This window comes from Paraburkholderia oxyphila NBRC 105797, from assembly GCF_000685075.1.
GTDB lineage: Bacteria > Pseudomonadota > Gammaproteobacteria > Burkholderiales > Burkholderiaceae > Paraburkholderia > Paraburkholderia oxyphila.
Genome location: NZ_BAYD01000003.1, coordinates 1 through 56,789, shown reverse-complemented (window position 1 = coordinate 56,789; position 56,789 = coordinate 1). Strand labels below are relative to the sequence as shown.

Annotated in this window: 47 protein-coding genes and 2 pseudogenes (1 of these 49 running past the window's edge); 25 read left to right on the top strand and 24 right to left on the bottom strand. The window is 66.0% G+C overall.

Going from position 1 to position 56,789, the window contains the following annotated elements:
* Together recN and BO1_RS01895 are read right to left on the bottom strand one after the other, a co-directional pair.
* Positions 1-1,625 carry the 5' portion of a DNA repair protein RecN gene (gene recN / locus BO1_RS01900; RefSeq protein WP_028216096.1) on the bottom strand. The gene continues 55 nt to the left of window position 1, outside the view, so only the first 1,625 of its 1,680 coding nucleotides appear in the window; its start codon is at positions 1,623-1,625; the stop codon falls past the left edge of the window.
* Positions 1,626-1,632: 7 nt separating this feature from the next.
* Positions 1,633-2,544 (bottom strand): NAD kinase, encoded by a 912-nt coding sequence (locus tag BO1_RS01895; protein WP_028216095.1) that lies wholly within the window; start codon positions 2,542-2,544, stop codon positions 1,633-1,635.
* Between the two features lie 257 nt (positions 2,545-2,801).
* On the opposite strand from BO1_RS01895, the gene hrcA reads away from it, so the two are divergent.
* From hrcA to pabB, 7 genes are all read left to right on the top strand, one after another.
* Positions 2,802-3,821, top strand: coding sequence for a heat-inducible transcriptional repressor HrcA (gene hrcA / locus BO1_RS01890; protein ID WP_028216094.1), 1,020 nt, complete (start codon positions 2,802-2,804; stop codon positions 3,819-3,821).
* Positions 3,822-4,073: 252 nt separating this feature from the next.
* Positions 4,074-5,141, top strand: coding sequence for a ferrochelatase (gene hemH, locus BO1_RS01885; RefSeq protein ID WP_028216093.1), 1,068 nt, complete (start codon positions 4,074-4,076; stop codon positions 5,139-5,141).
* Between the two features lie 88 nt (positions 5,142-5,229).
* The gene (locus BO1_RS01880) at positions 5,230-5,637 is read left to right on the top strand and encodes an RNA-binding S4 domain-containing protein (protein ID WP_028216092.1); all 408 of its coding nucleotides are present in this window, start codon (positions 5,230-5,232) and stop codon (positions 5,635-5,637) included.
* 514 nt (positions 5,638-6,151) lie between these two features.
* Positions 6,152-6,730 (top strand): nucleotide exchange factor GrpE, encoded by a 579-nt coding sequence (gene grpE, locus BO1_RS01875; RefSeq protein WP_028216091.1) that lies wholly within the window; start codon positions 6,152-6,154, stop codon positions 6,728-6,730.
* A 237-nt stretch (positions 6,731-6,967) separates the two neighbouring features.
* Positions 6,968-8,911 (top strand): molecular chaperone DnaK, encoded by a 1,944-nt coding sequence (dnaK, locus tag BO1_RS01870; protein ID WP_028216090.1) that lies wholly within the window; start codon positions 6,968-6,970, stop codon positions 8,909-8,911.
* A gap of 312 nt (positions 8,912-9,223) precedes the next feature.
* Entirely contained in the window at positions 9,224-10,354 is a 1,131-nt protein-coding gene (gene dnaJ / locus BO1_RS01865; protein WP_028216089.1) for a molecular chaperone DnaJ, read from the top strand.
* A 57-nt stretch (positions 10,355-10,411) separates the two neighbouring features.
* Complete coding sequence (gene pabB / locus BO1_RS01860) at positions 10,412-12,349, top strand: aminodeoxychorismate synthase component I (RefSeq protein ID WP_043283541.1); 1,938 nt, start codon at positions 10,412-10,414, stop codon at positions 12,347-12,349.
* 204 nt (positions 12,350-12,553) lie between these two features.
* Here pabB and panB read toward each other — a convergent pair whose 3' ends face one another.
* The 6 genes and pseudogenes from panB to hda form a co-directional block, all read right to left on the bottom strand.
* Complete coding sequence (gene panB / locus BO1_RS01850; RefSeq protein ID WP_028216087.1) at positions 12,554-13,369, bottom strand: 3-methyl-2-oxobutanoate hydroxymethyltransferase; 816 nt, start codon at positions 13,367-13,369, stop codon at positions 12,554-12,556.
* Between the two features lie 42 nt (positions 13,370-13,411).
* Positions 13,412-14,101 carry a deoxynucleoside kinase gene (locus tag BO1_RS01845; protein ID WP_028216086.1) on the bottom strand — a complete coding sequence of 230 codons (690 nt, stop codon included), beginning with the start codon at positions 14,099-14,101 and terminating at the stop codon, positions 13,412-13,414.
* Positions 14,098-14,667, bottom strand: coding sequence for a 2-amino-4-hydroxy-6-hydroxymethyldihydropteridine diphosphokinase (gene folK / locus BO1_RS49320; RefSeq protein ID WP_043283539.1), 570 nt, complete (start codon positions 14,665-14,667; stop codon positions 14,098-14,100). Before folK ends, BO1_RS01845 begins: the two co-directional genes overlap by 4 nt.
* A gap of 66 nt (positions 14,668-14,733) precedes the next feature.
* Entirely contained in the window at positions 14,734-16,362 is a 1,629-nt protein-coding gene (gene pcnB, locus BO1_RS01835) for a polynucleotide adenylyltransferase PcnB (protein WP_028216085.1), read from the bottom strand.
* A complete protein-coding gene (locus BO1_RS01830) occupies positions 16,359-17,045 on the bottom strand; it encodes a histidinol-phosphatase (RefSeq protein ID WP_028216084.1) in 687 nt (228 codons plus the stop codon). Before BO1_RS01830 ends, pcnB begins: the two co-directional genes overlap by 4 nt.
* Positions 17,046-17,962: 917 nt before the next feature.
* A pseudogene (gene hda, locus BO1_RS49315) lies at positions 17,963-18,661 on the bottom strand (DnaA regulatory inactivator Hda); the annotation flags it as partial.
* Positions 18,662-18,880: 219 nt separating this feature from the next.
* On the opposite strand from hda, the gene purM reads away from it, so the two are divergent.
* Positions 18,881-19,942 carry a phosphoribosylformylglycinamidine cyclo-ligase gene (gene purM / locus BO1_RS01820; RefSeq protein WP_028216083.1) on the top strand — a complete coding sequence of 354 codons (1,062 nt, stop codon included), beginning with the start codon at positions 18,881-18,883 and terminating at the stop codon, positions 19,940-19,942.
* 141 nt (positions 19,943-20,083) lie between these two features.
* Here the strand turns inward: purM and kynA are convergent, their stop codons facing one another.
* The 3 genes from kynA to kynB all read right to left on the bottom strand — a co-directional run bounded on the left by kynA (position 20,084) and on the right by kynB (position 23,048).
* Entirely contained in the window at positions 20,084-21,076 is a 993-nt protein-coding gene (kynA, locus tag BO1_RS01815; protein WP_028216082.1) for a tryptophan 2,3-dioxygenase, read from the bottom strand.
* 10 nt (positions 21,077-21,086) lie between these two features.
* Positions 21,087-22,337 (bottom strand): kynureninase, encoded by a 1,251-nt coding sequence (gene kynU, locus BO1_RS01810; protein WP_028216081.1) that lies wholly within the window; start codon positions 22,335-22,337, stop codon positions 21,087-21,089.
* Between the two features lie 72 nt (positions 22,338-22,409).
* Positions 22,410-23,048, bottom strand: coding sequence for an arylformamidase (gene kynB, locus BO1_RS01805; protein ID WP_028216080.1), 639 nt, complete (start codon positions 23,046-23,048; stop codon positions 22,410-22,412).
* A 132-nt stretch (positions 23,049-23,180) separates the two neighbouring features.
* On the opposite strand from kynB, the gene BO1_RS01800 reads away from it, so the two are divergent.
* Positions 23,181-23,681: an Lrp/AsnC family transcriptional regulator gene (locus tag BO1_RS01800; protein ID WP_028216079.1), complete on the top strand. Its 501-nt coding sequence runs from the start codon at positions 23,181-23,183 to the stop codon at positions 23,679-23,681.
* Positions 23,682-23,810: 129 nt separating this feature from the next.
* Here the strand turns inward: BO1_RS01800 and BO1_RS01795 are convergent, their stop codons facing one another.
* Positions 23,811-24,335 (bottom strand): flavin reductase family protein, encoded by a 525-nt coding sequence (locus BO1_RS01795; RefSeq protein WP_028216078.1) that lies wholly within the window; start codon positions 24,333-24,335, stop codon positions 23,811-23,813.
* 538 nt (positions 24,336-24,873) lie between these two features.
* Between BO1_RS01795 and iscB the strand changes: the two genes are divergently transcribed.
* Together iscB and msrA are read left to right on the top strand one after the other, a co-directional pair.
* Complete coding sequence (gene iscB / locus BO1_RS49310; protein WP_043283537.1) at positions 24,874-26,175, top strand: RNA-guided endonuclease IscB; 1,302 nt, start codon at positions 24,874-24,876, stop codon at positions 26,173-26,175.
* An 83-nt stretch (positions 26,176-26,258) separates the two neighbouring features.
* On the top strand, positions 26,259-26,807 hold the full coding sequence (gene msrA, locus BO1_RS01785; RefSeq protein ID WP_028216077.1) for a peptide-methionine (S)-S-oxide reductase MsrA: 549 nt from the start codon (positions 26,259-26,261) through the stop codon (positions 26,805-26,807).
* Between the two features lie 80 nt (positions 26,808-26,887).
* Here the strand turns inward: msrA and BO1_RS49305 are convergent, their stop codons facing one another.
* From BO1_RS49305 to pdxH, 3 genes are all read right to left on the bottom strand, one after another.
* Entirely contained in the window at positions 26,888-28,255 is a 1,368-nt protein-coding gene (locus tag BO1_RS49305) for a DUF72 domain-containing protein (RefSeq protein WP_245643683.1), read from the bottom strand.
* Between the two features lie 156 nt (positions 28,256-28,411).
* Positions 28,412-29,626 (bottom strand): SAM-dependent methyltransferase, encoded by a 1,215-nt coding sequence (locus BO1_RS01775; protein ID WP_028216076.1) that lies wholly within the window; start codon positions 29,624-29,626, stop codon positions 28,412-28,414.
* Between the two features lie 240 nt (positions 29,627-29,866).
* Positions 29,867-30,502 carry a pyridoxamine 5'-phosphate oxidase gene (pdxH, locus tag BO1_RS01770; protein ID WP_028216075.1) on the bottom strand — a complete coding sequence of 212 codons (636 nt, stop codon included), beginning with the start codon at positions 30,500-30,502 and terminating at the stop codon, positions 29,867-29,869.
* A gap of 191 nt (positions 30,503-30,693) precedes the next feature.
* On the opposite strand from pdxH, the gene tcdA reads away from it, so the two are divergent.
* The gene (gene tcdA, locus BO1_RS01765) at positions 30,694-31,575 is read left to right on the top strand and encodes a tRNA cyclic N6-threonylcarbamoyladenosine(37) synthase TcdA (protein ID WP_028216074.1); all 882 of its coding nucleotides are present in this window, start codon (positions 30,694-30,696) and stop codon (positions 31,573-31,575) included.
* 120 nt (positions 31,576-31,695) lie between these two features.
* On the opposite strand, the gene trxA is transcribed toward tcdA, so the two are convergent.
* Positions 31,696-32,544: a thioredoxin gene (gene trxA, locus BO1_RS01760; protein WP_028216073.1), complete on the bottom strand. Its 849-nt coding sequence runs from the start codon at positions 32,542-32,544 to the stop codon at positions 31,696-31,698.
* Positions 32,545-32,600: 56 nt separating this feature from the next.
* Positions 32,601-33,485, bottom strand: coding sequence for a pirin family protein (locus tag BO1_RS01755; protein ID WP_028216072.1), 885 nt, complete (start codon positions 33,483-33,485; stop codon positions 32,601-32,603).
* A 242-nt stretch (positions 33,486-33,727) separates the two neighbouring features.
* On the opposite strand from BO1_RS01755, the gene BO1_RS01750 reads away from it, so the two are divergent.
* On the top strand, positions 33,728-34,642 hold the full coding sequence (locus tag BO1_RS01750) for an EamA family transporter (protein WP_028216071.1): 915 nt from the start codon (positions 33,728-33,730) through the stop codon (positions 34,640-34,642).
* Between the two features lie 94 nt (positions 34,643-34,736).
* Here BO1_RS01750 and BO1_RS01745 read toward each other — a convergent pair whose 3' ends face one another.
* The 3 genes from BO1_RS01745 to tsaE all read right to left on the bottom strand — a co-directional run bounded on the left by BO1_RS01745 (position 34,737) and on the right by tsaE (position 38,758).
* Positions 34,737-36,296, bottom strand: coding sequence for a hypothetical protein (locus tag BO1_RS01745; protein ID WP_028216070.1), 1,560 nt, complete (start codon positions 36,294-36,296; stop codon positions 34,737-34,739).
* 291 nt (positions 36,297-36,587) lie between these two features.
* Positions 36,588-38,171, bottom strand: coding sequence for an N-acetylmuramoyl-L-alanine amidase (locus tag BO1_RS01740; RefSeq protein WP_028216069.1), 1,584 nt, complete (start codon positions 38,169-38,171; stop codon positions 36,588-36,590).
* A complete protein-coding gene (gene tsaE / locus BO1_RS01735; RefSeq protein WP_043283593.1) occupies positions 38,153-38,758 on the bottom strand; it encodes a tRNA (adenosine(37)-N6)-threonylcarbamoyltransferase complex ATPase subunit type 1 TsaE in 606 nt (201 codons plus the stop codon). The genes BO1_RS01740 and tsaE overlap by 19 nt, the downstream gene beginning before the upstream one ends.
* A gap of 203 nt (positions 38,759-38,961) precedes the next feature.
* Between tsaE and queG the strand changes: the two genes are divergently transcribed.
* The 7 genes from queG (at position 38,962) to BO1_RS01700 (ending at position 46,848) form a co-directional block, all read left to right on the top strand.
* A complete protein-coding gene (gene queG / locus BO1_RS01730; RefSeq protein WP_028216068.1) occupies positions 38,962-40,197 on the top strand; it encodes a tRNA epoxyqueuosine(34) reductase QueG in 1,236 nt (411 codons plus the stop codon).
* 45 nt (positions 40,198-40,242) lie between these two features.
* Positions 40,243-40,716: a methylated-DNA--[protein]-cysteine S-methyltransferase gene (locus tag BO1_RS01725; RefSeq protein ID WP_028216067.1), complete on the top strand. Its 474-nt coding sequence runs from the start codon at positions 40,243-40,245 to the stop codon at positions 40,714-40,716.
* A 183-nt stretch (positions 40,717-40,899) separates the two neighbouring features.
* The gene (gene xerD / locus BO1_RS01720) at positions 40,900-41,850 is read left to right on the top strand and encodes a site-specific tyrosine recombinase XerD (protein WP_028216066.1); all 951 of its coding nucleotides are present in this window, start codon (positions 40,900-40,902) and stop codon (positions 41,848-41,850) included.
* Positions 41,851-41,860: 10 nt separating this feature from the next.
* On the top strand, positions 41,861-42,352 hold the full coding sequence (locus BO1_RS01715) for an aminoacyl-tRNA deacylase (RefSeq protein ID WP_028216065.1): 492 nt from the start codon (positions 41,861-41,863) through the stop codon (positions 42,350-42,352).
* A gap of 267 nt (positions 42,353-42,619) precedes the next feature.
* Positions 42,620-43,243, top strand: coding sequence for a glycerol-3-phosphate 1-O-acyltransferase PlsY (plsY, locus tag BO1_RS01710; RefSeq protein WP_028216064.1), 624 nt, complete (start codon positions 42,620-42,622; stop codon positions 43,241-43,243).
* Positions 43,244-43,603: 360 nt separating this feature from the next.
* Positions 43,604-45,403, top strand: a complete 1,800-nt coding sequence (locus BO1_RS01705; RefSeq protein WP_028216063.1) for a methyl-accepting chemotaxis protein — start codon at positions 43,604-43,606, stop codon at positions 45,401-45,403.
* 443 nt (positions 45,404-45,846) lie between these two features.
* A complete protein-coding gene (locus tag BO1_RS01700) occupies positions 45,847-46,848 on the top strand; it encodes a GNAT family N-acetyltransferase (RefSeq protein WP_245643682.1) in 1,002 nt (333 codons plus the stop codon).
* A gap of 48 nt (positions 46,849-46,896) precedes the next feature.
* Here the strand turns inward: BO1_RS01700 and BO1_RS01695 are convergent, their stop codons facing one another.
* Positions 46,897-48,087 (bottom strand): glycosyltransferase family 4 protein, encoded by a 1,191-nt coding sequence (locus BO1_RS01695; RefSeq protein ID WP_028216061.1) that lies wholly within the window; start codon positions 48,085-48,087, stop codon positions 46,897-46,899.
* A 389-nt stretch (positions 48,088-48,476) separates the two neighbouring features.
* Between BO1_RS01695 and BO1_RS01690 the strand changes: the two genes are divergently transcribed.
* On the top strand, positions 48,477-48,989 hold the full coding sequence (locus BO1_RS01690; protein ID WP_084687722.1) for an SRPBCC family protein: 513 nt from the start codon (positions 48,477-48,479) through the stop codon (positions 48,987-48,989).
* An 87-nt stretch (positions 48,990-49,076) separates the two neighbouring features.
* Here BO1_RS01690 and BO1_RS01685 read toward each other — a convergent pair whose 3' ends face one another.
* A complete protein-coding gene (locus BO1_RS01685) occupies positions 49,077-49,562 on the bottom strand; it encodes a YajQ family cyclic di-GMP-binding protein (RefSeq protein WP_028216059.1) in 486 nt (161 codons plus the stop codon).
* Positions 49,563-49,902: 340 nt separating this feature from the next.
* Between BO1_RS01685 and murB the strand changes: the two genes are divergently transcribed.
* Positions 49,903-50,958 carry a UDP-N-acetylmuramate dehydrogenase gene (murB, locus tag BO1_RS01680; RefSeq protein WP_043283589.1) on the top strand — a complete coding sequence of 352 codons (1,056 nt, stop codon included), beginning with the start codon at positions 49,903-49,905 and terminating at the stop codon, positions 50,956-50,958.
* Positions 50,959-51,049: 91 nt separating this feature from the next.
* Here murB and BO1_RS01675 read toward each other — a convergent pair whose 3' ends face one another.
* Entirely contained in the window at positions 51,050-51,877 is an 828-nt protein-coding gene (locus BO1_RS01675) for an EAL domain-containing protein (RefSeq protein WP_028216057.1), read from the bottom strand.
* 433 nt (positions 51,878-52,310) lie between these two features.
* Between BO1_RS01675 and hmgA the strand changes: the two genes are divergently transcribed.
* Both hmgA and fahA read left to right on the top strand, forming a co-directional pair.
* Positions 52,311-53,627 carry a homogentisate 1,2-dioxygenase gene (gene hmgA / locus BO1_RS01670; RefSeq protein ID WP_043283587.1) on the top strand — a complete coding sequence of 439 codons (1,317 nt, stop codon included), beginning with the start codon at positions 52,311-52,313 and terminating at the stop codon, positions 53,625-53,627.
* A complete protein-coding gene (gene fahA / locus BO1_RS01665) occupies positions 53,624-54,943 on the top strand; it encodes a fumarylacetoacetase (protein WP_028216055.1) in 1,320 nt (439 codons plus the stop codon). The genes hmgA and fahA overlap by 4 nt, the downstream gene beginning before the upstream one ends.
* A gap of 81 nt (positions 54,944-55,024) precedes the next feature.
* Here fahA and BO1_RS49300 read toward each other — a convergent pair whose 3' ends face one another.
* Entirely contained in the window at positions 55,025-55,906 is an 882-nt protein-coding gene (locus tag BO1_RS49300) for a hypothetical protein (RefSeq protein WP_156992082.1), read from the bottom strand.
* Positions 55,907-56,531: 625 nt separating this feature from the next.
* Between BO1_RS49300 and BO1_RS01655 the strand changes: the two are divergent.
* A pseudogene (locus BO1_RS01655) lies at positions 56,532-56,789 on the top strand (group II intron reverse transcriptase/maturase); the annotation flags it as partial.

The window sequence follows — 56,789 nt, the reverse complement described above, 5'->3', positions numbered from 1 at the left end:
CCGCCGAGCATGCGCGCGACTTCTTCCACGCGGCCCGGCCTGTCGAGCGGCGTGACGACCGAAACCGTGCCGCCGTTGCCGTCGCCGGACTTCGAGACCTGGAAGTGATGATCGCCGCGCGCGGCAACCTGCGGCAGGTGCGTGACGCACAGCACCTGGCGCTCGCGGCCGAGCTGATGCAGCAGGCGCCCAACCACTTCGGCCACGCCGCCGCCGATGCCGGTATCCACTTCGTCGAAGATCAGCGTGGGCGTGGGGCTCGCGGCGCTCGCGATCACAGCGAGCGCGAGGCTGATGCGCGCGAGTTCGCCGCCCGACGCGATCTTCGCGAGCGGTCGCAGCGGCACGCCCGCGTGGCCGGCCACACGAAATTCGATTTGCTCGAGACCATGCGCGCCGCCGATCGGCTCGCCGTTCGCGCTGCTGCCGAGCGGCACCAGCGCGACCTCGAAGCTGCCGCCCGCCATCGACAGCTCCTGCATCCCTTGCGTGACTGCTGCGCCCAGCACCTTGGCGGCTTTGCCGCGCGCCTTCGAAAGCTGGCGGGCCTCGGCAAGATACGCTTCGTGCGCCTTGTCGGCGGCGGCGCGCAGCACGTCGAGGTCGGAGGCGGCGTCGAGCGCGGCGAGCTGGGCGCGGCGTGCCGCGTGTTCTTCGGGCAGCGATTCTGCGTGCAGGCGGAACTTGCGCGCCGCCGAGTGCAGCGCGTCGAGCCGGTGTTCGACCTGCGCGAGCCGTTGAGGATCGAGGTCGAGCCGCTGCGCGTAGTGCGAGAGCGAGTACGCCGCTTCCTGCAACTGGATCGCGGCGGGCTCGAGCGCGGCGAGCGCATCGCCGAGCGCGGGATCGACTTCGGCGAGATCGCGCAGCTTCGAGAGAATCGAGTTCAGATGCGAGATCATCGCCTCGTCGGATTCCGAGAGTGCCGCGAGCGCACCCTGCACGCCTTCGATCAGATTCGCCGAATTCGAGAGCCGCACGTGCTCGGCATTCACTTCTTCCCACTCGCCCGGTTGCGGCGCGAGCTTGTCGAGCTCGGCGAGCTGCCAGGCGAGGCGCTCGCGCTCGAGCTGCAGCTCGCGATCGCGTGACATCGCGGTTTGCACGGCGAGGCGCGCGTCGCGGGCGGTGCGCCACGTGCGCGTGACGGCCGCGGCCATCTCGGTCAGGCCCGCATGCGTGTCGAACAGCTCGCGTTGCGCGTCGGGGCGCATGAGCAGCTGATGGGCGTGCTGGCCGTGAATGTCGACGAGGCGCTCGCCCACTTCGCGCAACTGCGCGAGCGTGGCCGGCGTGCCGTTGATGAACGCGCGCGAGCGCCCGCCGCTATCGACCACGCGGCGCAGCATCACGGTGTCTTCGCCGTCGGCCGTGGTGAGCGCCTGCGCCTCGAGCCAAAGGGCGACGTGCGGCGGGGCGTCGAACTCGGCGGTGATGTCGGCACGGGTCTCGCCCGTGCGCACCACGCCGGCATCGGCGCGCGCGCCGAGCGTGAGGGCGAGGGCATCGATCAGGATCGACTTGCCCGCGCCGGTCTCGCCGGAGAAGACGGAAAAGCCGTGGTCGAATTCAAGGTCGAGCGCGGCGACGATCACGAAGTCGCGGATCGAAAGATGGCGGAGCATGGCGGCCTCAGTCTTCCGGGTCGTCTTGTAGCGAGGGATGTTCGTTCCAGTGCAGCTTCTGGCGCAGGGTCCGGAAATAGCTGTAGCCGACCGGGTGCAGGAAAGGCACGGTATGGCGCGAGCGGCGGACCTCGATCACGTCGTTCAGCTCGAGGGCCGTGAACGACTGCATGTCGAAATTCACGTTCACATCGCGGCCCGCGACGACCTGAATGCTGACCTTGCAGTCGTCGGGCAGGACGATCGGGCGATTCGAGAGCGCGTGCGGCGCGATCGGCACGAGCACGATGCCCTGCAGCTGCGGATGCAGGAGCGGCCCCTGCGACGAGAGCGAGTAGGCGGTCGAGCCCGTGGGCGTGGCGACGATCAGGCCGTCCGAGCGCTGGTTGTACATGAAGCGGCCGTCCACGTGCACGCGCAGCTCCGCCATGCCCGAGAAGCCGCTGCGGTTCACCACGACGTCGTTGAAAGCGAGCGCGTGGTAGATGGGGTCGCCGTCGCGCGTGATGCGCGACTCGAGCAGCGAGCGTTCCTCGCGCTCGAAGCTGCCCGCGAGCAGTTGCGGCACGACCTCCTGCATGTCGGCGAACGGGATGTCGGTGATGAAGCCCAGACGCCCGTGGTTGATGCCGATGAGCGGTGTGCGGTAGGGCGCGAGCTGGCGCCCGATGCCGAGCATCGTGCCGTCGCCGCCCAGCACCACGGCCACGTCCGCGCGCGCGCCGATTTCGGCGATCTGCAGCGCCGGATAGCCGGCGGCGCCGATCTCCTGGGCGGTCTGCGCTTCGAACACCACGTCGAAGCCGCGCTGCGAAATATTCTGCGCGAGCGCCATCAGCGGCTCGCCGATGCCTGGCGTGTTGCTGCGCCCGACGAGCGCAACCGTCTTGAACTGGCTCTGGATCTTCTGGATCTGCATGCCGGCATTACACCATAGTCGGGTCTCGAAAAGAACCTGGCGTCCCTTGCCCACGGGGCGCGGGCCAGCGCTGCGCCCCTTTTTTGCAGGCGGCCATGACACGATGATGACGCACCGATGACAACAGCGCGAATCCGGTGGCATTTCCGGGGCGCCCGGGCCGCCCCGTCAAGCGCTGCCTGCCCACGCTCGCCGGCCGCCACGGCGCTCGCGGGCGGACTCGCCGCCGACCCGGCATTAGGCTAAAATTTTCAGTCATGCTAGATCCCCGCGCACAAACCCTCCTCAAAACGCTGATCGAGCGCTATATCGCCGAAGGTCAGCCGGTCGGCTCGCGCACGCTGTCGCGCTTTTCCGGCCTGGAACTGAGCCCGGCGACGATCCGCAACGTGATGTCCGACCTCGAGGAGCTGGGGCTCGTGTCCAGCCCGCACACCTCGGCGGGGCGTGTGCCCACGCCGCGCGGCTACCGCCTGTTCGTCGACACCATGCTCACGGTCGAATCCGCCGCCGACGAGGACGCGGTCACACGCGCGGTCAAGACTACGCTGCGCCCCGGCGAGCCGCAGAAGGTGGTGGCGGCAGCAGCCGGTGTGCTCTCGAACCTCTCGCAGTTCGCGGGCGTGGTGCTCACCCCGCGGCGCAGTCACGTGTTCAAGCAGGTCGAATTCATGCGCCTTTCGGACAAGCGCATCCTGCTCATCATCGTGACGCCCGAAGGCGACGTGCAGAACCGCATCATGGCGACGCAGCGCGACTTCACGCCTTCCGAGCTCATCGAGGCCTCCAATTACATCAACGCGCACTTCGCCGGCCTCTCGTTCGACGAGGTGCGCCGCCGCCTGCGCGAAGAAATCGACGCGCTGCGCGGCGACATGACGACGCTCATGCACGCCGCCGTGACCGCGAGCACCGACGAGACCGACACGGGCGAGACGGTGCTCATTTCCGGCGAGCGCAACCTGCTCGAAGTGGCGGACCTGTCGTCGGACATGGCGCGCCTGCGCAAGCTCTTCGACGTGTTCGACCAGAAAACGAGCCTGCTGCAGCTGCTCGACGTGTCGAGCCATGCCCAGGGCGTGCAGATCTTCATTGGCGGCGAGTCGAACCTCGTGCCGATCGAGGAAATGAGCGTGGTGACCGCGCCCTACGAAGTGAACGGCAAGATCGTCGGTACGCTTGGCGTGATCGGCCCGACGCGCATGGCCTACAACCGCGTGATTCCGATCGTGGACATCACCGCGCGCCTGCTCTCCCTCACGCTCAGCCAGAACTGAGCGCGCTTGCTTCGCGTTTTCCTTCCTGTGCAGCCGATCATCGCCTGAAGCGGCGCGGCGCGCCATTGGCCGAATGGCTAGCGCTGCAGGCGCAACGCGTGACGCCGCGTATCGCGCGACGCCGAGGCGGGCGCCGCAAGGAGGCCCCCCGGAGGTCGCTTCGCGGGCGCCTCGGCCTTCGAAATGCGCCCGCTATAATGCGCACTTGTGCAACCCTTGCCGCGCGTTCGAGTGCGGCGCCACTGATCGCCTATGCGTTTCGACCTGGAGCGGCCCCTGCAGTCCGCCGTCGCGCATCGTGTCGCGGTGCTGCTCATCAATCTGGGCACGCCCGACGCGCCCACGCCGCGTGCCGTGCGCCGCTATCTGGCGCAGTTCCTCTCCGACCCGCGCGTGGTCGAGATTCCCGCGCCCATCTGGCAGGTCATCCTGCACGGGCTGATCCTGCCGTTTCGCAGCCGCTCATCGGCGAAGAAGTACGCGGCGGTCTGGACGCCCGAAGGCTCCCCGCTGCGCGTGCACACGCAAAAGCAGGCCGACGGCCTGCGCCATCTGCTGCATCTGAACGACTACACGGTGCTCGTGGACTATGCGATGCGCTACGGCACGCCCGACATCCCGGCGATGCTCAACCAGCTCAAGCTCGCGGGCGCCGAGCGCATCCTGCTCGTGCCGATGTACCCGCAATACTCGGCGTCGACCACGGCCACGGCCTTCGACGCCGCATTTGTTGCGCTGCGGCGCATGCGCAATCAGCCGGAAATCCGCACGGTGCGTGCGTATCACGACCATCCGGCCTATATCGGCGCGCTCACGACCCAGGTGCAGCAGTACTGGCAGGCGCACGGCCGCCCCGACTTCGCGGCGGGCGACCGCCTCGTGCTGAGCTTTCACGGCGTGCCGAGCCGCACGCTCGACCTGGGCGACCCGTACCACGATCAATGCCAGCAGACGGCGGCGATGCTCATGCACGCGCTGGAGCTCACGCCGGTGGAATGCCGCGTCACGTTTCAGTCCCGCTTCGGGCGGGCCCAGTGGTTGCAGCCCTATACCGCGCCGACGCTCAAGGAGCTGGGGCAGGGCGGCGTGCGCCGCGCCGATGTGTTCTGCCCCGGCTTTACGGCGGACTGCCTCGAAACCATCGAGGAAATCGGCATGGAGGTGCGTGACGAGTTTCTGCATGGTGGCGGCAAGGAGTTCCACCGCATCCCGTGCCTGAACGCGTCGCCCGCGTGGATTGCGGCGCTGGGCGAAATCGTTGCGCAGAACCTGCAGGGCTGGCCGGTCCAGGCCGTGGCCCCGGCAGGCGCAGTGGCCTGAGCGCAGGTGCGCTGCATGGGGCCCGAGTAAGCCACTAAAGCGCCAGCGCAGGCTGATACCCCGGCGGCGTTTATTCAGGAAGCATCGTATGCAATACAAGATCTCGACCGAACCCGGCGCGCGCCTGCGCATCGACAAATGGCTTTGGGCCGCGCGCTTCTTCAAGACTCGTTCGCAGGCCACCGACGCCATCGGCAAAGGCCGTGTGCGCATCGGCGGCGACGTCGTCAAGGCTTCGAGAGACGTGCGCGTGGGCGATCTCGTGGAGATCGAGATCGAGCACGTGGTTTGGGAGGTGCAGGTGCTGGGTATCTGCGAGGTGCGCGGCCCGGCGAGCGTTGCCCAGACGCTCTACGCGGAAACTGAAACCGGCCGCGCGCGACGCGCGGCGGAGCAGGAGCGCCGCAGGCTCTTTCGCGAGCCGGCCGCCGTGCTGCACGGCAGGCCGACCAAGCGCGACCGGCGCACTATCGACAAACTTGCGCGTGAGGATTGAAGAGCGCCTCCATCGTTGCGTGGACGCCCCCATATTCCGTCGTGTTTTCGTTCACGGCGCCGGACAGGCAGATGGTCGTGGTTCCCGCAATGAGTACCAGAGCGACCACCGAGATGGCAAAGGTCAGTTTCACGGTACTCCCCAAGGGAAAAGCTGCAAAACGCCCAGTACGGGGCCCAACGGCGAACGACGGAGCCCATTCGGTGCGGTGCCGCACTCAGGGTAAACACGTTGTGAGCAGCACCTGATTCTGAGTGTAGGTCAGGGTTGCCCCGTACTCAATTTCATTCTTGCGGCGCTGCGGTAATGGTTGTAACGCGCGATTTCGGTGGTTTGATCCATGTATAAAAAATCCGCCGGAAAGCCTTGAAATAAGCGATCCGGCACCCACGTGCTGTCGCAATGTACAAAGCTGCTGTCGTGCTGGCGCAACGCTCGCCAGCCTGACGGACCAAACGGGCAAAAACGGTCCGAGCTTTGTTCCCCTTTTTACTATTCAACGACGTTCAGCGACATGGAAAACACGCAAGAGAACCCGACGAGCCAGAACCCCACGCCCGCGGACGAGGCGTCGCAGGCCGCTGCCGCCGGCGAGCCGCAACAACAGCCGGCTGAAGGTGCTGCGCAGGCGCCGGAAGGCGACGTTCAGGCGGCGCTGGCCGAAGCCCAGGCGAAGGTTGCCGAACTGCAGGACGCCTTCGTGCGCGCCAAGGCCGAGACGGAAAACGTCCGCCGCCGCGGGCAGGAAGACGTCGCCAAGGCGCACAAGTTCGCCATCGAGAGCTTTGCCGAGCATCTGCTGCCGGTCATGGACAGCCTCGAAGCCGCGCTCGCCCACGGTTCGGACGACCTCGCCAAGGTCAACGAAGGCGTCGAGCTCACGCTCAAGCAGCTCGCGGGCGCGCTGGAAAAGGGCAAGGTGCTCCAGCTCAACCCGGTCGGCGAGAAGTTCGACCCGCATCGTCATCAGGCGATTTCGATGGTGCCCTCGGAGCAGGATGCGAACACGGTCGTCGCGGTGCTGCAAAAGGGCTATGTGATCGCCGACCGCGTGCTGCGCCCGGCGCTGGTCACGGTTTCGCAGCCGAAGTAACGCGCCCGGACGGCTCTTTCGTAAGGTATTGGAAAGGCTGGGCGGCGCGCTCCCTGAAGACGCGCCGCCAATTGAAAAAAATTAACGACTGCATAGCCCAAAGCTCTTGAAAACGCCTTTGCGGCACACATTTGGGCAGCAGTGAATTGAAACACCGAATTTGACTGAGGCGAACGCCCCCGCATCACGCGAGAAGCGGCGAACGCACAGCGATCTAAATCTGGAGATTTGAGAAAAATGGGCAAAATCATCGGCATCGACCTCGGCACCACCAACTCGTGCGTGGCGCTGATGGAAGGCAATCAGGTCAAGGTGATCGAGAACTCGGAAGGCGCCCGTACGACGCCGTCGATCATCGCCTACATGGACGACAACGAAGTGCTGGTCGGCGCGCCGGCCAAGCGCCAGTCGGTCACGAACCCGAAGAACACGCTGTACGCGGTCAAGCGCCTGATCGGCCGCCGCTTCGACGAAAAGGAAGTGCAGAAGGACATCAACCTGATGCCCTACAAGATCGTCAAGCACGACAACGGCGATGCATGGGTCCAGGCACACGGCCAGAACCTCGCGCCGTCGCAGGTTTCGGCTGAAGTCCTGCGCAAGATGAAGAAGACCGCTGAAGACTACCTCGGCGAGCCGGTCACCGAAGCCGTGATCACGGTTCCCGCGTACTTCAACGACAGCCAGCGTCAGGCGACCAAGGACGCCGGCCGCATCGCCGGTCTGGAAGTCAAGCGCATCATCAACGAGCCGACCGCAGCCGCACTCGCGTTCGGTCTGGACAAGGCCGAAAAGGGCGACCGCAAGATCGCCGTGTTCGACCTCGGCGGCGGCACGTTCGACATCTCGATCATCGAAATCGCGGACGTCGACGGTGAAATGCAGTTCGAAGTGCTCTCGACCAACGGCGACACGTTCCTCGGCGGCGAAGACTTCGACCAGCGCATCATCGATTACATCATCGGCGAGTTCAAGAAGGAGCAGGGCGTCGACCTCTCGAAGGACGTGCTCGCGCTGCAACGCCTGAAGGAAGCCGCTGAAAAGGCCAAGATCGAACTGTCGTCGGGCCAGCAGACCGAAATCAACCTGCCGTACATCACGGCGGACGCCTCGGGTCCGAAGCACTTGAACCTGAAGATCACGCGCGCCAAGCTGGAAGCGCTGGTTGAAGACCTGATCGAGCGCACCATCGAGCCGTGCCGCGTGGCGATCAAGGACGCGGGCGTCAAGGTCAGCGACATCGACGACGTGATTCTCGTCGGCGGCCAGACGCGTATGCCGAAGGTGCAGGAGAAGGTCAAGGAGTTCTTCGGCAAGGATCCGCGCCGTGACGTGAACCCGGACGAAGCCGTGGCAGTCGGTGCCGCGATCCAGGGCCAGGTTCTGTCGGGCGACCGCAAGGACGTGCTGCTCCTCGACGTCACCCCGCTCTCGCTCGGTATCGAGACGCTCGGCGGCGTGATGACGAAGATGATCAACAAGAACACCACGATCCCGACCAAGCACGCACAGGTCTACTCGACGGCGGACGACAACCAGGGCGCCGTGACGATCAAGGTGTTCCAGGGCGAGCGCGAAATGGCGGCGGGCAACAAGCTGCTGGGCGAGTTCAACCTCGAAGGCATTCCGCCCGCACCGCGCGGCGTGCCGCAGATCGAAGTGAGCTTCGACATCGACGCGAACGGCATTCTGCACGTGGGCGCGAAGGACAAGGCGACCGGCAAGGAAAACCGCATCACGATCAAGGCGAACTCGGGTCTGTCGGAAGCCGAAATCGAGAAGATGGTGAAGGACGCCGAAGCGAACGCGGAAGAAGATCACCGTCTGCGTGAGCTGGCCGACGCGCGCAACCAGGGCGACGCGCTGGTGCACAGCACGAAGAAGGCCGTGGCCGAGTACGGCGACAAGATCGACGCCTCCGAAAAGGACAAGATCGAAGCCGCACTGAAGGACCTCGAAGAAACGCTGAAGAGCACGTCGGCCGACAAGGCGGCGATCGATGCGAAGGTCGAGGCGCTGTCGGCAGCGTCGCAGAAGCTCGGCGAGAAGATGTACGCCGACATGCAGGCGCAGCAAGGCGCGGCGGGTGCGGCAGCAGGCGCCGGCGCGGAGCAGGCAGCAGCGCAGAACGCCGCCGACGACGTGGTCGACGCCGAGTTCAAGGAAGTCAAGAAGGATTAAGTCCGCTCGTTCAGGGCCAGGGCATCCGGCGTGATTCGCGCCGGATGCCTCGAGAATCGGGCCCGGACGTTAAGGGCTGAACAGACCGAAGCACGGCCGCATCGGTTACGATGCGGGTCGGCATTGGAGCGCCTGGCGGGCCTTTTGGCTCTCCGGGCACATTTGTTTTATAGAGGCCGTTCTCTTGCAGGGGCCGCCGGGGCGCAAAAACGCCCGCGCGGGGGTTCGAAGGAACGGCAAACGGGTCACGAGATCCAGCATTCAAGAGGAGCCGGCGCGTGCCGAGAGGCGCGCGGCCGGCGTTGAACCGATATGGCGAAACGGGATTACTACGAGGTTCTGGGCGTCGCGAAGAACGCGAGCGACGACGAAATCAAGAAGGCGTATCGCAAGCTGGCGATGAAGTATCACCCCGACCGCAATCCGGACAACAAGGATGCGGAAGAGCATTTCAAAGAGGTGAAAGAAGCCTACGAGATGCTGTCGGACTCGCAAAAGCGCGCGGCTTACGACCAGTACGGCCATGCGGGCGTCGATCCCAACATGGGCGGCGCGGGCGCGCAGGGCTTCGGCGGTTTCGCGGATGCCTTCGGCGACATCTTCGGCGATATCTTCGGCCAGGCCGCTGGCGGCCGTGGCGCGCGCGGCGGCCCGCAGGTGTACCGCGGCGCGGACCTGCGCTACAGCATGGAAATCACGCTGGAGCAGGCGGCGCACGGCTACGAGACGCAGATTCGCGTGCCGGGCTGGAGCGGTTGCGAGGTCTGTCATGGTTCGGGCGCGAAGCCCGGCACCAAGCCCGAGACCTGCCCGACCTGTCACGGCTCGGGCCAGGTGCGCATGTCGCAGGGCTTCTTCAGCATCCAGCAGACCTGCCCGAAGTGCCATGGCACAGGTTCCTACATCCCCGAGCCGTGCACGAACTGCCACGGCGCGGGCAAGGTGAAGGAAACCAAGACGCTCGAAGTGAAGATTCCGGCGGGCATCGACGACGGCATGCGCATCCGCTCGGCCGGCAACGGCGAGCCGGGCATCAACGGCGGGCCGGCGGGCGATCTCTATGTCGAGATCCACATCAAGCAGCACTCGGTGTTCGAGCGCGATGGCGACGACCTCCACTGCCAGATGCCGATTCCGTTCACCACGGCGGCGCTCGGCGGCGAGATTGAAGTGCCTACGCTGGCGGGCCGCGCGAGCTTCACGGTGCCGGAAGGCACGCAGTCGGCCAAGACCTTCCGTTTGCGCGGCAAGGGTATCAAGGGCCTGCGCTCGAGCATTGCCGGCGATCTGTACGTGCACGTGCAGGTCGAAACGCCGGTCAAGCTCACCGAGCAGCAGCGCGATCTGCTCCAGCAGTTCGAGAAGTCGCTCGTGGAGGGCGGCTCGCGGCATAGCCCGCAGAGCAAGAGCTGGTTCGACCGCGTGAAGAGCTTCTTCGATTGATGCTCGCGTGTGTGCACCGCCTCGTGCGGTGTTCTTCAGGTAGCAGGCGGTAATTCAATGCCAGTGGCAGTGAACCACGGCGGCGCGGCGGCGGCCGCCATTTTCGCGTTGCTCGACGACGGCGACTCGACGGCGGCCAGCCGTTCGAGCCGTCTTTACACGGGGTTCGTGCGCGAGATCGCGTGCGAGCGTGCGGCGGATCTCGACGCGGTGTGCCGCGACGTGAACGACGCACTGCGCAATGCCGGGCTGAGCGCGGGGCTGGCCCTTCATGCGCTCGTGATCGGCGACTACGAATTCGGGCGTGCGCTCGAGTTCGCGAAGCAACACGACAGTGCCTCATCCAGCGAAACGCAGCACGGCTTTGCCGCGCTGCGTTTTTTATTGTTCGAACGCTGCGAGCGCCTTTCGCGCGAAGAAGCCGATGCATGGCTCGCCGCGCGCGAGGGCAGCGAGACGCCGGGGCCGGCAGGCGTCGCCGGCGTGACGATGGGCGTCGACCGTGAGCGCTTCGAGCACGACATCGGCGCGGTGCAAGACGCGCTGCGTATCGGCGACTCGTATCAGATCAACTACACGTACCGGTTGCGCTTCGAGGCGTTTGGCGCACCGGTGGCGCTGTACCGGCGTTTGCGCGAGCGGCAGCGTGTGCGCTACGGCGCGCTGATCGCATTGCCCGGCGACCGCTGGGTGCTCTCGTGCTCGCCGGAACTCTTCGTCGAGAAGCAGGGCGAAACGCTGCGTGCGAAGCCGATGAAGGGTACCGCCGCGCGTTGTGCGGATGCAGCCGAGGATGCCGCGGCGGCGCGATTCCTCGCGAACGACCCCAAGAACCGCGCCGAAAACGTGATGATCGTCGACTTGCTGCGCAACGACGTGTCGCGCGTCGCGCAGACGGGATCGGTGCGCGTACCCGCGCTCTTCAGCGTGGAGCCTTATGCCTCCGTCTGGCAGATGACTTCGACGGTCGAGGCGAAAATGCGTCCGGGCACGACCTTCGCCGGCACGATGCGCGCACTGTTTCCGTGTGGCTCGATCACGGGCGCGCCCAAGCATCGCACGATGGAGTTGATCGAGGCGCTCGAGCACGGTCCGCGCGGGCTTTACACCGGCACCATCGGCTGGCTGGATGCGCCGCGCGAAGGCGAGGCCTGCGGCGACTTCTGCCTTTCGGTCGTGATCCGCACGCTCACGCTCGAGGCTGCGCAAGCCGGCACACCCGGCGCAATGCGCCGCGGCGAGATGGGGGTGGGCGCGGGCATCGTGCTGGACAGCGTGGCCGCCGACGAATACGAGGAGTGCCGATTGAAAGCGCGTTTTCTCACCCAGGCCGATCCCGGCATCGAGCTCTTCGAGACCCTGTATGCGACGCGCGCTCGAGGCGTGCGTCACGTCGAGCGCCATCTCGCGCGGCTTGCGGCGAGCGCGGCATGGCTCGGCTTTCCGTGCGATGTCGAAGCACTGCGCGCGCGTCTTGACGAAGCGTGCGCGGCGTTCACAGGCGCCGACGACAACGCGCCGCATCGCCTGCGGCTCGCGCTCGGCAAGAGCGGGGCGGCAACGCTGACCAGCGCGCCGCTTGCGCCGCTCGCGCACGACACGGTCGGCGTGCTGCTCGCACCGGATCACGGCTTCGCGCCGGTCGCGTCGGCCGACGCGCTGCTGCTGCGCAAGTCGACGCGCCGGGCCGAATTCGACCGCGCATGGCGCGAAGCCGAAGCGCTGGGTGGCTTCGACATGCTGTTCTTCAACGAGCGCGGCGAGCTGACCGAAGGCGGGCGCTCGAACGTCTTCGTGAAGCTCGACGGGCAATGGTGGACGCCGCCGCTGGCGTCGGGGCTGCTGCCCGGCGTGATGCGCGGCGTGCTGCTCGACGACGCGGCGTTCGGGGCGAGCGAGCGCGTGCTTACGCGCGAGGACGTGCTCAATGCCGAGGCGCTGATCCTCACCAATGCGCTGCGCGGGGCAGTGGCCGCGCGCTTGATTCACGCCTGATTCGCGCTTGTTTCGATGACCGTGCGCCAGGCCAGGCGCATCGGCGTGCTCGTCGTGAGCGCGAACGCGAACCGTCCAGTACGAAGCACCGGCACAAGCAAGCGAGCATAAAAAAAGCGCGTCCCGCAAGGAACGCGCTTTTTTTATTTTGCGGCCGGCGCAATGCCCCTTGAGCTACGCCCGCCGCGCGACGGAAATTCCGCGTCAGAACGCGTGCTCAGGCCCGGGGAAGGTGCCGTCCTTCACGGCCTTCACATAGGCGCGCACGGCCGACTCGATATCGGGCTGTCCCGCCATGAAGTCCTTCACGAAGCGCGGACGCTTGCCGGGGAAGATGCCGAGCATGTCGTGCAGCACGAGCACCTGGCCCGAGCAATCGACGCCTGCGCCAATGCCGATGGTCGGAATGCGCAACTGTTGCGTGACTTGCGCGCCGAGCGCCGCCGGCACCGCCTCGATCACCACGAGCTGCGCGCCCGCGGCCTCGAGCGCCAGCGCGTCGCGCACGAGCTGCGTGGCGCCCGCGTCGGTCTTGCCCTGCACCTTGAAGCCGCCGAACGCGTGCACCGATTGCGGCGTGAGGCCGATGTGCGCGCACACCGGCACCGCGCGCTCGACCAGCATCTTCACCGTGGGCGCGAGCCATTCGCCGCCTTCGATCTTCACCATCTGCGCGCCCGCGCGCATGAGCTTCACCGAACTCGCAAAGGCGTCTTCGGGCGTGCCAAAGGTGCCGAACGGCAGATCGGCGATGATCAATGCCTTCGGTTGCGCACGCGCGACGCAGGCCGTGTGGTAGGCGATGTCTTCGAGGGTGACGGGCAGCGTTGTCGTGTGGCCCTGGAGCACGTTGCCGAGCGAGTCGCCGATCAGCACGGTGTCCACGCCCGCGCGGTCGCACAGCGCCGAGAAGCTCGCGTCGTAGCACGTGAGCATCGCGATCTTTTCGCCGGCATCGCGCATCGCCTGGAGCTTGGGCACGGTGACCGCGCTGCGGCTCGTTTCCTGCAGGTAAGTCATGGGGAGTCCGTTAGGGAGGAAAAAAACCGGACGGCACGCCGCTTAGAGCGACATGCCCTTAACGAAGGATTCCTTGCGGCCGCGCATCGTTTCGATGCGCTCGGCGATCAGCGCAAGGTCCGCATCGGAGTCGAGCGGGTTCAGATTCTCGACGCCGACGGTCAGCACCGGCGCACGGTCGTAATGATAGAAAAATTCGTTGTAGCTGTCGCACAGCGCCCGCAGGAAAGAGTCGGAGATGTGCTGCTCCGCTGCCACCGCGCGCTTCTGGATGCGCGCGTAGAGCGCTTCGGGGCTCGCCTGCAGATACACCACGAGGTCGGGCGGCGGCGCCTCCACGCGCAGGCGCGCGGCCAGCGCCTCAAAGAGCGGCAGCTCTTCTGCGGAGAGCGTGAGGCGCGCGAACAGGTCGTTGCGCTCGGCGAGGAAGTTCGTCACGAGCGGCGTGCCGGCGGCACGCAGCGCGGCCACCTGGCGCGAGAGATGCTCGCGTTGCAGCGCCACCGAGAGTTGCGCGGCCAGCGCATGGCGCGACGTATCGCGGTAGAAGTGCTCGAGAAACGGGTTGTCCGCGCGCGAGCCGAGCAGCGTCTGCATCGACCAGCGTTCGGCCAGGCGCATCGCGAGCGCGGTCTTGCCCGCGCCAATCGGCCCTTCGATCGCGAGGTACTGGAGCGCGGGCCGTGCCGCCCGCGCGGTGACCGTGGTCGCGAACGGCAGCGGCGTGCTCATCGGCAATTGCCCGGGGCGCGCTGCGGCGTGGCGTCCGGGCTGCCCTCGGCGGCAGGTTCGTTGTTCGTGGGGCCGAGGCACTGGCACAGCGGCTTCAACTTTTCGATGCGCTGATCCACGACGTCGGGCAGAAACGCGCTGACCACCCCGCGGCCCGGAATGGCGAGTGCGGGATCAATCTCGGCGAGCGGCGCGAGGACGAACGCGCGGCCCGTCATGCGCGGGTGCGGCACGATCAGGTCGGGCTCGTCGATGATGGCTTCGCCGTATATCAGGATGTCGATGTCGAGCGTGCGCGGCGCGTTGCGAAAGGGCCGCTCCCGACCGAAGTGGTGCTCGATGCGGTGGCACAGGGCGAGCAGCTCGCGCACCGAAAGCCGTGTGTCGAGCTTCACGACGCAGTTGAAATAGTCGTCGCCGCCTGCGTCGACGGGCGCGGTGCGGTACAGGCTCGATTTGGCGAGCACGGTGATGGTGTGCTGTTGCGCGAGGCACACCACCGCGTCTTTGAGGGTCTGGCGCGCATCCCCCAGATTCGCGCCGATTCCCAGCCAGGCAACCGTCATGGCGTCACTTCCTGTGTTGCGGGAACGCAATCGACATGCCCCCACTGGGCGCAGTCCTGCATGGCTTCAGTCCTCATGCGGCTCGTCGTTGTCCCCGCCGTACGTGGATGCCTCGGCGGCGCCTTCGGCGCCCGCTGCGGCTTCGCCCGTCTTGCGGTTCTTCGCGCCGCCGCGGCGGCGGCGCTTGCGCGGTGCGCGTTCCTTGCTGCCGCCCTGGGCGAGCAGCGCCTCGCGCGCGGCCGGGTCGCCGCTGATGAAGTCGGTCCACCATTGGCCGATTTCAGCGTCGAGCTCGCCCGATTCGCAGCGCAACAGGAGGAAATCATACCCCGCTCTGAATCTCGGGTGTTCCAGCAGCTTGATCGCGCTGCGGCCGCGTTTTTCGAGGCGCAGCTGCAGGCCCCAGATCTCGCGCATGTCCGACGAGTAGCGGCGATGGATCGCGAGCTTTTCCGTCTGAGCGTCGATCACGTCGTCCATCGCGCGATGCAGCGCCGGCACGGGGAGTTCGTCCTCGGCGATGTACTGCTGCAGGCGCTGCTGGACGTCGTGCCAGAGCAGCGTGGCGAACAGGAAGCCCGGCGAGACAGGCTTGCCCGCGCGCACGCGTGCGTCGGTGTTCGAGAGCGCGAGCGTGATGAAGCGCTCGCCCTGCGGCTGCTCGAGGATCACGTCGAGCAGCGGCAGCAGGCCGTGATGCAGGCCTTCCTTGCGCAGCCACTTGAGGCACTCGAGCGCGTGGCCCGAGAGCAGCAGCTTGAGCATCTCGTCGAAGAGACGCGCCGCCGGCACGTTGTTGATGAGGTCCGCGAGCTTCTGGATTGGCGCACGCGTGTGCGCTTCGATCTCGAAGCCGAGCTTCGCCGCGAAACGCACTACGCGCATCATGCGCACCGGGTCCTCGCGATAGCGCGTGGCCGGGTCGCCGATCATCCGCAACAGGCGCGCGCGCATGTCGGCCATGCCGTTGTGATAGTCGAGCACCGTCTGCGTGGACGGATCGTAGTACATCGCGTTGATCGTGAAGTCGCGGCGCGTGGCGTCTTCGTGCTGCTCGCCCCAGACGTTGTCGCGCAGCACCCGGCCGCTCGCGTCCACGTGGTGGGTCTTGCGATCGAGCTCGTCGCGGCGCAGGCGCTTGTGGCCGGGGCCGGCACTTGCGGCTTCCGCCGGCGGGGCCGTGGGGGTATCGACGAGCGCGCGGAAGGTCGAGACCTCGATGATCTCCTGGCCGAACTGCACGTGCACGATCTGGAAGCGCCGCCCGATGATGCGGGCGCGGCGGAACAGCTTCTGCACCTGGTCGGGCGTGGCGTCGGTGGCCACGTCGAAGTCCTTGGGCGCGACGCCGAGCAGCAGATCGCGCACCGCGCCGCCCACGATGAACGCGCGAAAGCCCGCTTGCTGCAGGCCTTCGGTCACGCGCACGGCGTTGCGGGAGATGAGCGAGGGATCGATGCCGTGGATGTCGGCGGAGAGGACGACGGGCGCGGCCGGGTCGACGGCGCCTTTGCCCGCGCGCGGCCGGGTTTCCTTCTTGACGGTGACCGTCTTGCGGCGCGGCCGGCCAGTGGCTTCGCCGGCGGCCTCGCCTTCATGCGATGCCGCGGCCAATGCTGTGTCGCTGTCGGGCGCGCCTTCCGTTGCCAGGGCGCTGTCCTGGCCGAACAGCTTGCGGATGAATTTCTTGATCACGATGCCTGGAACAAATCGAGGATGCGCCAGCCTGCTTTTTGCGCGTGGGCGCGCAGGATGTCGTCGGGGTTGGTCGCGATCGGATCGGTGACTTTTTCGAGCAGCGGAATGTCGTTGTGCGAGTCGCTATAGAAGTAGCTGTGCTCGAAGTCCGACCAGCGCTTGCCGAGCGAGGCGAGCCATGCCTCGACGCGCACGATCTTGCCCTCGCGGTAGCTCGGCGTGCCGGTCGGACGGCCGGTGAAGGCCGAGGCCGGATGGCCGTCCACGGTCTCGACTTCGCAGCCGATCAGCTTGTCCACGCCGAATACCTCGGCGATGGGCGCCGTGATGAATTCGTTGGTGGCCGTGACCACGCAGCAGAGGTCGCCCGCTTCCTTGTGCTGCTGCACGAGCTCGATGGCGGCCGGCACGATGGTCGGGTTGATCACCTCGTGCATGTACTGGTCGTGCCACGCCTTCAGCTGCGCGCGCGAATACTTCGCGAGCGGCGTGAGCATGGCGACGAGGTACGCGTGAATGTCGAGCTGGCCGGCCTTGTAGTCGGCGTAGAAGCGGTCGTTTTGCTCCGCGAAGCGCTCGGCGTCGACGATGCCGAGCTTCACCATGAAGCGGCCCCATTCGTGGTCGCTGTCGGTGGGGATCAGCGTGTGATCGAGATCGAAAAGTGCAAGATTAGCCATGGGCGCTCATTTTACTTGAAGCGGGTGAAGCCGTTGCCGGTGCCGGCTGCGGCCGGCGAGGCGGGGTGTACCGGGTGTTGCGGTCCGGGATCGGACTGCGGGGTGCCCGGTGACTCGGAAGACGGTTTGGACGATGGCGCCGGAGACGAGGCGCTCGCCGCCGGGCCTGCCGCGGGCGAGTTGCCGTCGTGCGTGTAGCCCGATAGTGCCGGATCGGCGGGCGTGGCCGAGCCGGCGGGATTGGCAGGATCGGCGGGCGTGGCGGGTTCGGCTGGATCAGCGGAACCTGCCGTGCCAGCAGGCGGATCGAGATCGCCGTTGAGTTCGCCGCTCATTTCGTTGCTGACGTCGGCCTCGACCTCGCCCTGAAGTTCGGCGCCTAGCTCGCGGTGGACCACGTCGCGGAATCTGGCCCCCAGTTCGCCTTCGACGTTGTCGGTCGGCGGCTGGAACGGCGGTGCCCCAAGCGGCACGCGCGGTTGCAGGGCGGGCGCCTTCGGTGCTTCGTAAGCGGCGCCGGATGGTGAGTTGGCCGAGTCGGCGGGCGCGGCCGTGGACGCTTGCGGCGTCTCCTGTAGCGGGAACAGTTCCAGTTCGACGCCTTGGGCGCCGCTTCGCTCGCCGCTGCCAGCGGACGTGCCGGCCGTATCCGCCGGCTCGGGTGTATCGCGTTCCTGGGTCTGGGCGCTCGCGCTTGCCGCGTCCGGCTGCGTGGTGGGCGTGGCGTTGCCGTCAAGCGAACCGGTCGCATCATTGCCAACGTCGGCTGCGAGCCTGGCGACGCCCGACGTATCGACACTCGACGCATCGAAGTCCGGCGTATCGACGTCCACCGTATCGACGCCCGACGCATCGACGCCCGCCGACGTATCGAGGTCCGCCGTATCGACGCCCGACGTATCGACGCCCGCCTCATCCTCGCCCTTCGCGAGCATCGTGCGCAGCAGCGGCAGCGTCACCGCGCGCTTTTGCTCGAGCGAGAAGCGGTCGAGTGCGTCGAGCAGGCGCATGAGGCTCGGCATGTCGCGCCGGAAGTGCGTGAGCAGGTAGGCCGGCACATCGTCGGCGAGATTGATGCCGCGCTCGCGCGCCGCCTGCTTGAGCACGGCGGCCTTGCCCGCGTCGGAGAGCGGCGCGAGGTGGAACACGAGACCCCAGCCGAGGCGCGTGCGCAGGTCCTCGCGCACCGCGAGGCCCATCGGCGGCGCATTGCCGGTGGCGACGAGCGCCGTGTTCGGGTGCGAGCGCACCTCGTTGAACAGATTGAACAGGGCGATCTGCTGGGCGCCCGAGAGCGAGTCGCAGTCGTCGACGGCGTAGATCGGCACGCGCGCGTCGAACGTGAAGGCGGCCAGACCGCTCTGCGGCCCGATGTAGCGCACGTGGCCCGGCGGCGTTTCGCATGCGAGCGCGTGCAGCAGATGCGAGCGGCCGTTGCCGGGCTCCCCCCAGACGTAGAACGTGCGGTCGGCCTTCGGGTCGACGGCGGGGCCCGCGGCCAGTGCCGCGTCGAGCCCGCGCAGCCGCGCGACCAGCTCCGCATTGGCGCCGGTGTGGAAGTTGTCGAAGGTCGATGGCGGCGGGGTGCCGAGATCGAGCGTTAGCTGTCGCTGCACGGTGTGTCTGGCCGAAGGCGGTCTGTCAGTTCCTGTAGCGCGCGGCCCGGACGACGGCCTGACGCTGGTATCGCTTGAAAATTAGTCTGTTCGGCGACAAAACGTGGTTTCCGCTTGAAGGCCCCGCTCCGCTACGACCAAAATACTCACACGAGCCGCGGCGGCGGGGCGCCTTCAATCGGTTAAAATCGCATTTTACCGACCTTCTGCCTCTTCCCCATGAATCAACCGAAATCCGGCCCCGCTAATCAGGAGCAAGGGCTCTCCTACCGCGACGCGGGCGTGGACATCGACGCGGGCGACGCGCTCGTCGACCGCATCAAGCCCTTTGCGAAGAAGACCCTGCGCGACGGCGTGATGGGCGGCATCGGCGGATTCGGCGCGCTCTTCGAAGTGCCGAAGAAGTACAAGGAGCCCGTGCTCGTCTCCGGCACCGACGGCGTGGGCACCAAGCTGCGCCTCGCGTTTCATCTGAACAAACACGACACGGTCGGCCAGGATCTCGTCGCGATGAGCGTGAACGACATCCTCGTGCAGGGCGCCGAGCCGCTGTTCTTCCTCGACTACTTCGCGTGCGGCAAGCTGGACGTCGATACGGCGGCCACGGTCGTGAAGGGTATCGCACAGGGCTGCGAGCTCTCGGGCTGCGCGCTGATCGGCGGCGAAACGGCGGAAATGCCGGGCATGTACCCCGACGGCGAGTACGACCTGGCCGGCTTCGCGGTTGGCGCGGTGGAGAAGAGCAAGATCATCGACGGCAGCACGATCGTTCCCGGCGACGTGGTGCTGGGTCTCGCTTCGAGCGGCATTCATTCGAACGGTTTTTCGCTCGTGCGCAAGATCATCGAGCGCGCGAACCCGGATCTGAACGCCGACTTCGACGGCCGCTCGCTTGCCGACGCGCTCATGGCGCCCACGCGCATCTATGTGAAGCCGCTGCTCAAGCTGATGGAAACCATCGGCGTGAAGGGCATGGCGCATATCACCGGCGGCGGTCTGGTGGAGAACATTCCGCGCGTGCTGCGCGAAGGGCTCACGGCCGAGCTGGATCATGCGGCGTGGCCGCTGCCGCCGCTGTTCTCGTGGCTGCAGAAGCACGGCGGTGTGGCGGATGCGGAAATGCATCGCGTGTTCAACTGCGGCATCGGCATGGCGGTGATCGTGGCCGCGGATCAGGCCGATGCGGCGGCTGCACTGCTGGCTGCCGAGGGCGAGCAGGTCTGGAAGATTGGTGTCGTGCGCGAGAGCAAGGAAGGCGAAGCGCAGACGGTGGTGGTCTGACGCGCGGTTGTGTTTTAAGCCCCGGCGCGCGCCGGGGTTGAGCCAGCAACGCATTCGCGCCGGTCCGGCGGACTCTTGAAGTCCCGCCGGCCGGCGCGAAGTCATTTCTGGCGCAGGTATACCTATGGCGCGAGGGCGTCGTTACAACACCGTCCTCACATGCCAAAGCTCCGGAAACAACACGACATCCAGCATCTTGCGCAGATAAGGCGCGCCGCTGGTTCCACCGGTGCCCTGCTTGAACCCGATAATGCGCTCGACCGTCGTGACATGTCTGAACCGCCACTGCCGGAACGCGTCTTCGAGATCGACGAGTTCTTCGGCCATCTCATACAAATCCCAGTACTGCGAAGGATTGCGATAAACCTCGAGCCAGGCCGCCTCGACAGACGCATCATGCAGCGTCGGCTGCGTCCAGTCGCGATTGAGGCGCTCGGGCGCAATAGCAAAGCCACGCCGCGCAAGCAGCCGGATCACCTCGTCATAAAACGAAGGCGCCTCGAGCGTGGCCTTCACCTGCGCATGAATCTCGGGCCGATGCTCATGCGGCTTGAGCATCTGCACATTCTTGTTCCCCAGCAGAAATTCGATCTGCCGATACTGATACGACTGGAACCCCGACGAAGCGCCCAGATACGGCCGCATCGCCGTGTACTCGGAGGGCGTGAGCGTCGAGAGCACGTTCCACGCCTGCACGAGCTGCTCGAGAATGCGCGAGACGCGCGCGAGCTGCTTGAAAGCGGGCGGCAGCTCGTCGCGATGCACGCACGCGAGCGCGGCGCGCAACTCATAGAGCGCGAGCTTCATCCACAGCTCGCTCGTCTGATGCTGGACGATGAACAGCATTTCGTTGTGATCGGGCGAGAGCGGATGCTGTGCGTTGAGCACGGCGTCGAGCGAGAGGTAATCGCCATAGCTCATCGACTTCGAGAAGTCGAGCTGGGCCTCATGCCAGCCTTCGCCGTTTTGCGTCGCCCCCGAAGTGGTCGGGGCGCCCACACCCGCTTGCGGCGCTGCCGCCGCAGCACCATGCCCGAACGGACAGCCGCCGCGCGCGCTTTCGTTGGCGTCCTTGGCGTGAGCCGGGGCGGCGTCGGTGTCGGGCACGCCCGGAATCTGCATGTGGTCGGTCATGTCCGGCTCCTCAGGTCACGGCGCCGCGCGCGGCGAATTCGGGCTTGCGCCAGCTTTCGGTCGCGAGTACGTCGCGCAGCGTTTCCACGGCATCCCACACATCGACATAACGCACATACAACGGCGTGAAGCCGAAGCGCAGCACATGCGGCTCGCGATAATCGCCGATCACGCCGCGCGCGATCAGCGCCTGCATGACCTCATAGCCGTGCGGATGCTCGAAGCTCACGTGCGAGCCGCGTTGCGTATGTTCGCGCGGCGTGACGAGCGTGAGCGGGTATTGCTTGCAGCGCGTCTCGACGAGTTCGATGAAGAGGTCGGTGAGCGCGAGCGACTTGCGGCGGATCGCCTGCATGTCAGTCTGCAGGAACACGTCGAGGCCGCATTCCACGAGCGCCATCGAAACGATCGGCTGCGTGCCGCACAGGTAGCGGCCGATGCCGTTGTCCGGGCGATACACGGGGTGCATCTCGAACGGCGATTTGTGCCCCCACCAACCCGAGAGCGGCTGCGAGAACGCGTCCTGATTGCGCTTGGGCACCCAGACGAAGCCGGGCGAGCCCGGGCCGCCGTTCAGGTACTTGTAGGTGCAGCCGACCGCGTAGTCGGCATTCGCGCCGTTCAGGTCCACGGGCACCGCGCCGGCCGAGTGCGCGAGGTCCCACAGTGCGAGCGCGCCTTGCGCGTGGATGTGCTCGGTGAGCGCGCGCATGTCGTGCATTTCGCCCGTGCGGTAGTTCACGTGCGTGATCATCGCGACGGCCACGTCTTCGCGGATGGCGGCGGGCAGCTCGCTCGGGTCGTCGACCAGGCGCAGCTCATAGCCGCGGTCGAGTTGCTCGATGAGGCCTTGCGCGATGTACAGGTCGCTCGGGAAATTCGAACGCTCGGAGACGATCACACGGCGCTTCGGATCGCGCGCGTTCGCGACGCGCAGCGCGGCGGAGAGCGCCTTGAACAGGTTGATCGAGATGGTGTCGGTCACGACCACTTCGTCTTCGGCCGCACCGATCAGCGCAGCGAGCTTGTTGCCGAGGCGCCGCGGCATGGCGAACCAGCCTGCCGTGTTCCAGCTGCGGATGAGCCCGTCGCCCCATTCGCCGCCGATCACGGCTTGTGCGCGCGCGGCGCTCGCCGCGGGCGGCACGCCCAGCGAATTGCCGTCGAGATAGATGGTTTCGGGCGCGAGCGTGAATTGTTCGCGCAGTGCTGCGAGCGGGTCGGCGCGGTCGAGCGCCAATGCGTCGTTACGGTCGTTCATGTCGATTCTTCGGTGCGGTGAGAGTGTCGGGTCAGGGCGGTGGCGGTGAGCAATTCGGTAAAACTTCGCTGTTCACGCCCGGGAGGGCAGCGCGCGCAGCACGGCGCGCACGGGGCTTGCGTCAAGCGTCGCGAACTTCAGCGGCAGCGCGATCAGTTCGTAGTCGCCGGGCGCGATGGCGTCGAGCACGATGCCTTCGAGAATCGCCATGCGATGCGCGCGGATGCGGTGGTGCGCGTCCATCGTCTTCGATTCCTGCGGGTCGAGCGAAGGTGTGTCGATGCCGATCAGGCGCACGCCATGCGCCGCCAGCAGGTCGATCGTCTCGGGTGCGACCGCGCAAAACGCGCTGTCCCAGCGATCCTGCGGCGCGCTGGCGTAGGTGCGCAGCAGCACGCGCGGCGGGATGCCATCGAGCGCCGCTTGCACGTGCCCGGGCAGCACGAGCGGCGCTGCGCCCACGCAGTGAATCACGCGGCACGCGCCGAGATAGGCGTCGAGCGGCACGGCGCCAATCGGCGCGCCCGCCTCGTCGTAGTGCAGCGGGGCGTCGGTGTGCGCGCCGGTGTGTGGCGACAGCGTCACGCGCGCCACGTTGACCGGCGAGCCGGCTTCCATGCGCCAGACGCGTTCGACGCCAACGGGCGTGTCGCCGGGCCAGACGGGCGTTTCGGGCTGAATGGGTGGGGAAATGTCCCAGAGGTCGTTCATCTTGTTGACGAGGTTGTCTCCGTGTGTTTCGAATGATAGGCAACTCGTCGCGAAATGTGCTTGCGAAAAAAACGCCGTACGCTACAGTTCTTGGCACATAATTTGAGTCAACAGGGGAACGGAGACCAAAAAATGAATGCCATCTCGCTCGATGCCACCGATTGCCGGATTCTTGCCGTGCTCCAGAACGAGGGACGTATCAGCAACCTCGATCTGGCCGAGCGTATTTCGCTTTCGCCGTCCGCGTGCCTGCGGCGGCTGCGCCTGCTGGAAGAGCAGGGCGTGGTGGAGCGCTATCGCGCTTGCCTGAACCGGGAGATTCTCGGCTTTGAAATGGAGGCCTTCGTGCAGGTCTCGATGCGCAACGACCAGGAAAGCTGGCACGAGCGCTTCGTCACGGCGCTGCGTGACTGGCCCGAGGTGGTGGGGGCCTACGTGGTGACTGGCGAGACGCACTATCTGCTGCGCGTGCTCGCGCATAACCTGAAGCACTATTCGGAGTTCGTGCTCAACAAGCTCTACAAGGCGCCGGGCGTGATGGATATCCGCTCGAACATCGTGCTCACCACGCTCAAGGTCGAGGCGGGCATCCCGGTCGATTTGATCGCGCATCGCGGGGAGCCGAAGGCTTGATCGATGCGCCCGGCACTGCGGGGATTCCGTTCTGTCCCCCTTGGTGAGGCGTGAGCCGCTTGCGAGCCGCCACGCCCGCGGTGGTAAGGGGGCGGCTGCGCTTTTCGAAGCGCTAGTGGCAGCCGCGGCCTAGAGCGGCAGGAGCTGATGGAATGCGCCGCCGTGGAACACGAGCGGCGAGGCGCTGTCGCTACTGTCGTCGCCCGGTTCGCGAACGCCGCAGCGTTCCACCTCGCCTACGAAGATCACGTGATCGCCTTCGTCGTAGCGGCTGCGGTTATGGCACTCGAACCACGCGATGGCGCCGTCGAGCACGGGCATGCCGCTGTCGCCGGCCGCGTGCGAAACGCCTTCGAAGCGGTCGCCTTTCACGGTGGCGAAGCGCTTGCACAGGTCGAGCTGCGACGCGGCGAGCACATTCACCACATAATGGCTGTTGCTGCGGAACACCGGCATCGACGCCGAGCGCGTCGCGAGGCTCCACAGCACGAGCGGCGGGCTGAGCGAGACCGAGTTGAACGAGCTCGCCGTGATGCCGATCAGCTGGCCGTTGGGCGCGCGCGTCGTGATGACGGTCACGCCGGTCGCAAACTGGCCGAGCGCGCGGCGGAACGCAGCGTCGTCGAAGTTGGGTGGGCTGGCGCGGCGGGTCATGGGCGTACGCCCCGGGCGTTGGGGCGCGTGCCCGGCGTGAGCGGGACAGGGCGGGCGGCGCAGGCGGGAGTCGGTCTGAACGTCATGTGTAATTTCGGCGAATTGCCCCAATTTTAACGAAAAGCGGCGGGTGACGGCTCATTGGCCTGGCGGCTTTGGATGAAGCGGGAAATCAGCAAATAGCTGCGCGGGCCTTCGGAACTCACGACAGTGGCGCCGGCGCGGCATTCAAGGAGAGTGCAGCGTCAACTACCCCGCCCTCAAGGGCGGAGCTTGAGGCAGTAGCCAAGCTTGGGTTGACCAGGCCGAGCGCCGCGAGGCGCTACGTTGCGCAGAAGACAGCAGACCCACCCTGGCGTGCTTCCTCAGCGTCAGGCTCTGGAAGGGGCGGTTGCAGACAAGCGACCGGGTAAGCACGAAACGGACCGTCCCCGTCAGTACTTTCGCTGACACCTGCTGTGCAACATGGCCGAGGGGAGACTTCCCGCAAGGGAAGCGTCACCAGGCCCGTAAGGGCAACGTTTTAACAGGAGCCAACATGTCGGTGTTCGTGCTGGATCGAAGTGGCAAACCGCTGATGCCGTGCAGCGAGAAGCGCGCGACGCTGCTGCTCGCACGTGGTCGTGCGCGCGTGCATCGTGTAATGCCGTTCGTAATCCGGCTCGTGGATCGCAAGGCTGGCGCCTGCGCACGCCAACCGATGCGCATCAAACTCGACCCCGGCAGTAAGGTCACAGGGATCGCGCTCGTGCGCGAGGCCGATCATGGTGTGGCCGTGCTCAACCTGTTCGAGTTGGTCCATCGTGGCCGTCAGATCAGCGAGGCACTCGCGGCACGGCGCGCATTTCGTCGGCGCCGTCGCGGTTCCAATGTGCGCTACCGCGCGCCGCGCTTCCTGAACCGCAGGAGGTCGCAGGGGTGGCTGCCGACGAGTTTGCGCCATCGTGTGGAAACGACGGCGGCATGGGTGAACCGTATCCGTCGCTGGGCGCCGGTCACGGCGCTTTCGTCCGAACTTGTTCGATTTGATCTGCAGCGCCTCGAGAACCCGGAAATCTCCGGCATCGAGTATCAGCAAGGAACACTCGCGGGCTACGAGGTGCGCGAGTATCTGTTGGAGAAGTGGAACCGTACCTGCATCTACTGCGATGTGAAGGGGCGTCCGCTGCAGATCGAACACCTCACGGCCAAGGCGCGCAACGGCAGCAACCGCATCGGCAATCTGGGTATCGCATGCAGCAACTGCAACCAGGACAAAGGGGCGCGCGATGTGCGCGAGTACGTCAAGGACCCGCAACGCCTGGCGCGCATCCTTGCGACCGCCTCGCGTCCGCTGAAGGACGCCGCAGCGGTCAATGCCACGCGCTGGGCGCTTGCCAATGCGCTCCGGGCCACCGGTCTGCCGCTCGAACTCGCCTCGGGTGCCCGCACGAAATTCAACCGGGTCACGCACGGCATACCCAAGACCCATGCTTTTGATGCGGTCTGTGTGGGAGATGTGGGTAGCATTCGCGACTGGCAACGCCCGTCGTTGGCCATCAAGGCTAGCGGACGCGGCAGCTATCAACGCACGCGCCTGACGCGACATGGGTTTGCTCGAGGATATCTCATGCGGCAAAAGCAGGTGCATGGATTCCAGACTGGCGACCATGTCCGTGCCAATGTGCCGGGCGGCAAGAAGGCCGGCAGCCATATCGGCCGCGTTGCTGTTCGCGCCACTGGCTCGTTCAACATTCAGACGGCCCGTGCTGTCGTTCAAGGTATCAGCTACCGCTATTGCACGCTCATTCAGCGCGGCGATGGCTATTCGTACGCCCCTCAACCCAAGGATAGCTTTTGACAAGGAGATGCGGGTGTAGGGCGTGCTTCGCACGCCGTGCTATCCCTCCACGGCATAAATGCCGAGGTTTCCCGCGTAATCGGATGAGTCAGACGATCGAAACCGCCACGCTCGGCGGCGGATGTTTCTGGTGTCTGGAGGCGGTGTATCTGCGCGTGGACGGCGTGGTCGCGGTGGAGTCCGGCTACGCGGGCGGCCATGCCGCGAACCCGTCCTACGAGCAGGTTTGCGATGGCGACACGGGCCACGCGGAAGTCGTGAAGGTGGATTTCGATCCGGCGAAGATCAGCTATCGCGAGATTCTGGACATCTTCTTCGCGATTCACGATCCGACCCAGTTGAACCGCCAGGGCAACGACGTCGGCACGCAGTATCGCTCGGTCGTCTTCACGGATTCGGAGGCGCAGCGCGAGACGGCGCTGCAGGCGATCCGCGAGCTGAAGGCCGAGGGCGTCTACGACGGCGAAATCGTCACCCAGGTGGTGCCGCTCGACGGCAATTACTTCCCTGCCGAAGCGTATCACCAGAACTACTTCGCGCAGCATCCGAACCAGGGCTATTGCGCGTTCGTCGTGGCGCCCAAGGTGGCGAAGTTCCGCCAGAAGTTCGCGCATCGGCTCAAAGCCGAGTGAGCGGCGCGTAAAAGCGTTCATAGGGACGGCGGGCGCGGTTCAGGCTTCTGAACGGCGTCCGCCGTTTTTATTGCGCGGCCCTATTCGGCCGTCGAGGCGCTTTCGCTGCGCATGCGCAGCATTTCGTCGGCGATGGCGCGCGCGAGTTTCGCGCAGGTCAGCGGCGCCGAGCCTTCCGCCTTGTTGTTGGTCGTGATCAGCACCGGCTGGCCCGCGATCGCGTAGCGCGCGGCCAGTTCGGCGAGGGCGTCGCGGGTGTGCGGGTCTTCGTCGACGAGCTTGTCGAACGGCTCGTAGCGCGCTTTCGCCTGTTCGTACTTGAAGCCACTGTGCAGGCTCCAGCGCACGATCAGCGGGCCCGCGGGCACTTCCCCGTCCATCAGCGCGAGCGCCGCGGCCTGGCGCAGCGGGTCGGGCATGCGCGCGTGCAACCCGACGCAGTAGCGCACGCCTGCCGCGCGCAGCGTTCGCACGAAGCGCGGCGTGAGCAGGATGCCGTCGCGGATCTCGACGGCATAGCACGGGCCATCGACGGGCAGCGGCGGCAGTGCGGCGAGAAAGGCCGCCAGACGCTCGACGAAGGCGGCCGGATCGGCGAGCAACTGGTCGGGCAGCGGCGGGAACTGGAACACGAGCGCGCCCGCTTTCGCGCCGAGTCCCGCGAGGCACGGCTCGACGAATTCGCGCGCGGCAAGGTCGGCGTTCAGGAAGCAGGGATTGGCCGAGACCGGCTCGCCGCGATCGCCGCGCACGCTCGCGTCGGTGATGAGCGCGGGCGCTTTCACGATGAAGCGGAAGTGGTCCGGCACCTGCTGGGCGTAGCGCAAGTAGTCGGTGACGGTGAGCGGTGCGTAGAACGAGCGGTCGATGCTCACCGAGCGCAAGAGCGGATGCGCGCCATAGGCGGCGAGCCCATCGCGCGCGAGCTTGGAGTTGCTGTAGTCGTCGCCGTAGACGATGCCGCGCCAGCCCGGGAACGACCACGACGAGGTGCCCAGGCGCACGCCCGGCGGCAGCTCGGCGGCGAGATCGAGCACGTCTTGCTCGGGAATGGCGGGCAGCACGCCTTTCGCACGGCGGCGTGGGGCGGGCGAATCTGGCGACGATTGGGCCGGCTTCGCGGCTTTGGTCTGCGCTGGGCGTTCGCGTATGACGGCGTCGTCGTCGTCATGCGCCGATTCCGTGGCTGCAGCATCGGCGGCCTTGCGGCGCGTGCCGCGCCCCAGCTGTGGCTCACGCGGCTCGGGCGGCACGAAGCCGAACAGGTCGGTCTGGGTATCGGGCTGAGCTTCCGCGCGTGCAGTCCGCGTATTGCGTCTCTCGATCGTGCGGCCCGGTTGCCTCGAAGGGCGCGTCGCGTTGCGCGCTTCGCCGTCATCCTCTGGCGGCGCCGCGCCGGAGCTGTCGTTCTCTAGTGCCCCGAAAAGGCCGTCGTCGCGTTCGTTCATGCGTTTGAGTCGTGATGGCGATCGGGTGGTCAAAGCCGCCCGCCGCAAGGGGCCAGGCTCGGGCACGACTGACAAGCGCGCCTTCCCGCAAAAAAACACAGCGGCGCGGGCCGATGCCTGCGCCGCTGCACGTCTCGCCGATCCTTCGAAGCGGCATCAGAGCGGCTTCTCGTACATATAGCGGCGCGACCACGGCAGCGTTTTCGCGCTGCGTCCGGCCTTGCGGCAGACGATCTGGTAGATCGACACGTCGTCGTGCTCGAACGCGTACGCGCAGCCCGCCAGATAGACGCGCCAGATGCGGAACTTCTCGTCGTCGACGAGCTTTTTCGCTTCCTCGGCGCGGGCCTCGAAGTTCTCCGCCCAGATGCCGAGCGTGTGCGCATAGTGACGGCGCAGGCTCTCCACGTCAACCGCCTCGAGCCCGCCGCGCTGTGCCGCTTCGAGCGCGAGGCCGATGTGAGGCAGTTCGCCGTCGGGAAAGACGTAGCGGTCGATGAACTCGCCGGCGCCCAGCGCCGTCTCGCCACTCTCGGCGTCGCTCGACGTGATGCCGTGGTTCATGGCGACGCCGTCGTCGGCGAGCAGCTCGCGCACCTTCGTGAAATAGCCGGGTAGATTCTTGCGCCCGACGTGCTCGAACATGCCGACGCTCGTGATGCGGTCGAACTGGCCCTGAATGTCGCGGTAATCCTGCAGGCGGATCTCGATGCGATCGGCGAGGCCCGCGGCCTTCACGCGCTCGGTGGCGAGGTTGAACTGGTTCTGCGAGAGCGTCACGCCCACGCAGCGCGCGCCGAACTTCTGCGCCGCGCGCAGCACGAGCGCGCCCCAGCCGCAGCCGATGTCGAGCAGCGTCTGCCCCGGCTGCAGCTGGATCTTGGTGAGGATGTGGTCGATCTTCTTGAGCTGCGCGGTGCCGATGTCTTCGTCGCCGTTCTCGAAGTACGCGCACGAATAGACCATGTTCTCGTCGAGCCACAGCTTGTAGAACTCGTTCGAGACGTCGTAGTGGTACTGGATGGCCTGCTTGTCGGTGTTCTTCGAGTGCGTGAAATAGCGGCGCACCCGTGCGAGCTTGCCCGCGTTCGTGATGGTGTTGCGCGCGAGCGAGTAGCTGATGTCGATGATGTCGGCGAGCCGGCCTTCAATGTCGATCTTGCCCTTCACGTAGGCCTCGCCGAGATTGTCGAGGCTGGGATCGAGCAAGAGCGGCAGCGCCGATGCGCTGTTGACCTTCAGCGTGACCTGCGGGGCGGCGAAGTGGCCGAAGTCGTACTGCTGGCCGCTCCAGAGCACGAGCCGCGCGGGCAGGTTGGCCTTGTTGCGCACTTCGTCGACCCACTGAGCGAGTTTTTTCTCCCAGAACATGCGTTTCTCTCCGTGCCGATCCGGAGTGAGTGCTTGCCTGCTGACTCCGGTCCCCTGCGGGATGGTTGTGTTCCGATGAACGGTTCAAGCCCAAAGACAAAAGCGAACTGCAATGCGTGCTACGAGGCAAAACTGACTGGCACGGCGCCGCGGTGAACTGCGGCGCACGCGTGATGCGGGGTGAAGCGACTACGGGGTGATGCGGTGGAACTCTGCGAAGCTTCGGGAAGTCGCGCTGGATCAGGGGGCGAGGCGTTCGATACGCCATGCGGCGCCGTCCCGCGTATAGCGGATGCGGTCGTGCAGCCGCGACGGACGCCCTTGCCAGAACTCGATGGCGTCCGGCACGAGCCGGTAGCCGCCCCAGTGCGGCGGCCGCGGCGGATGCTCGCCGTACTGCGCGCTGATTTCGCGCTCGCGCGCTTCGAGCTCGGCGCGACTGCCGATCACGGCGCTTTGTTCCGAGGCCCACGCGCCGATGCGCGAACCGAGCGGGCGCGACTGGAAATACGCGTCGCTTTCCGCGTCGCTGGTCTTTTCGACCCGGCCTTCGATGCGCACCTGGCGCTCGAGCTCGATCCAGTGAAAGAGCAGCGCCGCGTGCGGATTGGCGGTGAGCTCGCGGCCCTTGCGGCTGTCGTAGTTGGTGAAGAACACGAAGCCGCGTTCGTCCACGCCCTTGATCAGCAGGATGCGCGCGGCGGGGCGGCCCTCTGCGTCGACGGTCGCGACGGTCATCGCGTTCGGCTCGGGCAGCCTGGCGTCGAGCGCCTGGCTGAACCAGGTCTGGAATTGGCGGATCGGGTCAGGGTCGACGTCGGAGGCGTCGAGCGAACCGAGCGAGTAGTTCTTGCGGAGGTCGGCGAGCGAGGTCATTTTTTATGCAGACGCTTCAATGCGGACTAGTATATCGAAGACAGCGGCGAAGGCAGCGGCAACGCGACGGGGGCGCAGCGCCCGCGCCTTGATCGGCCGGGGGGCAGCCCGTTTGGTCGCGATCAGGCAAAATATGCGTTCTCAAGGACCGTGACAGTGCGCGATCGGTCCGCTTTCGATCCGCTATCGTCATGTCCAGTACACCGCTTTCCACTGCTGCCGGTTCCACCGGCCTCGCCGATCTTACCGCGCCCGCCGCGGCCGATGTTGCCGACCGGGCGCGCCGCTTTGGCGGCGTGGCGCGGCTTTATGGCGCACCCGCGCTCGAGGCTTTCGCGCGGGCGCATGTCGCCGTGATCGGCATTGGCGGGGTGGGCTCGTGGGTCGCGGAGGCGCTCGCGCGCAGCGCGATCGGCACGCTCACGCTCATCGACCTCGACAACGTCGCGGAGAGCAATACCAACCGCCAGATCCACGCGCTCGACGGCAACTACGGCAAGCCGAAGGTCGAGGCGATGGCCGAGCGCATCAAGCTCATCGATCCGGCCTGCGACGTGCGGCTCGTCGAGGATTTCGTCGAGCCGTCGAATTTCGATGCGTTGCTCGGCGGCGGCTTCGACTACGTGGTGGACGCCATCGACAGCGTGCGCACCAAGACCGCGCTGATCGCCTGGTGCGTCGAGCATCGCGTGCCGCTCATCACCGTGGGCGGCGCGGGCGGCCAGCTCGACCCCACGCGCATTCGCATCGACGATCTCGCGCTCACCATTCAGGACCCGCTGCTTTCGAAGGTGCGCGGGCAATTGCGCAAGCACCACGGCTTCCCGCGCGGCCCCAAGGCGCGTTTCAAGGTGAGCGCCGTGTATTCCGACGAGCCGCTCATTTACCCGGAGGTCGCCGTTTGCGATATCGACAGCGAGGCCGAGCACGTGAGCACCTCGCCCGGTCACCACGGGCCGGTGGGCTTGAATTGCGCGGGTTTCGGCTCGAGCGTGTGCGTGACGGCGAGCTTTGGCTTTGCCGCCGCGGCGTATGTGCTGCGCGCGCTTGCGCATCGGAGCGCGGCGGGTTGAAGGTGCCCATAGTCAGTTGTGCGCGAGCCGGCTGCGGCCGCGCGCATGCAAAAGAACGCGGGTGAAAAAAACGCACGGTCATGACCGTGCGTTTTTGTTTGAGCACCAGGCGCGTCGTACTCAGTTCAGCGTGGCGCTCAGCTTGCGCCGCCATTCACTCACGAGTTGCGGCTGATGCGCCGCGAGATCGAACACCGAGAGCATGGTCTTGCGGCCGATGTCGTCGCGGAACGTGCGGTCGCGCTTGACGATCTCGAGCAGGTGCTCGAGCGCAGCCGCGTACTTGCGCCGCGCGATCAGCGCGCTCGCGAGATCGAAACGCGCTTCGAGATCTTCGGGGTGCGCGCTCACCTGGGCTTCGAGCGCGTCGGTGGGGGGCAGGTCGGCGGCAGCGTCGAGCGCGTCGAGGCGGGTCTTGAGCGCGTTAAAGCGCGGGTCGATGCCCTGGGTGGTCTTCGGCGAGAGCAGCTCGACTTCCTTGTGCGCATCGTCGGCGCGGTTGTCGGCGAGCAGCAGCTCGATCAGATCCATGCGCGCCTCGTCGAAGCCGGGGTCGTAGGCGAGCGCGGCTTGCAGCGCCTCATAGGCGTCGTCGCGGCGGCCTTCGGCGAGCGCTTCCTGGGCGGCCTCGCGCGCGGCTTGTGCGGAGTCGGGAATCAGGCGGTCGAGAAACTCGCGCAGCTGACCTTCGGACAGCACGCCGATGAACTGGTCCACCGGCCGCTGGTCGACGAAGGCCACCACGTGCGGAATGCTGCGCACCTGGAAGTGCGCGGCGAGCTCCTGGTTCTCGTCGACATTGACCTTCACGAGCTTCCATTTACCCGCGTACTCGGCTTCGAGCTTTTCGAGCATCGGCCCGAGCGACTTGCACGGGCCGCACCACGGCGCCCAGAAGTCGACGAGCACCGGCGCGAGCGCCGACGCCTCGATCACGTCCTTTTCAAAAGTGGCCAGGGTGGTATCCATTACGTCCTCGTTGGGAAAATCCGTTACACATGAAGATGAGGGCGAATCGGCGCGCTTCAATGCTGCGGCTTCTTCTCGGGCAGCGGAATCCATTCGGTTTCGCCGGGGACGTGCCCCATTTCCTGGCGCGTCCAGGCGGCCTTGGCGGCTTCGATCTTCTCGCGCGAGCTGGCGACGAAGTTCCATTCGATGAAGCGCTCGCCCTCGAGCTTCTCGCCTCCGAGCAGCATCACACGCGCCCCGTTCGTGCTCGCGAGCGTGACGGTTTCGTTGGGCGTCAGCACGGCCATGGTGTATTGCTCGAGCGGCGTGCCGTCGATGCTGAGATCGCCCTCGACGAGATAGACGCCGCGCTCCTCATGCTCCGCGTCGAGCGCGATGGCGCTGCCGGGCGCGAACTCGGCGGCCACGTAGAGCGTGCCCGAGAAGGTCGCGACAGGCGAGGTCGCGCCGAACGCCGTGCCCGCGATCACGCGCATCGAGACGCCGTTGCGCTCGATAGCCGGCAGCGTGGCGGCCGGATGATGGAAGAACGACGGCTCGGTGTCTTCGTGCTCGAGCGGCAGCGCGACCCAGGTCTGGATGCCATGCATGGTGAGGCCGGTCTTGCGTGCTGCGTCGGGCGTGCGCTCGGAGTGGACGATGCCGCGTCCCGCCGTCATCCAGTTGACGTCGCCGGGGACGATCTCCTGGGCCGAGCCGATGCTGTCGCGATGCATGAGCGCGCCGTCGAAGAGATACGTGACGGTGGCGAGTCCAATATGCGGATGCGGCCGCACGTCGACGCCTGAGCCCGGTTCGAGCGTGGCCGGCCCCATGTGGTCGAAGAAGATGAACGGGCCGACGAGGCGCGCGGCCATCGCGGGCAGCACGCGGCGCACATAGAGATTGCCGATGTCGCGCTGATGAGGCTTGAGGACCGCTTTGATCGATGAGGACATGGATGCTTCCTTGATGAGTCGGACGGTACACGCTATGCGCGCGCCGGCACGCATGACGGCGCTTGGCGCGAGCGCGCGCTGCGTGCGCGCGAGCAGGCGCTCATTCTAACGCCGGCCTCGCCCGCGCGCCGCCAGCGAAGCAGGCGCTGAAAGAGGGCGCGGCGCGGTGGCGGCGTTGCAAGCGCGAGCGCGCGCTCGCCGGTAAACTCGTGTATTCGACAGAACAATCAACGGAGCTGGAGATGTCGCCGAAGGACTTGCTGCTTGCGCTCGTGGTCGTGCTGGCGTGGGGCGTGAATTTCGTGGTGATCAAGGTGGGACTGCACGGCGTGCCGCCGCTTCTGCTCGGCGCGCTGCGCTTTCTGCTGGCGGCGTTTCCAGCGGTGTTGTTCGTGAAGCGCCCGAAATTGCCGCTGCGCTGGCTGCTCGCTTACGGCGCGACGATCTCGTTCGGGCAGTTCGTATTCCTCTTCACCGCCATGTATGTGGGCATGCCCGCCGGGCTCGCCTCGGTCGTGCTGCAGGCGCAGGCCTTCTTCACGCTCGTGTTCGCGGCGGTCTTCCTCGGCGAGCGCTTTCGCGCGCAGAACGTGATCGGCCTGCTGGTCGCGGCGGCCGGGCTCGCGGTGATCGGGCTGCAGTCGTCCGCGGCCGCGGGTGCGGGGGCCCAGACGATGACCGCCGCCGGCTTCGTGCTCACCTTGTGCGCGGCCTGCATGTGGGCGCTCGGCAACATCGTCACGAAGAAGGTGGGCCAGGTGGATCTCGTCGGGCTCGTGGTGTGGGCGAGCCTGATTCCGCCGCTGCCGTTCCTCGTGCTCTCGTACTTCATGGAGGGACCGCAGCGCATCGAGGCGGCGTTGGCGGGCATCGGCGTCGATTCGATCGGCGCGATCGTCTATCTCGCGTTCGTGGCCACCTTGCTCGGCTACAGCCTCTGGAGCCGGCTGCTCTCGAAGTATCCGGCCAGCCAGGTCGCGCCGTTCTCGCTGCTCGTGCCGATCGTCGGGCTTGCCGCGGCCGCGCTGCTGCTCGGCGAGCGCCTCTCCGCCGCGCAGATCGGCGGCGCCGCGCTCGTGATGGCGGGGTTGGCCGTGAACGTGTTTGGCGGCTGGGCGAGGGCGCGGCTCGCGTCGACAGGCTCGGTGCGCTCCTGAGCGGGGCGGCACACGATTGCCCGCTGCGGATGTGAAAACGCCGCGTACCTTTTTGCAGGCACGCGGCGTATCGAAGAAGGGCTCTTTCAGAAGCTCATGGCAATTCGATCTGGACGTCGAACGGCGCGAGGCTCGACGCTATTTCTTTCAAATGACTTCCGAACCTGTACAGGCAAACCACCTTGCCGGTACGCTCGGCATTATCCGCATTGTTGCATGCGTAGAGTTTATTGAAGTCCGGAAGGATCTCGAGGAATGTATAGCGCGGGTCCGGTGTCTGCGTCTTTCGGATGTAGACATCGGGCATGCCGAAATCGGTTTTCAGATAGTTCAAGAGCAGCGCGGGATAGTCCGGGCTCTTTTTGTGTTGAGCAATAAAGACGTCGTTCAGTCCGACCGTATCCAGGAATTTCTTCCCCGAAGCGGCGGCGAGTTTGCCCGCCTCCGGAGAGGCAATGATGATGCCGTCGATTTTTCCGAGCGCTTCGCCCATCTGCTGGAAATCGGTGTGGTCGGCTCGCAGAAACACGACGTCCTTCTTTTCCGAAAAGAGATTGGCGCTATTGCCGAGTGCCACCAGGATCGTGACCATGATGATCAGGAGGTGGCGTCGACCCTCGAGCAGGCCGGATTGTTCGGTGGCATCGAAGAAGTGAATCACAGCGAACGCCATGCCGATCTGCAATGGCAATTTGAATCGGAAGCCGATGTCCATGATCGGCAGGACGGTGAACAGATACGCAAAATAGACCGCGCACGCGACATAGATCGGCAGATACTTTCTGGAGCTGCGCAAGCCGGTCAGCGTAATGGAGAAGATGGCGAGGAAGACCAGTGGGAGCAAATCGCCGAAAAATTTCAGCTGATCGCCGAAGAGATGGATGTAGGCTTGCGCGGGCAGGCGCCCCAGCAGCAGATCGCTCAGCGCGAGTTTCAGACTGGCCGAGAGGGGCAAGGCGGTGCCGGTCGAGACCTTGGCGAGCAAGAGTGAGATGAGACTGGCGGCAAGGACGCCGCCAAGCAGTGCAAGACCGCTTTTTGCACGCTCCGTTCTGTTGGCGTCCAGCAACACGAGTTGCGAGAGGTAGAGCGAAACAGGGAAGAGCGGTAGATCCGGTCTAACCAGAAAAGTAAATCCTGAGAACAATCCCAGCAGCAACGATTCTTTCAGTGAGCCGCGGCAATAGTGCAAGAAATAAACGGAAAGCGCGACGAAGAAAACCGTAATCGATGTCTCGAGCCCGTTGCCTGAAGCTCTCAGAAAGAAGGGGCAGCTGATAATGGGAATCAGGGCACAAACTGCAACCCACCGGTTACCGGGCTTCAAACTGCGGACAGCGGCTGCATAGACCGTCACCAGCGTCAGAATGGCAAAAATCAGGCCGGAATAAGAGTTGACGGAGACAACGTTGCCTTTCGTCAGGCGCGCGACCGCGGTAATGAGGGTGACCCATGCCAGACCCGTGGTGCCCTGCACCGGCGCCGAATGCTGGTTCCACTCATAGAGAAAACCATCGACGCCATTCTGGGCGTAGCGGTCCATGATGTAGCTATCTTCAAAGTCGGCTGGAAACGGCATCACATAGCGCGCCATACCAACAAAGGTGATGAGCGCCAGAAGCAGCAGCAGATATCTGTATTGATTGAGTTTCATCGTGAACCCCCTCATCGACCAAACCTGCAAAATTCAGCCCGATTCCGCGCGCGACCCGAGGCACCCGTTCGGCACGGCCAATCTAGCAGCAGACCACCGGCCACTATGTGCGCTGGGTAACGTCGCATCACGGGGTGCGATCGGCAGTGCACTTATGCGGAAAGTCGTTTGAAAGCAGTGGTGATGCGGGGATTTGCCGGTGCGCCAGAAGGCATCGGCGATTGACGGCGTGAATGAGGAAGGGGCCAGGTGGGAAGCGGCGCGCGTTGACACCGCGCGCCGCTTTCATCATTACGTCATGCGGCTCTTCGCGAGCGGCGGATTCGCCGCGAAGTAGCGCTTGATGCCCTTGAGGATGGCGTTCGCCATCTTGTCGCGATAGGCGTCGTCGTTGAGCTTCTGCTCTTCCTCGGGGTTGCTGATGAAGGCCGTCTCTACGAGGATCGACGGAATGTCGGGCGCCTTGAGCACCGCGAAGCCCGCCTGCTCGACCGAGCCCTTGTGCAGCTTGTTGATCTCGCCGACCTCGTTGAGCACGAAGCCGCCGTAGCGCAGCGAGTCGCGGATCTGCGCCGTGGTCGACATGTCGAACAGCGCCCGGTTCACGGAAGCGTCCGCCGTCTTCACGTTGATGCCGCCGATCTGGTCCGACGAGTTCTCCTTGGTCGCCATCCAGCGCGCGGCCGCGCTCGATGCGCCGTGCTCCGAAAGCGCGAACACCGACGAGCCGCGCGCGGCCGGCGTGGTGAATGCATCGGCGTGGATCGACACGAAGAGGTCGGCGCCCACGCGGCGCGCCTTTTGCACGCGCACGTTCAGCGGTACGAAGAAGTCGGCGTCGCGCGTCATCATCGAGCGCATGTTGGGCTGCGCGTCGATCTTCGCGCGCAGCTTCTTCGCGATGTCGAGCGCGATGTGCTTCTCGTACGTGCCCGCGCTGCCGATCGCGCCGGGATCCTCGCCACCGTGACCCGGATCGATCGCCACCGTCAGCAGGCGCGTGGTGCCGCCCTTGCTGGTCTTGGGCGTGGTGAAGCCGTAGTTGTCGTCGGCCTGGTCACTGCTGTCGTCGCCGCTGTTGCTTTGGGCGATGACAGGCGGCTTCGGCGCCGGCTTCGGACGCGGCAGGATCGTTGCGGGCGGCACCAGCGGCGTTGGGCGCGGCACCGAGGGCGCTGCCGACGCGCCAGGTGTGGCCGCGCCCGCGTCGTTCTGCGCATAGCGCTCGAAGAAGGCGTCGCTGTTGTCGTGCGCCGGTGCGTTGTTGGGGCCCGCGAGCGTGGAGGGCGGCGCAGGCGGCGCGCTATCGTGCATCGCCGCGCGCGCGTCGAGTTGCTGTTGCTTGCGCTCGGTCTGCGCGAGCAGGTCCATGAGCGGATCGGGCGCGACCGCGGGATAGAGGTCGAACACGAGCCGGTACTTGTACGAGCCCACCGGCTGCAGCGTGAAGACCTGGGGCTTCACCGCGCCCTTGAGGTCGAACACCATGCGCACCACGTTCGGCTGATACTGGCCCACGCGCACGGCCTGGATCTGCGGATCGTTCGGCGTGATCTTGGAGACGAGATTCTTGAGCGCGTCGTCAAGGTCGAGGCCGCTCAAGTCGACGACGAGCCGGTCGGGACCCTGCAGCAATTGCTGCGTGTTCGAGAGCGGCTGATCCGATTCGATGGTCACGCGCGTGTAGTCGCGCGCGGGCCACACACGCACGCCGATCACCGAGGTCGCCCATGCGAGGCGCGGTGCCGTGACCGAGAGGCCGAGCACCAGCGTGGAGGCGCCCGCCTTCAGAATCTGCCGGCGCCGCCAGTTGTGCGTGGCGGTGGCCGCGGATTCGATCGAGCGGAACGGTTTGATTAACATCTTTCTAGACATGCCTTTCCTGATGCGCTGTATGCGTACGCGGTGAGCACGCGGCCTTCACCGTCCCGTCCCGGTTCGAGCTGGAACACGAGATCGGGTACGCCGAGCAGGCCGCCCGCGCGTTGCGGCCATTCGACGAGACACACTGCTCCTTGTGCGAAATATTCGCGAAAGCCGGCGTCGGCCCATTCGGCCGGGTCGCTGAAACGATAGAGATCGAAGTGATAGAGCTGGAGTTCCCCACTCGCCGTGCTCACCGTGTAAGGCTCGACGAGCGTATATGTCGGGCTGCGTACGCGGCCGGCGTGGCCGAGCGCGCGCAGCGAGGCGCGCACGAGCGAAGTCTTGCCCGCGCCCAGGTCGCCGAACAGCTGCACGTGCAGGCCGTTGAATGGCACAACGCTGGAGGCGGCAGATTCGCTGACTGGATTTTTTTGCGCAGCGCCGGCGCTCTGGCCGGATTCTTGCGTGCGCAGGCCCTCGAGCGCGTGCGCAAAGCGCGCGCCGAACGCATCGGTGGCGGCTTCGTCCGCGAGCTCGAAGCGGCGCTCGAACCGTATCGGCGCGGCGGGCAGGCTCGCGGGGTCGTGTCCGGGCATGTCGGGTGTTCCGGGCATTCTCGTAAAATAGCGTAATGAATCCCTCGCATTCCCCTTCGAACCCGGTGCACCACGAAACGCACGAAGTACACGATCAGCACGAAGTGCACGATCTGGTCGATGCGCGCGCGCCGGTCAGGACGTCCGCGAAAGTGCCCGCGCATTCGACTGCGTCGGGCGTTGCTACGCCGGGCGTCGGCACGATGGCGTCGCGCAATGAGGCCGCGCCGCTGGACGAAGCGGCGCTGGCCGCGCTCGCGACACGCATCCGCGCATGGGGACGCGAGCTGGGGTTCGGTGCGATCGGTATCAGCGACACCGACCTTTCTCATGCCGAGGCGGGCCTTGCCGCGTGGCTCGAGGCGGGCTGCCATGGCGAGATGGATTATATGGCCAAACATGGGATGAAACGCGCGCGGCCCGCAGAGCTTGTGGCCGGTACGCGACGTGTCATCACCGCGCGCATGGCGTATTTGCCCGCCGCGACGCTTGCTGGCGCGGCGCACGTCGGGGCCCAGGCCGAAGCGCGAGGCGCGGGCGAGCACGAGGACTGGCGCAGGCGCGAGCACGCGCGTCTGGCCGACCCGTTTGCGGGCGTGGTGTCGATCTACGCACGCGGCCGCGACTATCACAAGGTGATGCGGGCGCGGCTGCAGCAGCTTGCCGAGCGCATCGAGGCCGAGATCGGCGCCTTCGGTTTTCGCGTCTTCACCGATTCCGCGCCGGTGCTCGAAGTCGAGCTCGCGCAGAAGGCGGGCATCGGCTGGCGCGGCAAGCATACGTTGCTGTTGCAGCGCGACGCGGGCTCGCTGTTCTTTCTCGGCGAAATCTACGTGGACGTGCCGCTGCCCGCCGATGCGGAAGACACGCAAGATCCCGCCGCGCATGCGCCCGAACAGCCCGGTGCGCATTGCGGCAGCTGCACGCGCTGCATCGGCGCGTGCCCGACAGGGGCGATCACCGGGCCGTACCGCGTCGATGCGCGGCGCTGCATTTCCTACCTGACGATCGAATTGAAGGGCAGCATTCCCCTGGAATTGCGCGAGCTGATCGGCAATCGTGTCTATGGTTGCGACGACTGCCAGCTCGTGTGCCCGTGGAACAAGTTCGCGCAGGCCGCGCCGGTGGCCGACTTCGACGTGCGCCACGGGCTCGACCGCGCGAGTCTCGTCGAGCTGTTCGGCTGGAGCGCCGCGCAATTCGACGAACGCATGCAGGGCAGCGCGATCCGGCGCATCGGCTACGAATGCTGGTCGCGCAATATCGCCGTGGCGATGGGCAATGCACTGCGCGCGACGCGCGAGAATGCAGGCGCTGGCGGCCAGCCGCATGATGCGCAGGATGGGCGCGCGGCTATTGTCGCGGCATTGCGCGCGCGCGAGCACGACGCGTCGGCGCTCGTGCGCGAGCATGTGCAATGGGCGCTGGAAGCAGCTTAGACTGGCGTGGGCATGGAGATTTGCATGCGCTAAGGAGAGGTTACGATGTTCAACGCGGTAATCGATGCACCGTTCGGCAAAGTCGGCATTCGCACCGCCGATGGCGCCGTGCGCGAGATCGTCTATCTGCCCGAATCCACGCATTCGGTCGACCCCGATTGCGCGCTCGCCGAGCGCGCGGCCGCGCAGATCGTGCATTACTTCGCGAGCGCGCAAGCGGAGTTCGACTTGCCGCTCGCGCCGCGCGGCACGGCTTTTCAGCGCAGCGTATGGGACGGCATCTGCGCAATCGAGGCGGGTGAGGTGCTCACCTATGGCGCGCTCGCGAAGCGCATCGGCAGCATCAGCGCGCGTGCGGTGGGACAGGCGTGCGGCTCGAATCCTTTTCCGATCGTGATTCCATGCCATCGCGTGGTGTCGGCGAGCGGCATCGGCGGCTTCGCGCATCACGGCGGCGACGGTTTCTTTCGCGACGTGAAGCGCTGGCTCCTCACCCATGAAGGCGTCAACATCCGATGAGTGCCACGCGCGCACGCGCGAGGCACGCAGGAATCGGCGCAAGAGCGCGGCAAAAGGGAACACTTGGACGATCAAAACGATAACGGCGCCGGCAACCATGTCGATAAGGATGCCGATAACGACGCCGATCACGACCTCGAATACGGCATCGACGAAGACGAACAAGATCACGTGATGGATGTGATGCCCGGTGCGCCAGACAGTGGCGAAGCAACCGCGCTTGCGCCTGCCGCCGCGCAGGCGCTCGCCACGAGCCTGCTCGCCATCGACACGTTCTGCGACGCCATGTGGCTCGAGCACGGTCTCTCGCGCAACACGCTCGATGCCTACCGGCGCGATCTGCGCCTGTTCGCCGAGTGGCTCGCGCACGCGCGCTCGCTCGCTCTCGACACGGTCCACGAGGACGATCTGCTCGCCTATAGCGCGCGCCGCAAGGACGACAAGTCGACCTCGGCGAACCGGCGTCTTTCGGTTTTCCGGCGCTACTACGGCTGGGCGCTGCGCGAGCAGCGCGTGAGTACGGACCCGACGGTGCGCGTGCGCTCGGCGAAGCAGGGGCCACGCTTTCCTTCGACGCTCACCGAAGCGCAGGTCGAGGCGCTGCTGAACGCGCCCGACGTGGCCACGCCGCTCGGCCTGCGCGACCGCACGATGCTCGAGCTGATGTACGCGAGCGGCTTGCGCGTGACCGAACTCGTCACGCTCAAGACGGTCGAGGTGGGCCTGAACGAAGGTGTCGTGCGCGTGCTCGGCAAGGGTTCGAAGGAGCGCCTGATTCCGTTCGGCGAAGAGGCGGCGGCCTGGATCGCCCGCTATCTGCGCGAGGCGCGGCCCGCGCTGCTCGGCGCACGCACGGCCGATGCCCTGTTCGTCACCGCGCGCGCCGAAGGCATGACGCGCCAGCAGTTCTGGCACATCATCAAGCGCCACGCGCTCAATGCGGGCGTGCACGCGCCGCTCTCGCCGCACACGCTGCGCCATGCGTTCGCCACGCATCTGCTCAATCACGGCGCGGATCTGCGCGTCGTGCAACTGCTGCTCGGCCATAGCGACATCTCCACGACGCAGATCTATACACACGTCGCGCGCGAGCGCCTGCGGCTCTTGCACGAGATGCATCATCCGCGCGGGTAGAATGCCCGCCATGAGCAAATCGAAACACGTCTCCGAAACGCCCGCCACGCAGATGCTGCGCCGCGCGGGCGTCGCGTTCGGCGAGCATCCCTACGAGTACGTCGAGCACGGCGGCACGGGCGAATCCGCGCGCCAGCTCGGCGTGGACGAGCATCGCGTCGTGAAGACGCTCGTGATGGAGGACGAGCACGCCAAGCCGCTGATCGTCCTCATGCACGGCGATTGCAAGGTCTCGACCAAGAACCTTGCACGGCAGATTGGCGTCAAGCGCGTCGAGCCCTGCAAGCCCGAAGTCGCGAACCGTCACTCGGGTTATCTGGTGGGCGGCACGTCGCCGTTCGGCACGAAGAAGGCGATGCCCGTCTACGTCGAATCGACCATCCTCGAACTCGACCAGGTCTGGCTCAACGGGGGCAGACGCGGCTATCTCGTTAGCCTCGCGCCCGCAGTGCTCACGACGCTGCTGGGCGCAAAGCCGGTGCAGTGCGCGAGCGTCGACTGACGCCAGACGTGACGACGCCCGGCGGGGCGACGCCCGGCGTGGAGTGATATCCGGCGTGGACTAATGCCCGGGGCGGTGCCCGGTTTGGTGGCCAGGTCAGCGTCCCAATGCGGCGGGTACGCTCCCCGATTTCCCGGATTACCCTGGGATGGCGGCAAGGGCCGCCCGCGCTTCGGTAGAATGAGCGCCTTCGCGCGCGCATCCCCGCATCCCACAGCATCACCTTAGGGCCGCCGCGCCTCGTTTCTCTTCCTTCGGGTTTCGTGCATGTACAACCTGTTTGTCGCCGTTGCTGCCTATCTGATCGGCTCGATTTCGTTCGCCGTGGTCGTGAGCACCGTCATGGGCCTCGACGACCCGCGCTCCTACGGCTCCGGCAACCCGGGCGCGACCAACGTGCTGCGCAGCGGCAACAAGAAGGCCGCCATCCTCACGCTGATCGGCGACGCCTTCAAGGGCTGGCTCGCGGTCTGGCTGACAGCGCACTTCGGGCCGCGCTTTGGCCTTGGCGAGACGGCCGTCGCCTTGTCCGCCATTGCGGTGTTCCTCGGCCATCTCTACCCGGTGTTCTTCCGCTTCCAGGGCGGCAAGGGCGTGGCGACCGCCGCGGGCGTGCTGCTCGCCGTGAATCCGGTGCTCGGGGGCGCGACGTTGCTCACCTGGCTGATCGTCGCGTTCTTCACGCGCTATTCCTCGTTGGCGGCGCTTGCGGCCGCCGTGTTCGCACCGCTCTTCGATGTCTTCCTGTTCGGCACGCACGTGATGGCGCTCGCGATTCTCGCGATGAGCGTGCTGCTGTTCTGGCGCCATCGCGCCAATATCTCGAAGCTCATGAACGGCACCGAGAGCCGTATCGGCGACAAGAAGAAGGCGGCTGCGGCCAGCAAGTAAGGGCCGCTTCGTTCTCAGGTCGTCTTTCTTCGTCCCGCGTTTTTCGGTTTCGACCCGCTTCGGCAGATTGCGGCTCGCCCTCTGTGCGAGCCGCTTTTGTATTTCTCTGCGACAACCTTCCGCCACATTCGTGGCTGCCTCCAGCGGTCCGCCATCTGAGCCGCCGCTGCCTTCGCTTTCTCTGACTCGCCACGCATCGTTCGGCTCCCGCCTTGCCAGCCGAGCGCGGATCGATCCGTTCGTGCCCCGATAAATCCGATTCAAGTCCTTCGCGGCGAACGCCGTAAACGCGTGGGTTATCCCTTATCCCTAGACGTACCGCATTCGATTCACTCATTTCCCTACGGCGCTTCCCCAACTATGTTCACCACAATTCGTGCGCGCATCGTCGCGCTATGCGTCGTAATCGTCGTCGTGGCGCTGGCGGCCAACACCGCGCTCGACTATTTCGTTGCCGACTCGCACAACCAGGATTCGATCGACGCCACGCTCACGGCCGTCGAGGACGGCCACGCCCAGGGTATCGATGAATGGGTCGCGAGCCACGCGCGGATGATCGATTCGCTGCAGGACGCGGTGCTCCAGCCCGATCCGGTGCCCATGCTCAAGCAGATTGCCGCAGCGGGCGGCTTCACCGACGTCTACGTGGGCTACCCCGACAAGACCGCGAAGTTCGGCGACTCCGCCGGCATTCCCGCCGACTACGATCCGACCGGCCGCCCCTGGTATCAGCAGGCCGTCTCGGCGGGCAAGGCCGTGGTGACGCCGCCTTATCTGGATGTGGCCACCGGCAAGCTCGTGGTGTCGTTCGCCGAGCCCGTGATCCGCGACGGCGCGCTGAAAGCCGTCGTGTCCGGCGACGTCGTGATGGACAGCGTGATCGCCAACGTGCGCGCGATCCATCCGACGCCCGCGAGCTTCGGGATGCTGATCGACGGCGCGGGCCAGATCGTCGCGCACAACGACCCGAAGCTCACGCTCAAGCCCGTGACGGACATCGCGCCCGAGCTGGCCGGCGACAAGCTGGCGGCGCTCTTTTCGTCGAGCGCGCCGATCAAGGTCGACGTGGGCGGCGACACCAAGCTGATGCGCGCGCAGCCGATCGCGGGCACCGACTGGCGCGTGGTGGTCGCGCTCGATCGCGCCGACGCCACGGCGGGCATGCGCTCGCTGCTCACGGCCTCGCTCGGCGCGCTGGTGGTGATCGCGGTGATCGCGGCCCTGGTGGTGGGGGCGGTGGCGACGGTGTCGTTCCAGCGCCTCTCGCGCGTGCGCGACGCGATGGACGCCATCGGCAAGGGCGAGGGCGATCTCACGCAGCGCCTGCCCGCGGTGGGCAACGACGAAGTCGCGCAGATCGCGCGCGCGTTCAACGTGTTCATGGACAAGCTGCGCGACGTGATGCGCCATATCCGCGACGCGAGCGAATCGGTGCGCACCGCAAGCGACGAAATCGCGGCGGGCAACCTCGACCTCTCGGGCCGCACCGAGTCGGCGGCGGCGAGCCTCGAAGAAACGGCGGCCTCGATGGAGCAGATCACGGCGACGGTCGCGCAGTCCGCGAACGCGGCGCAGCAGGCGGACGTGACGGCGTCGTCGGCTTCGGCGGTGGCCTCGCGTGGCGGCGCGGTGATCTCGGATGTGGTCGACACGATGGGCGCGATCGAGAACGCCTCCGTGAAGATCGCCGACATCATCGGCGTGATCGACGGCATCGCGTTTCAGACCAACATTCTCGCGCTGAACGCGGCCGTGGAAGCGGCGCGCGCGGGCGAGCAGGGCCGCGGCTTCGCGGTGGTGGCGGGCGAGGTGCGCAGCCTCGCGCAGCGCAGCGCCCAGGCGGCCCGCGAGATCAAGGCGCTGATCGAGTCGACGGTGGCGAGCGTGAGCTCGGGCTCGCAGCTGGTGCGCCGCGCCGGCGAGACGATGGACGAGATCGTGGCGAACGTGTCGAACGTGACCACCATCATTTCCGAGGTGACGAATGCGGCGGGCGAGCAGACGCGCGGCATCCAGGAGGTGAACCGCGCGGTGAGCCAGCTTGACGAGATGGTCCAGCAGAACGCGGCGCTCGTCGAGGAGTCGACCGCGGCGGCCGCGGCGCTGCGCGGCCAGGCCGCGAACCTCGCGCAGGCAGTGGGGCAGTTCAAGCTCGATTGAGTCTTCGCGGTAGTCCGCGAGACGGCGGCAGGAACTGGGCGGCGCTGCGGCGCCGCATTGCTTTGCTTCGTCGCGGGCCACCGGCATGGTCCGACGAAAATGTGCCGTGAGGCGCGGAGATTGCAAACATGGCTAGATCCTGGCGTAAAAGGGCGGGTTGTTGCTCGTAGACTGGAACCCTTGCGTCATTTGCGCTACGCGAACACGGCCACCGGGCCATTTCCGCGCGACGAGGCGCCCGCTCGGCGCGAATGGCCACGCGGGGACCGCCACCCTTGTGCCGGCATGTGCAGAGACTGGGGATCGGAGACGCTGAACAGCGGCAAGGATCGTCTTGGCGACATTGACCTGTCCAAAGCGAGGCTCCGCGAAGAACGGGAGCGTGCGGCAGGGCGCGCGGGTGTGAACCCGGGGCGCGTGCCGTCAGAACAGGATGGAGACCGATGACGACCGTAAGCGACCTGGCGATGCCCGCCATCGAGCCACCGGCTGCCGCGGCATCGCCGCGGTCGATCCGCGCGGCGCATTCGATCTTTCACGAACCTTGGTGGCTCGATATTGCCACCCAGGGGAGCTGGGCGCTTGCGGTGGTCAAGCAGAACCGCGAGATCATCGGCGAGATGCCGTACGCCGTCGCGCGCACGCATCTATGGCGCGTTTCCCATTTGCCGCCGCTCACCCGCACGCTCGGGCCCGTGATCAAGCCGGTGACCGGCAGCGCTTCCCGCCAGATGCACCATCGGCTCGATGTCACGTCGCGGCTCATCGACCAGTTGCCCGAATGCGACAGCTTCTTCCAGCTGCTCGATCCGCGCGTCGACGATGCGATCGCCTTTGCGCTGCGCGGCTTCACGGTGTCGGCGCGCTACACGTTGCGGATCGCCGCGCACTGCACGCTCGACGAAGCGTGGGCGCGTCTCGACAGCAAGACGCGCAACGTGATCCGCAGTGCCGAGCGCGAGCTGACGATCGCGCCGGAGCTGTCGCCCGCCGAGTTCCTGGCCTTCTACGACACCAATCTTGCCGCGCGCTCACGCAGCAACGCGTACGGCGCGACGGTCATGCGCGAGCTCGTCGACGCCTTTGTCGAGCGCAAGGCGGGGACCCTGCTCGGCGCGTACGGGCCGGGCCCGAGGCTCGTCGCCGCGATAGGGCTCGTGTGGGACCATCAGGCGATGTACTACCTGCTGTCGTCGCGGGCGCAGGACGCGCACTGCGGCTCGATCAGCCTGCTGCTCTGGACGGGCGTGCGCAGCGCGCTCGAGCGAAGGCTGATCTTCGATTTCGATGGCTTTTCGAGCCCGTCGACCTTCAACTTCCTCAGCGCCTTCGGCGCGACGCTCACGCAGCGCCTGGGTGTCGAGCGGCTCGGCACGGCCTACCTGCTGACACGCACGCTCAAGCGCCGGCTCGCGCCAGGGAAGGTTTTCGCGCCCAATCTGTGAGCGTTCGAAGGACGGTGGACGGCACGCGCGCCGCATGGCGCGAACCGGTCAGACGAGCTCTTGCCGCGCGTGGCTTCGCGCGTCGCGCGTGGTGACCTCGGCGAGCGCCAGCGCGCTCGACGCGAAGAGCAGGGGCGTCCAGCGCCGGATCGCGGTCTGCGCGTCGGCCGCGAAGCGCTCGCGCAGCACGCGGTCGCTGCCGAGTTCGCCAATGCGTCGCGCCAGCGCCGGCACGTCATGGGGTTCCACGACGAAGCCGTTCACGCCGTCGACGACCACTTCGTCGGCTACGCCGCAGGTACGCGTGACAATCGCCGGGCAGCGGGCCGCGAAGGCTTCGTTCACGCACAGCCCCCATTGATCGAATTCGCTCGCGAGCACGACAAAATCAGCAAGCGCGTACACGTTCGCCATGTCCTGATTGGCGAGCGAGGTGAGAATCGTCACATGCGGTGCGAGCCCGTGCGCGGCGATGCGCTCGCGCAGTTGCGTCTCGAGGGGGCCCTGGCCGACCAGCACGAGCCCGATATCCTGGCTGCAGACGCCCGCGTCACGGTAGGCGTCGATCAGCACATCGACGTTCTTGCGCGCGACGAAGCGGCTCACGCAAAGCAGATAGCGCCGGGGTAGCCCGAAGCGGGTGCGCACGGCGTCGGCGTCGTCGCGCGCCGCCTGCGCGAGACGGGAAAAACGTTCGACGTCGATCACGTCGAAGCCGATGCGCGAACGCTCCATGGGAATGCCGAGCGAGTGCGCGTAGCGGCGATGCTTCTCGCCCGCGACAAGCGCACCGTCGAAGCGGCTCACGACGAGTTGCTTCAGTCGTTCCTTGGTGCGGATCCGCACGCCGTCGTCGGCCTTCGAGTCGGACATGTAGATGAGCCTGAAGCGCCGCGTGACGAGCCTGAGCAGGCACAGGACCGACGAATAGCTGGTGTTGTAGCCGAGCGTGATGATCACGTCCGGCATGAACTTGCGCACGATCGCAATCAGGCGTGCAATGGCGCGCGCGCCGAGGCCGTCTCTGTCGTCGCCGTCTTCGACCAGCGTTTGCGCCAGCTGCGGCCGGCCGGCGAAGAACGCGGCGCGGCGCTCCTGTGGGAAACCATAGACGCCGGAACGCGGGAAAACCTCGAGCAGCGCCACTTCGTGCCCTTGGCCGGCGCCGGCGCTGACGAGGGCCTCATAGCGGGGGACGTGATAGTCACCCAGGTGGCCGATAACGAAGAGAATGCGCATGGACAATGGCCGCTCACGATAGAGTGGGTGGAGCGCCGCGACGGGGCGTGACGGTGTGTCTGCCCGGTGATCGTCTAACCTTCAGAATGGCCCTCGCAGTGCCACGCCGCTCGCGCTGTCAGCCAGGCAAGCAGCGGTTTCACCCTTTCAGGCATCGTAATCCCTGAGCGAAGCCCGCGCGAAATCTCGCAGTGCAATGTCCGCGATCAACGAGCACTTGTCTGAATTGGCGGGGCTCGTTTGCGTTGGCGGACCCATCCGGCTGCGCGGATCCGATCCGCCGTCCCGTTTTTCGCCTTGACATGCAACTGCAAGGTTGTGTAATCGGGCCCATAAAGACGACGTCGGCTTCGAGCGCAAGCACGCCGTCGAAGGAGAAGGAGGCAGCCATGAGCAGTGAGGACCGCGTAAGACATGCCACAGCCCACGCGGAGCGCGCAGGCGAGAGCGGCGAATCGACGTTCGTCTATGTCACGTTCATCCGCACCACGCCCGAGGCGCTCTGGACGGCGCTCACGAGCCGCGCGTTCACTGAGCGCTACTGGTTCGGGATGCATCATGAATGCGACTGGCAAACGGGCTCGCCATGGTCGCTACGTTTCGCAGACGGCCGCGTGGCCGATTCGGGCGAGATCGTCGAGTCGGATGCGCCGCATCGTCTCGTGATCCGCTGGCGCAACATGTTCCGCCCGGAGTTGAGCGCCGAGGGCGATTCCCTGTGCACGCTTCAGATCGAGCCGGTGGAGTACGCCGTGAAGCTCACGGTCACGCACTGCATGGGGCGCCCGGGCTCGAAGTTCATCGAGGCGGTGTCGGGCGGCTGGCCGCGCATCCTGTCGAATCTCAAGACGCTGCTGGAGACGGGCGAGGCGCTGATGCCGCTCGTCGCGGCGGACGACTAGCGCAGCAGGGCAGGGCGGCATCGAAGAGGCGGCGGGCGCCGCCTCTTTGTGAGCGATCCCGGGACAAGCCGGGACCGAGGCCACGAATCAGTCGCGGAAGTTATTGAAGTCGAGCGGGGTATCGGTCACGTCCTTGCGCAGCAAGGCGATCACGCTCTGCAGATCGTCGCGCTTGGCGCCCGTGACGCGCACGGCGTCGCCCTGGATGCTCGCCTGAACCTTGATCTTGCTTTCCTTCACGAGCTTGACGATCTTCTTGGCGAGGTCTCCCGAGACGCCCTTCTTTACCGTGATGACCTGCTTGACCTTGTCGCCGCCGATCTTCTCGATCTTGCCGTAGTCGAGGAAGCGCACGTCCACATTGCGCTTGGCCATTTTCGAGACCAGCACGTCCTTCACCTGGCCGAGCTTGAAATCGTCGTCGGCGAACGCGGTCAGTTCGCGTTCCTTTTGCTCGACGCGCGAATCCGAGCCCTTGAAGTCGAAGCGCGTGGAGATCTCCTTGTTGGATTGCTCGACGGCGTTCTTCACTTCGATCATGTTGGCTTCGCTGACGACGTCAAACGATGGCATTGCTTTCTCCCAAAAGTGCGAGTGGCGCGCGGGCTGCACGAATCGTGCGCTAGCGTGCCGCAGCCGTGCTTTCCGGCTGCCTTTACGGCGATATGCCCAGTACTCGCTATAATCACGGACCGACGCTATTTTACCGGCGCCGTCGTGTTTGCCCAAGGCTGCGCGCTGGCGGCCCCGCAACCAGTGTGCCTGCGCCCGGTCACAGGTCTATTCATCGGTTCGCGTAGCTTCTTGCACTCGATGACGCGTGCTTGCCACGGCACCGCGTTTTCCCGTGTGCGCTTTTCGTTTCTGCGCCCGTTTTTCCGTCTTCGGCTTTTTCGTGTCACATCCACCCTCGATGCCCGTTTCCGCCACGTCCGTCGATCCGTCCCCGGTGTGGTTCGCCGCCGGCTATCCGCTGCGCGCTCATAACACCTTCGGCTTCGATGTGCGCGCACACCTCGCATGCCGTATCGAGAGCGAGGCGGATCTGCTTGCCGCCGTGCGGGATCCGCGTGCCGAGGGCCTGCGCACGCTCGTGCTGGGCGGCGGCAGCAACGTCGTGCTCACGCGCGACTTCGACGGCCTCGTGCTGCTTGTCGCGCTGGCGGGCAAGCGTGTGACGCGCGAGGACGACGACGCCTGGTACGTCGAAGCCGGCGCCGGCGAGAACTGGCACGATTTCGTGGCGTGGACGCTCGAAGCGGGCATGCCGGGCCTCGAGAACCTCGCGCTGATCCCGGGCACGGTGGGCGCGGCGCCCATTCAGAATATCGGCGCCTATGGGCTGGAAATGGCCGAGCGCTGCGCGAGCGTGCGCGCGATCGAGCTTCAGTCCGGTGCGGCACGCGAGTTCGACGCGGCCGAATGCCGCTTTGGCTATCGCGACAGCTTTTTCAAGCGCGAAGGGCGCGACCGTTTTGTGATTACCTCGGTGACCTTCCGGCTGCCTAAGGTATGGCACCCGAACGCCGGTTACGCCGACCTCGCGCGCGAACTCGCGCAACGCGGGTTGCCCGAGGCGCAATGCGCGCGCGACGTGTTCGACGCCGTGGTGGCGGTGCGTCGCGCGAAGCTGCCCGATCCGCTCGAGCTCGGCAACGCGGGCAGCTTTTTCAAGAATCCGGTGATTGACGCGCCGCAGTTCGACGTGCTCATCGCGCGCGAGCCGCACATCATTTCGTACCGCCAGGCCGACGGCCGCGTGAAGCTCGCCGCGGGCTGGATGATCGATCAGTGCGGCTGGAAAGGGCGCGCGCTGCGCGCGGCGGCCGTGCACGAGCGGCAGGCGCTCGTGCTCGTGAACCGCGGGGGCGCCACCGGCAACGATATCCTCGAACTGGCCCAGGCGATCCGCCGTGACGTGCTCGTGCGTTTCGGCGTGGAGCTCGAGCAGGAACCCATCAGCCTGTAGCCCCGCCTGCCACCGCACTTGCAGCCGCGCACGTAGCCGATTCCGGCGCACGCGCGGCTTTCTTGCTTCTGGGCACCCGCTTGGGGCTTCATTACGCCGCGCTGTGCTGCGTGGCGAACACGGGCCCTTGCACGAAGCGCACGTCGTATTGCTGCAGCTGCTCGAACTGTGCGGCGTCCACCACGCGATTGAAGATCAGCGGCATGCGCAGCCGCGCCGCATAGCTCACGAGCGGCTTCACCATCGAATCGCGCAGGGCCGCGCTCGCATCCATCTTCACGAAGTCGAGCCGCGCCATGTCGGACACCGAAAGAATCTGCCCCGCGTTGGGCAGATTGCCCGCCACCTTGAATCCATAGCGCTGGTAGCTCTTCGTCAGATAGCCGACGAAGGTCCGATGTGCGACTGCCGCCGCCGGCAATTCGATCACCACACGCCCCGGGTTCAGGCCGAACGACACCAGCACGTTAGAGAAGTGCCGCCCGTGGTCGTATTTCACGCTCTTGAGCAGCCGCTCGTGCACGCGCAGAAAGAGCAGCCCATGCTGCTGCGAGCCGAGAAAGTTGATCGTGTGCAGCACGCGCACGCAGCGGTCGAGCGCGACGAGCTCGGGGTCGTCGAGCGTATCGTCGAACGGGTCGAAGGGCTCGGCCTTGCCGTCCTGCTCGCGCAGCGTCACCGCCTGGTAGCCGAGTTCGTCGCCGAAGCGCGAGGCCAGCGCGAGATCCGCCGTGAGCGACTGCGCGCCGCCGTGCACGCTGATGTCGTAGATCGGCTCGTAGGCGCTCAGGAGCTCCACGCCGTGGCGGCGCGCGACGGCTTCGGCGCGGTGCGTGCCGGTGCCCAGCGTCAGATGCTCGCCGAGAAACGGGTGGTCGGCGGCGCGGGCGACGAGCTCGGGAATGGTCGGAGCAATCATGACGCGAAAGTGAGGTGGCGACAGGCGTAACGAGATCAACGCGGGCAAGCGGCCCGCGGCGCTTCAGTGGTTGCGGCTACGGGGCCGCATGGCTTGATGGTAGCAGCCCGGGGCGCTCCAGCATGCACCGATTAGTGATAACGATATCCATGCGGGAGCAGATTTCCGGCGTGCGAGGGCGGCTATTAGGGTTTACGTGGAATTTCACTAATCATAATCCGTTTTACTATTCGTAAATCGCGCGACGGGTTCTGTCGGAGGAAGCCGACGCGTCTTGCCCGTAGAACCGGATCATTCGTGCTGCCCCGAGGTCGCCCACCCAGGCGACTGCGGCGCGGCGGAACGTGGAGAGACAGTGATGAACGCACCCTTGCGGGACGCAACCGAGGCGGCAGCAGGAAAAAGCGCCGCGAGCGCGGTGGCCGACGGCTATATGAGCGGCTTCGGCAACGAATTCGCCACCGAGGCGCTGCCCGGCGCCTTGCCCGACGGCCAGAACTCGCCGCAGCGCTGTGCCTACGGCCTTTATGCCGAGCAGCTTTCGGGCACGGCCTTCACGGCGCCGCGCTCGCACAACCGCCGCACGTGGTTCTATCGCATCCGTCCGGGCGCAGTGCACCAGCCGTTCACGCCGCTCACCGCGCGCGCGAGCGTCGATGGCGCCAAAGGCAGTGCGCCGCGCCTCGTCGCCGATTTCGGCGACGTGCCGCCCACGCCGCCCAACCAGCTGCGCTGGGATCCGCTGCCGATGCCCACCGAACCGACCGACTTCATCGACGGCTGGGTGACGATGGCGGGCAACGGCTCGGCGGCCTCGATGAGCGGCTGCGCGATTCACCTGTACGCGGCGAACCGCCCGATGGTCGACCGCTTCTTCTACAACACCGACGGCGAGCTCCTGATCGTTCCGCAGCAAGGACGCCTTGCGATCGCGACCGAGATGGGCAAGCTCGAGCTCGAGCCGTTCGAGATCGCCGTGATCCCGCGCGGCGTGCGTTTCCAGGTCGACCTGCCCGATGGCGAGGCGCGCGGCTATATCTGCGAGAACTTCGGCGCGCTGCTGCGGCTGCCCGACCTGGGCGTGATCGGCTCGAACGGCCTCGCGAATCCGCGCGACTTCCTCACGCCGCGCGCGGCCTACGAGGACCGCGAAGGGCAGTTCGAACTCGTCGCGAAATTGAACGGCGAGCTCTGGCGCGCCGACATCGGCCATTCGCCGCTCGACGTGGTCGCGTGGCACGGCAACTACGCGCCGTACAAGTACGACCTGCGCCGCTACAACACCATCGGCTCGATCAGCTATGACCACCCGGACCCGTCGATCTTCCTCGTGCTGCACGCGCCTACCGACACTCCGGGCGTCGACTCGATCGACTTTGTGATCTTCCCGCCGCGCTGGCTCGCGGCTGAGAACACCTTCCGTCCGCCCTGGTACCACCGCAACGTCGCGAGCGAGTTCATGGGCCTCGTGCACGGCGTCTACGACGCCAAGGCCGAAGGCTTCGTGCCGGGCGGCGCGAGCCTGCACAACTGCATGTCGGGCCATGGCCCCGACGCCGAGACCTTCGAGAAGGCTTCGAGCGCCGATACGTCGAAGCCGCACAAGGTGGCCGACACGATGGCGTTCATGTTCGAGACCCGCACGCTGATCCGTCCGACGCGCTTCGCGCTCGAAACGGCGCAGCTGCAGGCGCATTACTACGAGTGCTGGCAAGGCCTCAAGAAACACTTCAATCCGGAGAAGCCATGAGCAACCCCATCCCCGCCGATCTGCAGGCGACGCTCGATCCGCAGCGCAAGAGCTGGATCGACAGCGCAAACGACGCAGCCTGCGATTTCCCGATCCAGAACCTGCCGTTCGGCGTGTTCAGCACGGCAAGCAACGCGAATGCGCGCGTGGGCGTGGCGATCGGCGATTCGGTCGTCGATCTGGCGGTGCTGCACGAGGCCGGATTGCTGCGCCTGCCCGCCGGATCCGCCGCTGCGCAGAACGTCTTTGCGCGCCCCGCGCTGAACGATTTCATCGCGCTGGGCCGCGATGTGTGGCGCAGCGTGCGCGTGCAGCTTGCGTCGCTGCTCGCCCGCGAAACGGCAACGTTGCGCGACGACGCCGGGCTGCGCCAGCGCACGTTCGTGAAGCTCGCCGACGCGAAGCTGCATCTGCCCGTGGAGATTCCCGGCTATACGGACTTCTATTCGTCGAAGGAGCACGCGACGAATGTGGGCTCGATGTTTCGCGATCCGAAGAATGCGCTGCTGCCGAACTGGTCCGAGATGCCGATCGGCTATAACGGCCGCGCTTCGTCGGTGGTGGTGAGCGGCACGCCGGTGCGCCGTCCCAACGGCCAGTTGAAGCTGCCCGATCAGGAGCGCCCCGTGTTCGGCGCGTGCCGCAAGCTCGACATCGAGCTGGAGACGGGCTTTATCGTCGGGCGTGGCAATGCGCTCGGCGAGCCCATCGCGTGCGAGCAGGCCGAGGAGCATATCTTCGGCATGGTGCTGCTCAACGACTGGAGCGCGCGCGACATCCAGCAGTGGGAATACGTGCCGCTCGGACCGTTCAATGCGAAGACCTTCGCCACCACGATCTCGCCGTGGATCGTGACGCTCGATGCGCTTGAGCCGTTCCGTGTCGCGCAGCCGGCGCAGGAGCCGCAGCCGCTCGAGTATCTGCGCCACGCGGGAAATCACGCGTTCGATATCGGGCTCGAAGTGCTGCTGCGTCCCGCAGGCGCGAGCGAGGCCACCACGATCGCGCGCACGAATTTCCGCCACATGTACTGGACGATGGCGCAGCAGCTCGCGCATCACACGGTGGCCGGCTGCAATACGCGCGTGGGCGATCTGATGGGCTCGGGCACGATCTCGGGCCCGACGCCCGATTCGTTCGGCAGCCTGCTCGAGCTCACGTGGAACGCGAAGAACCCGCTCGAACTCAAGAGCGGCGGCACGCGCGGTTTCATCGAAGACGGCGACGAACTCACGCTCGCGGGCTGGTGCCAGGGTGAGGGCTATCGCGTGGGCTTCGGCACGTGTGTCGGCACGATTTTGCCGGCGCTGAAGTAGTCGAGCCGATATGGCGACAGTTGTCCGTCGCCATACGCACGACGGCCGTTACGCTGAGAGGCGCATCGGCCGTTGTCGTTTTTACAGGCTGGCGACCGCCTGTTGCGGATTGGCGACGGCCGTTACGGCACGCGTTTCATGTCCGGCTGCCAGGAGCAACGCGGCCGGCGACATGGCATCGAGGCTTGCTCGCAGCCCTGCAGCCTGTGCGGAAAGTGTTCGCCATTCGTCGACCAGCAACTGTGCGAGCGGTGTCGTGTGGCACGGTGCGTGTTGTCCGAGTCGCGTGATGATGAAGTCAATTGCCTCGAGCGTATCGTGCAGGCGATGACCATACACAGGCTCATGATGGGCAATCCGGTTGCGTGTCTGGTAGATCCGCTCGAGTTGGACTGCGACGTCCGCTCGTCGCAGTGCCTTGTCGGGAAAAACACGCTTGAGCACGGGTCGCCAGAGCGACGATTCATATTCGGCCGAGAAGAGTCGCTTCCAGAAATACAGCGTCAACTGGGCGATCACTTGACCGTTTGGGACCGCAAGAGACTGCTGCCGAATCTTCGCGTGCCGTTCATGCGTCAGCCCCGATGGCACGCCATTGCGGAACAGCCTGTCATCGATAGCCCCCTTTTGTGCGGTATCCATCTTTGTATATGCGGCACGTTGCGCGCTGGCAATCGCTTCGCCAATCCGCGTTTTTTCCTGGTCGCGCCAGCCGAATGGCGCAGGTGGATCACGCAGCCAGTTGGTGGTGCCGAAGTGACTTGTGAGATGGTCGCAGATGGCGTTGCGCAGAGCGATCTCCACGACGGCTGTCACGCACATCAGGGTTCCCGCGACCTGCAGTGTTTGCTGATGAAGCGCTATAGCCTGCCGGGGAGCGCCCGCGAGCGCCAGGAATGTGCCGAGTCGCTCTCCGGATAGCAGAAGGGTGATGGCGGCCAAGGTGTCATCGGAGAGCTCCATTGACCGTGTGTCCTGTTTTCCGTAAGATGGCTGGCGATAAGTCGGGATCAGTGTCGGCAGCTGCCTTCGGGTAAGCGGACCCCCGGCTTCCTGCTGCAGGGGCGCCACTTCGGTGGCGCCCTTTTATTTGTGCGCCGAGCATGCGCAACAGCTTGGGGGTGAAAGTCCCCTGTCCAGCCTGATGGGGCGAAGAACTAGCGAAACGCAAGGGCGCCGTCGTGAGGCGGGGTCTGAAGGAAGCGTGTAGCAAAGCCACGACCTGACGAACAGAAACCAGATACGAGGCCTACCCAGTCGGACGAGCGAGCAAGTGATCGCGAAGTCCACAACCATCAAGGGCTGGGGTGGTAAATCTGGCAGGCGTGTGGTGAAGGCGGTTGGGCTTACCTCGGGAGGCCTGCCCGGTGTCCTGGAATCAGGACTGAACAGCCCGCAAGGGGCGTTGATCGCCGTGCAGGAGTCAGCAGACGGCATAGTACGGCGGCAACGTCGGAAGGCCTGAACGGAAAGGAGCGGCGAGTAAGCCGGAGAACTCGGCATGGGAGCGCAGCAGAAAACGCACCGCGTCCTTGATAGCGGAGGAAGGGGTGAAGCCCCGGTGGCTGCTGATCGAGGGGCTGAACCTATGGCGGCGAACCCCGAGCCTGAAAGCCCGTCGGCTTGTGGCCGACTGATGGAAGAAGTCTGCGAAAGGGAGAACCTGAAGCAGGCGTTGAAGCGTGTGAAAGCGAACAAGGGTGCACCGGGCGTGGACGGCATGACGGTTCAGGCCTTACCGGCGTACCTGCGTGAGCATTGGCCGTCGATAAGGGAAACGCTGCTGAACGGCACGTACAAGCCCCAACCTGTGAGACGGGTCGAGATACCCAAGCCGGACGGAGGT

Excerpts from the sequence above, each read along its gene's own strand:
- BO1_RS01895 (WP_028216095.1), bottom strand. The coding sequence starts at position 2,544 with ATGCAGATCCAGAAGATCCAGAGCCAGTTCAAGACGGTTGCGCTCGTC.
- hrcA (WP_028216094.1), top strand. The coding sequence starts at position 2,802 with ATGCTAGATCCCCGCGCACAAACCCTCCTCAAAACGCTGATCGAGCGC.
- hemH (WP_028216093.1), top strand. The coding sequence starts at position 4,074 with ATGCGTTTCGACCTGGAGCGGCCCCTGCAGTCCGCCGTCGCGCATCGT.
- BO1_RS01880 (WP_028216092.1), top strand. The coding sequence starts at position 5,230 with ATGCAATACAAGATCTCGACCGAACCCGGCGCGCGCCTGCGCATCGAC.
- grpE (WP_028216091.1), top strand. The coding sequence starts at position 6,152 with ATGGAAAACACGCAAGAGAACCCGACGAGCCAGAACCCCACGCCCGCG.
- dnaK (WP_028216090.1), top strand. The coding sequence starts at position 6,968 with ATGGGCAAAATCATCGGCATCGACCTCGGCACCACCAACTCGTGCGTG.
- dnaJ (WP_028216089.1), top strand. The coding sequence starts at position 9,224 with ATGGCGAAACGGGATTACTACGAGGTTCTGGGCGTCGCGAAGAACGCG.
- pabB (WP_043283541.1), top strand. The coding sequence starts at position 10,412 with ATGCCAGTGGCAGTGAACCACGGCGGCGCGGCGGCGGCCGCCATTTTC.
- panB (WP_028216087.1), bottom strand. The coding sequence starts at position 13,369 with ATGACTTACCTGCAGGAAACGAGCCGCAGCGCGGTCACCGTGCCCAAG.
- BO1_RS01845 (WP_028216086.1), bottom strand. The coding sequence starts at position 14,101 with ATGAGCACGCCGCTGCCGTTCGCGACCACGGTCACCGCGCGGGCGGCA.
- folK (WP_043283539.1), bottom strand. The coding sequence starts at position 14,667 with ATGACGGTTGCCTGGCTGGGAATCGGCGCGAATCTGGGGGATGCGCGC.
- BO1_RS01830 (WP_028216084.1), bottom strand. The coding sequence starts at position 17,045 with ATGGCTAATCTTGCACTTTTCGATCTCGATCACACGCTGATCCCCACC.
- purM (WP_028216083.1), top strand. The coding sequence starts at position 18,881 with ATGAATCAACCGAAATCCGGCCCCGCTAATCAGGAGCAAGGGCTCTCC.
- kynA (WP_028216082.1), bottom strand. The coding sequence starts at position 21,076 with ATGACCGACCACATGCAGATTCCGGGCGTGCCCGACACCGACGCCGCC.
- kynU (WP_028216081.1), bottom strand. The coding sequence starts at position 22,337 with ATGAACGACCGTAACGACGCATTGGCGCTCGACCGCGCCGACCCGCTC.
- kynB (WP_028216080.1), bottom strand. The coding sequence starts at position 23,048 with ATGAACGACCTCTGGGACATTTCCCCACCCATTCAGCCCGAAACGCCC.
- BO1_RS01800 (WP_028216079.1), top strand. The coding sequence starts at position 23,181 with ATGAATGCCATCTCGCTCGATGCCACCGATTGCCGGATTCTTGCCGTG.
- BO1_RS01795 (WP_028216078.1), bottom strand. The coding sequence starts at position 24,335 with ATGACCCGCCGCGCCAGCCCACCCAACTTCGACGACGCTGCGTTCCGC.
- iscB (WP_043283537.1), top strand. The coding sequence starts at position 24,874 with ATGTCGGTGTTCGTGCTGGATCGAAGTGGCAAACCGCTGATGCCGTGC.
- msrA (WP_028216077.1), top strand. The coding sequence starts at position 26,259 with ATGAGTCAGACGATCGAAACCGCCACGCTCGGCGGCGGATGTTTCTGG.
- BO1_RS49305 (WP_245643683.1), bottom strand. The coding sequence starts at position 28,255 with ATGAACGAACGCGACGACGGCCTTTTCGGGGCACTAGAGAACGACAGC.
- BO1_RS01775 (WP_028216076.1), bottom strand. The coding sequence starts at position 29,626 with ATGTTCTGGGAGAAAAAACTCGCTCAGTGGGTCGACGAAGTGCGCAAC.
- pdxH (WP_028216075.1), bottom strand. The coding sequence starts at position 30,502 with ATGACCTCGCTCGCCGACCTCCGCAAGAACTACTCGCTCGGTTCGCTC.
- tcdA (WP_028216074.1), top strand. The coding sequence starts at position 30,694 with ATGTCCAGTACACCGCTTTCCACTGCTGCCGGTTCCACCGGCCTCGCC.
- trxA (WP_028216073.1), bottom strand. The coding sequence starts at position 32,544 with ATGGATACCACCCTGGCCACTTTTGAAAAGGACGTGATCGAGGCGTCG.
- BO1_RS01755 (WP_028216072.1), bottom strand. The coding sequence starts at position 33,485 with ATGTCCTCATCGATCAAAGCGGTCCTCAAGCCTCATCAGCGCGACATC.
- BO1_RS01750 (WP_028216071.1), top strand. The coding sequence starts at position 33,728 with ATGTCGCCGAAGGACTTGCTGCTTGCGCTCGTGGTCGTGCTGGCGTGG.
- BO1_RS01745 (WP_028216070.1), bottom strand. The coding sequence starts at position 36,296 with ATGAAACTCAATCAATACAGATATCTGCTGCTGCTTCTGGCGCTCATC.
- BO1_RS01740 (WP_028216069.1), bottom strand. The coding sequence starts at position 38,171 with ATGTCTAGAAAGATGTTAATCAAACCGTTCCGCTCGATCGAATCCGCG.
- tsaE (WP_043283593.1), bottom strand. The coding sequence starts at position 38,758 with ATGCCCGGACACGACCCCGCGAGCCTGCCCGCCGCGCCGATACGGTTC.
- queG (WP_028216068.1), top strand. The coding sequence starts at position 38,962 with ATGGCGTCGCGCAATGAGGCCGCGCCGCTGGACGAAGCGGCGCTGGCC.
- BO1_RS01725 (WP_028216067.1), top strand. The coding sequence starts at position 40,243 with ATGTTCAACGCGGTAATCGATGCACCGTTCGGCAAAGTCGGCATTCGC.
- xerD (WP_028216066.1), top strand. The coding sequence starts at position 40,900 with ATGCCCGGTGCGCCAGACAGTGGCGAAGCAACCGCGCTTGCGCCTGCC.
- BO1_RS01715 (WP_028216065.1), top strand. The coding sequence starts at position 41,861 with ATGAGCAAATCGAAACACGTCTCCGAAACGCCCGCCACGCAGATGCTG.
- plsY (WP_028216064.1), top strand. The coding sequence starts at position 42,620 with ATGTACAACCTGTTTGTCGCCGTTGCTGCCTATCTGATCGGCTCGATT.
- BO1_RS01705 (WP_028216063.1), top strand. The coding sequence starts at position 43,604 with ATGTTCACCACAATTCGTGCGCGCATCGTCGCGCTATGCGTCGTAATC.
- BO1_RS01700 (WP_245643682.1), top strand. The coding sequence starts at position 45,847 with ATGACGACCGTAAGCGACCTGGCGATGCCCGCCATCGAGCCACCGGCT.
- BO1_RS01695 (WP_028216061.1), bottom strand. The coding sequence starts at position 48,087 with ATGCGCATTCTCTTCGTTATCGGCCACCTGGGTGACTATCACGTCCCC.
- BO1_RS01690 (WP_084687722.1), top strand. The coding sequence starts at position 48,477 with ATGAGCAGTGAGGACCGCGTAAGACATGCCACAGCCCACGCGGAGCGC.
- BO1_RS01685 (WP_028216059.1), bottom strand. The coding sequence starts at position 49,562 with ATGCCATCGTTTGACGTCGTCAGCGAAGCCAACATGATCGAAGTGAAG.
- murB (WP_043283589.1), top strand. The coding sequence starts at position 49,903 with ATGCCCGTTTCCGCCACGTCCGTCGATCCGTCCCCGGTGTGGTTCGCC.
- BO1_RS01675 (WP_028216057.1), bottom strand. The coding sequence starts at position 51,877 with ATGATTGCTCCGACCATTCCCGAGCTCGTCGCCCGCGCCGCCGACCAC.
- hmgA (WP_043283587.1), top strand. The coding sequence starts at position 52,311 with ATGAGCGGCTTCGGCAACGAATTCGCCACCGAGGCGCTGCCCGGCGCC.
- fahA (WP_028216055.1), top strand. The coding sequence starts at position 53,624 with ATGAGCAACCCCATCCCCGCCGATCTGCAGGCGACGCTCGATCCGCAG.
- BO1_RS49300 (WP_156992082.1), bottom strand. The coding sequence starts at position 55,906 with ATGGAGCTCTCCGATGACACCTTGGCCGCCATCACCCTTCTGCTATCC.